General features: G+C 30.4%; 49 protein-coding genes (1 of these 49 running past the window's edge). 25 read left to right on the top strand and 24 right to left on the bottom strand.

The annotated features are described in order from the left end of the window. The 11 genes from JL193_RS00245 to nadC form a co-directional block, all read right to left on the bottom strand. A protein-coding gene (locus JL193_RS00245; protein ID WP_207973343.1) for a bifunctional GNAT family N-acetyltransferase/carbon-nitrogen hydrolase family protein crosses the window boundary here: on the bottom strand, positions 1 to 1,000 show its 5' portion. Its footprint begins 539 nt before the window's first position; the window shows 1,000 of its 1,539 coding nt (coding positions 1-1,000); the start codon lies at positions 998 to 1,000; the stop codon falls past the left edge of the window. 6 nt (positions 1,001 to 1,006) lie between these two features. Then, the gene (speB, locus tag JL193_RS00240) at positions 1,007 to 1,951 is read right to left on the bottom strand and encodes an agmatinase (protein WP_207971938.1); all 945 of its coding nucleotides are present in this window, start codon (positions 1,949 to 1,951) and stop codon (positions 1,007 to 1,009) included. A gap of 43 nt (positions 1,952 to 1,994) precedes the next feature. Then, positions 1,995 to 3,386 carry an arginine decarboxylase gene (locus JL193_RS00235; protein WP_207971937.1) on the bottom strand — a complete coding sequence of 464 codons (1,392 nt, stop codon included), beginning with the start codon at positions 3,384 to 3,386 and terminating at the stop codon, positions 1,995 to 1,997. A gap of 544 nt (positions 3,387 to 3,930) precedes the next feature. Then, positions 3,931 to 5,481 carry a DEAD/DEAH box helicase gene (locus JL193_RS00230; RefSeq protein WP_207971936.1) on the bottom strand — a complete coding sequence of 517 codons (1,551 nt, stop codon included), beginning with the start codon at positions 5,479 to 5,481 and terminating at the stop codon, positions 3,931 to 3,933. A 60-nt stretch (positions 5,482 to 5,541) separates the two neighbouring features. Beyond that, positions 5,542 to 5,943, bottom strand: coding sequence for a bacillithiol system redox-active protein YtxJ (gene ytxJ, locus JL193_RS00225; protein ID WP_207971935.1), 402 nt, complete (start codon positions 5,941 to 5,943; stop codon positions 5,542 to 5,544). A 350-nt stretch (positions 5,944 to 6,293) separates the two neighbouring features. Then, the gene (folE, locus tag JL193_RS00220) at positions 6,294 to 6,980 is read right to left on the bottom strand and encodes a GTP cyclohydrolase I FolE (protein ID WP_207971934.1); all 687 of its coding nucleotides are present in this window, start codon (positions 6,978 to 6,980) and stop codon (positions 6,294 to 6,296) included. Positions 6,981 to 7,068: 88 nt separating this feature from the next. Then, positions 7,069 to 8,436, bottom strand: coding sequence for a histidine--tRNA ligase (gene hisS, locus JL193_RS00215; protein ID WP_207971933.1), 1,368 nt, complete (start codon positions 8,434 to 8,436; stop codon positions 7,069 to 7,071). 206 nt (positions 8,437 to 8,642) lie between these two features. Next, positions 8,643 to 9,587 carry a YihY/virulence factor BrkB family protein gene (locus tag JL193_RS00210; RefSeq protein ID WP_207971932.1) on the bottom strand — a complete coding sequence of 315 codons (945 nt, stop codon included), beginning with the start codon at positions 9,585 to 9,587 and terminating at the stop codon, positions 8,643 to 8,645. Between the two features lie 29 nt (positions 9,588 to 9,616). Beyond that, on the bottom strand, positions 9,617 to 10,096 hold the full coding sequence (locus JL193_RS00205; RefSeq protein WP_207971931.1) for a hypothetical protein: 480 nt from the start codon (positions 10,094 to 10,096) through the stop codon (positions 9,617 to 9,619). Next, on the bottom strand, positions 10,093 to 10,665 hold the full coding sequence (locus JL193_RS00200) for a pentapeptide repeat-containing protein (RefSeq protein WP_207971930.1): 573 nt from the start codon (positions 10,663 to 10,665) through the stop codon (positions 10,093 to 10,095). The genes JL193_RS00205 and JL193_RS00200 overlap by 4 nt, the downstream gene beginning before the upstream one ends. Continuing rightward, positions 10,666 to 11,523: a carboxylating nicotinate-nucleotide diphosphorylase gene (gene nadC, locus JL193_RS00195; RefSeq protein WP_207971929.1), complete on the bottom strand. Its 858-nt coding sequence runs from the start codon at positions 11,521 to 11,523 to the stop codon at positions 10,666 to 10,668. Between the two features lie 168 nt (positions 11,524 to 11,691). Here nadC and rlmH point away from each other — a divergent pair, with 168 nt between their 5' ends. From rlmH to JL193_RS00165, 6 genes are all read left to right on the top strand, one after another. After that, positions 11,692 to 12,165 carry a 23S rRNA (pseudouridine(1915)-N(3))-methyltransferase RlmH gene (gene rlmH, locus JL193_RS00190; RefSeq protein ID WP_207971928.1) on the top strand — a complete coding sequence of 158 codons (474 nt, stop codon included), beginning with the start codon at positions 11,692 to 11,694 and terminating at the stop codon, positions 12,163 to 12,165. A gap of 479 nt (positions 12,166 to 12,644) precedes the next feature. Next, a complete protein-coding gene (locus tag JL193_RS00185; protein WP_207971927.1) occupies positions 12,645 to 13,223 on the top strand; it encodes a non-canonical purine NTP diphosphatase in 579 nt (192 codons plus the stop codon). Positions 13,224 to 13,297: 74 nt separating this feature from the next. Further along, positions 13,298 to 14,326: a FecCD family ABC transporter permease gene (locus JL193_RS00180; RefSeq protein ID WP_207971926.1), complete on the top strand. Its 1,029-nt coding sequence runs from the start codon at positions 13,298 to 13,300 to the stop codon at positions 14,324 to 14,326. A 96-nt stretch (positions 14,327 to 14,422) separates the two neighbouring features. Beyond that, positions 14,423 to 15,220, top strand: coding sequence for an ABC transporter ATP-binding protein (locus JL193_RS00175; protein ID WP_207973342.1), 798 nt, complete (start codon positions 14,423 to 14,425; stop codon positions 15,218 to 15,220). A 69-nt stretch (positions 15,221 to 15,289) separates the two neighbouring features. Next, on the top strand, positions 15,290 to 16,339 hold the full coding sequence (locus JL193_RS00170; RefSeq protein ID WP_207971925.1) for a M28 family metallopeptidase: 1,050 nt from the start codon (positions 15,290 to 15,292) through the stop codon (positions 16,337 to 16,339). A gap of 394 nt (positions 16,340 to 16,733) precedes the next feature. After that, complete coding sequence (locus JL193_RS00165) at positions 16,734 to 17,030, top strand: hypothetical protein (protein WP_207971924.1); 297 nt, start codon at positions 16,734 to 16,736, stop codon at positions 17,028 to 17,030. Positions 17,031 to 17,041: 11 nt separating this feature from the next. Here JL193_RS00165 and recG read toward each other — a convergent pair whose 3' ends face one another. Further along, a complete protein-coding gene (recG, locus tag JL193_RS00160) occupies positions 17,042 to 19,138 on the bottom strand; it encodes an ATP-dependent DNA helicase RecG (RefSeq protein ID WP_207971923.1) in 2,097 nt (698 codons plus the stop codon). 78 nt (positions 19,139 to 19,216) lie between these two features. Here recG and JL193_RS00155 point away from each other — a divergent pair, with 78 nt between their 5' ends. From JL193_RS00155 to JL193_RS00130, 6 genes are all read left to right on the top strand, one after another. Further along, the gene (locus JL193_RS00155) at positions 19,217 to 20,428 is read left to right on the top strand and encodes an RsmB/NOP family class I SAM-dependent RNA methyltransferase (protein WP_207971922.1); all 1,212 of its coding nucleotides are present in this window, start codon (positions 19,217 to 19,219) and stop codon (positions 20,426 to 20,428) included. A gap of 75 nt (positions 20,429 to 20,503) precedes the next feature. Beyond that, positions 20,504 to 22,600 (top strand): endonuclease, encoded by a 2,097-nt coding sequence (locus JL193_RS00150; RefSeq protein WP_207971921.1) that lies wholly within the window; start codon positions 20,504 to 20,506, stop codon positions 22,598 to 22,600. After that, positions 22,597 to 22,716, top strand: coding sequence for a T9SS type A sorting domain-containing protein (locus JL193_RS17415; RefSeq protein WP_207973341.1), 120 nt, complete (start codon positions 22,597 to 22,599; stop codon positions 22,714 to 22,716). Before JL193_RS00150 ends, JL193_RS17415 begins: the two co-directional genes overlap by 4 nt. Then, entirely contained in the window at positions 22,716 to 23,816 is a 1,101-nt protein-coding gene (locus tag JL193_RS00140; RefSeq protein WP_207971920.1) for an endonuclease, read from the top strand. Before JL193_RS17415 ends, JL193_RS00140 begins: the two co-directional genes overlap by 1 nt. 113 nt (positions 23,817 to 23,929) lie before the next feature. Further along, positions 23,930 to 27,682, top strand: coding sequence for a phosphoribosylformylglycinamidine synthase (gene purL / locus JL193_RS00135; RefSeq protein WP_207971919.1), 3,753 nt, complete (start codon positions 23,930 to 23,932; stop codon positions 27,680 to 27,682). 64 nt (positions 27,683 to 27,746) lie between these two features. Further along, positions 27,747 to 28,553: a DUF6597 domain-containing transcriptional factor gene (locus JL193_RS00130; RefSeq protein ID WP_207971918.1), complete on the top strand. Its 807-nt coding sequence runs from the start codon at positions 27,747 to 27,749 to the stop codon at positions 28,551 to 28,553. A gap of 329 nt (positions 28,554 to 28,882) precedes the next feature. Here JL193_RS00130 and JL193_RS00125 read toward each other — a convergent pair whose 3' ends face one another. The 3 genes from JL193_RS00125 to JL193_RS00115 all read right to left on the bottom strand — a co-directional run bounded on the left by JL193_RS00125 (position 28,883) and on the right by JL193_RS00115 (position 33,464). After that, positions 28,883 to 31,297: an ABC transporter permease gene (locus JL193_RS00125; protein WP_207971917.1), complete on the bottom strand. Its 2,415-nt coding sequence runs from the start codon at positions 31,295 to 31,297 to the stop codon at positions 28,883 to 28,885. A 22-nt stretch (positions 31,298 to 31,319) separates the two neighbouring features. Further along, the gene (locus JL193_RS00120) at positions 31,320 to 32,021 is read right to left on the bottom strand and encodes an ABC transporter ATP-binding protein (RefSeq protein WP_207971916.1); all 702 of its coding nucleotides are present in this window, start codon (positions 32,019 to 32,021) and stop codon (positions 31,320 to 31,322) included. Positions 32,022 to 32,219: 198 nt separating this feature from the next. Further along, entirely contained in the window at positions 32,220 to 33,464 is a 1,245-nt protein-coding gene (locus tag JL193_RS00115) for an efflux RND transporter periplasmic adaptor subunit (protein WP_207971915.1), read from the bottom strand. 161 nt (positions 33,465 to 33,625) lie between these two features. Between JL193_RS00115 and JL193_RS00110 the strand changes: the two genes are divergently transcribed. From JL193_RS00110 to JL193_RS00075, 8 genes are all read left to right on the top strand, one after another. Next, positions 33,626 to 34,996, top strand: coding sequence for a sigma-54-dependent transcriptional regulator (locus JL193_RS00110; protein WP_207971914.1), 1,371 nt, complete (start codon positions 33,626 to 33,628; stop codon positions 34,994 to 34,996). Then, positions 34,997 to 36,319 carry a sensor histidine kinase gene (locus JL193_RS00105; protein ID WP_207971913.1) on the top strand — a complete coding sequence of 441 codons (1,323 nt, stop codon included), beginning with the start codon at positions 34,997 to 34,999 and terminating at the stop codon, positions 36,317 to 36,319. Between the two features lie 61 nt (positions 36,320 to 36,380). Then, positions 36,381 to 37,175, top strand: coding sequence for a pentapeptide repeat-containing protein (locus tag JL193_RS00100; protein ID WP_207971912.1), 795 nt, complete (start codon positions 36,381 to 36,383; stop codon positions 37,173 to 37,175). A 271-nt stretch (positions 37,176 to 37,446) separates the two neighbouring features. Next, complete coding sequence (locus JL193_RS00095) at positions 37,447 to 39,222, top strand: AMP-dependent synthetase/ligase (protein ID WP_207971911.1); 1,776 nt, start codon at positions 37,447 to 37,449, stop codon at positions 39,220 to 39,222. A 116-nt stretch (positions 39,223 to 39,338) separates the two neighbouring features. Then, the gene (locus JL193_RS00090; RefSeq protein ID WP_207971910.1) at positions 39,339 to 39,494 is read left to right on the top strand and encodes a hypothetical protein; all 156 of its coding nucleotides are present in this window, start codon (positions 39,339 to 39,341) and stop codon (positions 39,492 to 39,494) included. Between the two features lie 329 nt (positions 39,495 to 39,823). Next, positions 39,824 to 42,013, top strand: coding sequence for a hypothetical protein (locus tag JL193_RS00085; RefSeq protein WP_207971909.1), 2,190 nt, complete (start codon positions 39,824 to 39,826; stop codon positions 42,011 to 42,013). A gap of 4 nt (positions 42,014 to 42,017) precedes the next feature. After that, positions 42,018 to 44,594 (top strand): deaminase domain-containing protein, encoded by a 2,577-nt coding sequence (locus JL193_RS17020; protein WP_243456797.1) that lies wholly within the window; start codon positions 42,018 to 42,020, stop codon positions 44,592 to 44,594. Positions 44,595 to 44,603: 9 nt separating this feature from the next. After that, the gene (locus tag JL193_RS00075; RefSeq protein WP_207971908.1) at positions 44,604 to 46,061 is read left to right on the top strand and encodes a hypothetical protein; all 1,458 of its coding nucleotides are present in this window, start codon (positions 44,604 to 44,606) and stop codon (positions 46,059 to 46,061) included. 276 nt (positions 46,062 to 46,337) lie between these two features. Here JL193_RS00075 and JL193_RS00070 read toward each other — a convergent pair whose 3' ends face one another. From JL193_RS00070 to JL193_RS00045, 6 genes are all read right to left on the bottom strand, one after another. Continuing rightward, on the bottom strand, positions 46,338 to 46,820 hold the full coding sequence (locus JL193_RS00070; RefSeq protein ID WP_207971907.1) for a hypothetical protein: 483 nt from the start codon (positions 46,818 to 46,820) through the stop codon (positions 46,338 to 46,340). Positions 46,821 to 46,824: 4 nt separating this feature from the next. Beyond that, entirely contained in the window at positions 46,825 to 47,619 is a 795-nt protein-coding gene (locus JL193_RS00065; RefSeq protein ID WP_243456796.1) for an endonuclease/exonuclease/phosphatase family protein, read from the bottom strand. A gap of 6 nt (positions 47,620 to 47,625) precedes the next feature. Further along, positions 47,626 to 48,816: an enoyl-ACP reductase FabV gene (gene fabV, locus JL193_RS00060; RefSeq protein WP_207971906.1), complete on the bottom strand. Its 1,191-nt coding sequence runs from the start codon at positions 48,814 to 48,816 to the stop codon at positions 47,626 to 47,628. A 124-nt stretch (positions 48,817 to 48,940) separates the two neighbouring features. Then, on the bottom strand, positions 48,941 to 49,891 hold the full coding sequence (locus JL193_RS00055; protein ID WP_207971905.1) for a phosphoribosylaminoimidazolesuccinocarboxamide synthase: 951 nt from the start codon (positions 49,889 to 49,891) through the stop codon (positions 48,941 to 48,943). A gap of 51 nt (positions 49,892 to 49,942) precedes the next feature. Beyond that, on the bottom strand, positions 49,943 to 50,335 hold the full coding sequence (locus JL193_RS00050; RefSeq protein ID WP_207971904.1) for a hypothetical protein: 393 nt from the start codon (positions 50,333 to 50,335) through the stop codon (positions 49,943 to 49,945). A 10-nt stretch (positions 50,336 to 50,345) separates the two neighbouring features. Next, positions 50,346 to 51,299 carry a PhoH family protein gene (locus JL193_RS00045; RefSeq protein WP_207971903.1) on the bottom strand — a complete coding sequence of 318 codons (954 nt, stop codon included), beginning with the start codon at positions 51,297 to 51,299 and terminating at the stop codon, positions 50,346 to 50,348. 129 nt (positions 51,300 to 51,428) lie between these two features. Between JL193_RS00045 and JL193_RS00040 the strand changes: the two genes are divergently transcribed. The 5 genes from JL193_RS00040 to JL193_RS00020 all read left to right on the top strand — a co-directional run bounded on the left by JL193_RS00040 (position 51,429) and on the right by JL193_RS00020 (position 54,785). After that, positions 51,429 to 52,289 (top strand): SAM hydrolase/SAM-dependent halogenase family protein, encoded by an 861-nt coding sequence (locus JL193_RS00040; RefSeq protein ID WP_207971902.1) that lies wholly within the window; start codon positions 51,429 to 51,431, stop codon positions 52,287 to 52,289. A gap of 9 nt (positions 52,290 to 52,298) precedes the next feature. After that, positions 52,299 to 52,595 (top strand): putative quinol monooxygenase, encoded by a 297-nt coding sequence (locus tag JL193_RS00035; RefSeq protein ID WP_207971901.1) that lies wholly within the window; start codon positions 52,299 to 52,301, stop codon positions 52,593 to 52,595. 76 nt (positions 52,596 to 52,671) lie between these two features. Continuing rightward, positions 52,672 to 53,196, top strand: coding sequence for a GNAT family N-acetyltransferase (locus JL193_RS00030; RefSeq protein WP_207971900.1), 525 nt, complete (start codon positions 52,672 to 52,674; stop codon positions 53,194 to 53,196). Positions 53,197 to 53,201: 5 nt separating this feature from the next. Then, a complete protein-coding gene (locus tag JL193_RS00025; RefSeq protein ID WP_207971899.1) occupies positions 53,202 to 54,110 on the top strand; it encodes a DUF2279 domain-containing protein in 909 nt (302 codons plus the stop codon). Between the two features lie 78 nt (positions 54,111 to 54,188). Further along, positions 54,189 to 54,785 (top strand): peptidoglycan-binding protein LysM, encoded by a 597-nt coding sequence (locus JL193_RS00020; RefSeq protein WP_437440094.1) that lies wholly within the window; start codon positions 54,189 to 54,191, stop codon positions 54,783 to 54,785. A gap of 43 nt (positions 54,786 to 54,828) precedes the next feature. On the opposite strand, the gene JL193_RS00015 is transcribed toward JL193_RS00020, so the two are convergent. The 3 genes from JL193_RS00015 to dnaA form a co-directional block, all read right to left on the bottom strand. Beyond that, a complete protein-coding gene (locus JL193_RS00015; RefSeq protein WP_207971897.1) occupies positions 54,829 to 55,533 on the bottom strand; it encodes an SAM-dependent methyltransferase in 705 nt (234 codons plus the stop codon). A 117-nt stretch (positions 55,534 to 55,650) separates the two neighbouring features. Then, positions 55,651 to 56,106, bottom strand: coding sequence for a low molecular weight protein-tyrosine-phosphatase (locus JL193_RS00010; RefSeq protein WP_207971896.1), 456 nt, complete (start codon positions 56,104 to 56,106; stop codon positions 55,651 to 55,653). Positions 56,107 to 56,243: 137 nt separating this feature from the next. Next, positions 56,244 to 57,671 (bottom strand): chromosomal replication initiator protein DnaA, encoded by a 1,428-nt coding sequence (gene dnaA / locus JL193_RS00005; RefSeq protein ID WP_207971895.1) that lies wholly within the window; start codon positions 57,669 to 57,671, stop codon positions 56,244 to 56,246.

Genomic DNA, 57,671 nt, shown 5'->3' with positions numbered 1-57,671 from the left:
CATCTCTTTTACATAAATACCCTACATTGTATAACATTCCGTCTTTTAATTCTGGAAAACTTCCTGTAATGATATTAATGTTGTATGAAATGGCCAATTCAGAAAATTTTTGAACAACTACTGGTGTATATTTTGCCAATTCTCTAATGGCTTGCGATTCTGGTAAATGGTTATTATCTGCCATTAAAGGCGCGTTAAAAAACTCGGGAAACAGTGCAAAGTCTGCTCTGTACGCAGAAACTGCATCTACAAAATACTCTGCTTGTTCCATTAGTTCTTCTAAATCTTTGTACAAACGCATTTGCCACTGAATAAGACCTAAACGAACTACTTTCTTTTTAATGGCCGCTTTTGCAGTTTCCTTTTTGTAATACACATTGTCCCACTCCAATAAAACTGCATAATCGTTAGATTCTACATCTCCTTCTATATAGCCTTTCATTACTTTTGAAGGATGAAAATCGTTGGAGATTTGAAAGTTTAAAACAGGATCGTGAATTTCTTTACGCTTTACCTTTTCTATATATTCTTTTGGGGAAATTTGTTCGGAATATTTATGATAATTCGGAATTCTTCCACCAAATGCAATGCCTCTTAAATTTAGTTTTTCGCACAATTCTTTTCGATAATCGTACAATCTTCTTCCTAAGCGCAATCCTCTGTATTCTGGTTTTATAAAAACATCTATTCCGTACAAAACATTGCCAAAATTACTGTGTGTACTAAAGGTAAAATTACCGGTAATGTCTTGGTATGTGTGATGGTCGTCGAACTTATCGTAATCGACTCTTAAAGACAATGCACAGCCAGCAAGCTCTCCATTAACTTTAATAACTACCTGACCTTCAGGAAATTTATCTATTAAAGATTGTATTTGGGGTTCTTCCCAATAGGTGCTTTGCATGGTAGCATACACCTCTATCATTGCTTGTTTTAACGCTTGATAATCTTTAATTGTTAAATATTGTAATTCTATATTTTCTATGTTTTCGATTTTCATAATCATTTAAAAATCGTCTTCATCGTTTTTAAATTTCGATAATTTACTAAATGGATTGTTGTTTGAAATGTCTTCCCCTACATCATACGTATCGTCGTTAGAAGCAAATTTATAACTTAACATTTTATAGAATAATTTTGCTGCTAAAAAGTCTGATGATTTTTCATTTTCATTCGGGCATAGTTCAACCATATCAAAACCAACAACATTCTTTTGTTCGAAAACTTGTTTTAAGAAATCTAATGTTTCATAATAAAACAATCCTCCAGGTTCTGGAGTTCCAGTAGAGGGCATTATAGATGGGTCTAAAGCATCTAAATCGAATGTAATAAACACATTTGTGCTTAATTGGTCGATAACATCTTCCATCCAGTCTTCGTTTACAATCATGTCGTGTGCAAAGAAAACTTTGTCTAAATTCATGTTTCTTTTTTCTGAAATATCCATACTTCTGATGCCAACTTGCACCAAATTTGTGTTTTGGTTTGCTTCGTAAACTGCACAGGCATGGTTGCAAGAAGAACCTTCGTATTCTTTACGTAAATCTGCATGAGCATCTATATGTAAAACGGTTAAATCGCTAAAACATTCGTTAAAAGCTCTAATGGTTCCAATAGAAATGGAGTGCTCGCCACCAAAAATAGTTACAAATTTATTTCTGTTAATGTATTTTTTTGTTATTTGATGTACAGCTTCTACCATTGCTTCTGGAGATGAATTTTCTGTAACGGCTTCTGCTAAGAAAACACCTTCTTTATACACTTCCGAATCTGTTTCTATATCGTACAATTCCATATTTTCTGAAGCTTCTAAAAAGGCTTTTGGTCCTTTGTCTGCTCCTTTTTGCCAAGTACTTGTTCCATCATAAGGAACTGGAATAATTACTATTTTTGATGTTGACAGGTTTCCAAACTCGTTTGGAATGCCTGCATAAGTATTGTTTGTTTTCATTTTATTTTTTTTACAAGGGTTTAAAACCCCTTATAACCTCTTGTTAATATCCTAAAATTGATAATAATTCGTTGCTTTTTTGTTGTTCTTTAAAAACTTTTGTGGTAATGTTTCCGTTTTCGTCTTTGTCTATTAATAAATGTTTTGGAGTGGGAATTAAGCAGTGTTGCAAACCGCCAAACCCACCAATGGTTTCTTGGTACGCTCCTGTATTAAAAAAACCAATATACAAAGGTTTTTCTTTTTCGTAAACAGGTAAATAAATTCCGTTTACATGTTGTTCTGAGTTGTAATAATCGTCGCTATCGCAAGTTAAACCACCCAATAAAACACGTTCGTATTTTGTGTTCCATTTATTAATTGGCAACATAATAAAACGTTTATTAATGGCCCAAGAATCTGGTAAAGTTGTTATAAATGAAGAGTTTATCATATTCCAACGTTCTCTATCGTTTTGCTTTTTTTGATATAAAACTTTATAAATAGCGGCTCCAGATTCTCCAACTGTAAAGCTACCAAATTCTGTAAATATGTTTGGTACTTCTACTCCTGCTTCGTCACAAGCTTGTTTTATTTGATTGGTAATTTCATCAATCATATATTGGTAATCGAAATCGAAAGCCAAGGAATTTTTAATAGGAAAACCACCACCAATATTTAAGCTATCTAAAGTTGGACACACCTTTTTTAGGTTGATGTACACGTTTAAACATTTCATTAATTCGTTCCAATAATAAGCGTTGTCTTTAATACCTGTATTGATAAAAAAGTGCAACATTTTTAAAGTTACTTGCTTATTATTAGCTATTTCACGCTCGTAAAAAGAAACAATATTTTTATAACCAATACCTAATCTTGACGTATAAAATTCGAATTTTGGTTCTTCTTCTGAAGCAATTCGAATGCCAACTTTAAACTTCTTTTTTGTTTCTTTTTGTATTAATGGCAATTCTTCATAATTATCGATAATTGGAATACAGTTTTTGTGACCCGATTGAATTAATTCGCCAATATTTTTTACATATTGGTCTCTTTTAAATCCGTTACAAATTACAAAAGTATTGTCTTTTATCTTGCCTTCTTTTTTTAAACTTTTTACAATATCTATATCAAAAGCCGATGAAGTTTCTATATGAATATCGTTTTTTAGAGCTTCATTTAAAACATGTTTAAAATGAGAACTTTTTGTACAATAGCTATAAAAGTATTTTCCTTTGTAGTTTTGTTTTTCAAAGCTATTTTTAAACCAGCCTTTTGCTCTGTTTATATTTTCTGATATTTTGGGTAAATAGGTAAATTTTAATGGAGAACCGTATTCTTCTATCAATTCCATTAAATTAATACCATGCCAAAATAATTTATTGTTTTCTGTTTTAAATTCTTCTTGTGGAAAGTAGAATGTTTGATCTACTAAGTCTGCGTATTTTGTGTTCACGTTATTTTTTAAATATTATACAATGTTGTAGATGCTTAAAATTATAAAAATTTAGCATAAAAAAATCTCAATTATAAATTAAAGATTATTACTGTATAAATTTCATGTAAACAACATGCAACTTTGCGAAGCGCTGCATAATTTCTTTTAGATAAAAAGAAGGAGAAACCTTAATTTTTCGGTTGCATTTCCAAAATGCATTGTAATACGTATTCTCCAATTGAGTATTGCTTCCGAAATAAGAAAAACTAAACATTTTACTTAAATAAGTATCGCAAATGTATATTATTTTTTAATACGAAATTAAAAAACAAAAAAAAAGTGATTTTTTTTAAAAACCTAAATTTATCAGCAAAAACAGGTATTATCAACGATTCTTAAATACCGTTTTAGCTTTTTAAAAAAAATATTTTAAAAAATACTACTTATTTCTTCCTAAAAAACATCAATTATAAAAAAATATGCTTGCTTTAAATTCGTGGCAAGAGCCACAATTATAAAGTGTAAAAAAAGGGCTAAAAATTTAAGTCTTTTTTATTGTAAATTATTCTTCGATTGGTGGATGACCGTGAATTTTTTCGAAATCTTTATCGAAATTTTCTCGTAAATAAGCATTTAATTTTTTTCTGTAATCGTCTTTTAACCAAGTTACAAAATTGTGTGTACTTTTAGAGATGCATTTTGCGTATCTATTAATTCGATCGTCAATTTCTTCTCCTAATTTTTTTGCTAGAATTAAGGCATCAAAAACATCTTCGCTATTTTCGATACACATTTTTGCATGGTGTACAATCGATTTTTCTAATACTCTTTTCGAAGATTCTCCTGCTTTAATTGTTTCTATATACACCTTTTTCATATCGAAATATGTATCTGTAGAATTCGCGAATTCTTTTTTAATATCTGCAGGCAATTCGTATCTAAAAGTACTTTCTATTTCTTCATCAGAAAGAATGGCATCTAAATAATAATCTGGTGCTCTAAACATTTTTTGCCAGTCTAAATCTGCTCCCCAAGGTCCAAATCTGTAGAAATTATTTCCTAAATCAATTACATCGAAGGTTGTTTTATCTCCAAAAATACGAGAGCCACGTCCAATCATTTGATAGTATAAGGTTAACGATTTTGTTGCTCTGTTTAAGATAATTGCTTCGATACTTGGTTCGTCAAAACCAGTGGTTAAAATACTTACAGAGGTTATAATGGCATTTGGTGTTTTATGAAACCATCTTAAAATAAGTTCGCGTTCTTTTTTTGTATTGGTATTGTCTAAATGTGCAATTGGGTATCCTGCTTTTTTAAATGCATGAAAAACTTGAATAGAGGTATTAATTCCGTTGTTAAAAATTAACGTTTTTTTTCCTTTTGCAGTTTCTTCATAGGCATTTACTAATTTGGTAAGCATGTTTGTATTTGTGTATAAATCTTCGGAAGATTTTACGGTATAATCTCCATTGGCACCAACTTCTAACGAAGTTAAACCTACATTATAAGAATACATATTTGCTTTCGCTAAGTAACCACTTTCTATTAATTGATGAATGGCTTCTCCAACATATAATTCTTGATAATTTTCATACATTGGTAATTTAATGTTAGAGCTTAAAGGTGTTGCTGTTACCCCAAGAATAAAAGATTGGTCGAAAAACTTAAAAATTTTTGTAAAAGAATTGTAATGGGCTTCATCTACAATTACCAAACCGATATCAGAAATATCTAATTTATCGTCATTTAACCTATTTTTTAAGGTTTCTACCATCGCCACAAAACACATGTATTCGTTTTGATCGTCTAGTTTTGCGGTACTATTAATTATTTTATTGTCAACACCAAACTCATCTAACATTTTAGAGGTTTGCTTGCTTAGTTCAATTCTGTGTGTTAAAACTAAAACTTTCTTTTTAAAAGTTTCGATATAACGCCTAACAATTTCAGAAAAAATTACCGTTTTTCCACCTCCAGTTGGTAATTGATATAATAAATGATAATCTTGAGGAGCTGTTTCGAAGCGTTTAAAAATCTCTTGAAGTGCATCTTTTTGATATCCGTATAATTCTTTACCTATAATTGTTTGTGAAGTGTTTGTTTCTGCCAAAAGTTTAAAAATTTAGAGAGACAAAAATAAGACTTAAAATAGGTTTTACCCAAATTTTTACTAGATAAATCTCGATAAGTCTGTTTGTGTGATTTGGTAATGAGAAGCATTGTATATACAAACCCCATTTTTAACAACAATTAATTGTGGAGATTGGTGCATTACTTGGAAGCTGTAGCCTACTTCATCTGAAATATTTCTGTAATTTAACAAATCTAAATAATACACTTTTAAATTTTGATGTTGTTCTAAAAACAACTTTTCGAATTGTTTTATTACCATACTGCTAATTCCACATCTTGTAGAGTGTTTAAAAATAAGTACAGATTCTGTTTCAGATTCTTTTTTAATAGTTTTTAATTGTTCTAATGAAGTTAATGGAGACCAGTTTAAATATGATTTTTTTTCTGGTTTTGCTTCTTTATTACTTTTCCCACCAAATAGATTGTTAAATACGCCCATTTCTTATTTTTTTAAATTTACCTGTCTTATACGATTTCCTTAGATGAATATTTTTTATAATCTTGTTAAAACTCTCTTCTTAGTCTTCGTTTTTCTCTAAAAATTACAAAAAGGGGAAACACCTTTTTTAAGGTTCGACCCAATAAATGAAATAAGCATAAAAATGAGGTATCTAAAATGTGAAAATAAAACCATCTTTATTATTTCTATAAAAATAAAGAATTTCTGGAAACCAACAATCCTCTCGGAAAAGTAATAGAGGTTTTTGTCTATACAAGAACGACAAAAAATCCGTTTTGATTTTTTTTTTTTTCAAAACGGATTTTTTTAAATGCTATTTAAAGAGAACTTTAGAAATGCGTATCCATTTGCAAATACTGTAAAAATTCTTTTTTTGTTTCTTTTTCTTTAAACTTTCCACCAAATTCTGAAGTTACTGTAGAGCTTTCGATATCTTTTATACCTCTTGAATTGACACACAAATGTTTTGCATCGATAACACAAGCAACATCTTCTGTTCCTAAAGCTTCTTGCATTGCTTGCACAACTTGCATGGTTAAACGTTCTTGAACTTGTGGTCTTTTGGCAAAATACTCTACAATTCTGTTCATTTTAGAAAGCCCTATTACTTTTCCATTCGAAATATAAGCCACATGGGCTCTACCTATAATTGGCAATAAATGATGCTCGCAAGTAGAATACACCACAATATTTTTTTCTACCAACATTTCGCCATAATTGTAATTATTATCAAACGTAGAGGCAGATGGCATATTTGCAGGATTCAACCCCATAAAAAGCTCGTTTACAAAAGCTTTGGCAACTCTTTTTGGGGTTCCTTGAATACTATCGTCTTCTAAATCCATTCCTAAAGTATGCAAAATATCTTTTACGCTTTCTTGGATTCTATTTATTTTTTCTTCGTCAGAAATAGCAAAAGCATCTGCTCTTAATGGCGTTTTTGCAGAAGTTGCTACGTGGTTTTCTCCTATTTCTTCAATTCTTTCGTCATTCATTTTGCTGTTCAGTTCAAACATTTCAATCGTTTATTAAAATGCAAATTTACGTGTTTGCAACGTATTATTTATTTTTCTTAATCAATTATAACTATAAAACTATAATTTTTTATGCTTTTAATTGATTTACCAATTCGTTTAAAGCGCATTTACTTTGCGTTCCTGAAACCATATTTTTTAATGTAAATTCTTGTTTTTCAATTTCTTGAGAACCTACAAGAACTACAAATTCAATTTCGCGTTTGTTAGCGTAGTTCATTTGCTTCTTCATTTTTGTGGCATCTGGATATAATTCTGATTTTACATGATGTTTTCTCAACTCGGCAATAGCTTTCATACAATACAACGCTTCATTTTCTCCAAAATTAACAAACAGTACTTTTGGTTTTGGCAAATCGACCGTTTTAAACAGCCCTAATTCTTCTAAAACCAAATAAATTCTGTCTAATCCAAAAGAAATTCCAACCCCAGAAACACCATTTAAACCAAAGATACCTGTTAAATCGTCATATCTTCCACCACCACCAATAGAACCCATTTTTACTCCTTTGGGTGCAGCAACTTCAAAAATGGCGCCTGTATAATAGTTTAAACCTCTTGCCAAGGTAACATCTACTTCTAAATTTGCAGATTTTAAACCTAATTCAGCCATCGAATTGATAACAAATCGCAATTCGCCTACTCCTTTTTTTCCTTCTTCTGAAGTTTGCAACATCTTTTCTAAAGAAGTTAACTTGTTGATGTTAGAACCCGAAAAATCGAACAAAGCTTGTACTTTTTCAATGGCATTTTCCGAAATTCCTTTAGAAATCATTTCTGCTTCTACTTTTTCTTGACCAATTTTATCTAACTTATCTAAAGCCACTGTAAAATCGATTAATTTATCTTGAGCACCAATTACTTCTGCAATTCCAGACAGTATTTTTCGATTGTTGATTTTGATAGTCGTTCCTTCTAAACCTAACTTACTAAAAACGGTATCATATAATTGAATAAATTCTACTTCTTGCCATAAAGATTGGCTCCCCACAACATCTGCATCACACTGAAAAAACTCTCTAAAACGTCCTTTTTGTGGCCTGTCTGCTCGCCAAACTGGCTGTATTTGATATCTTTTAAAAGGAAATGTAATTTCGTTTTGATGTTGTACCACGTATCTTGCAAAAGGTACTGTTAAGTCGTAACGAAGTGCTTTTTCGGAGATTTGTGAGGTTAACTTTAAGCTGTCTTTTTCTTCGATCAATTTATCATCAGCTTTAGCTAAAAAATCTCCAGAATTCAAAATTTTAAAAATAAGCCTATCTCCTTCTTCACCATATTTTCCCATTAAAGTGGATGAGTTTTCAAAACTCGGAGTTTCAATAGGTTGAAATCCAAAAGTTTCAAAAGCCGTTTTTATCGTATTTATGATGTACGTACGATTGGCAACTTCTGTTGGCGAAAAATCTCTGGTTCCTTTGGGAATGCTTGGTTTCATTTGTATTATTTAATTATTTGTCTTTACGAATTTATTTAAAGACGAATGTATTTTAATTAATAGCTGTTGCGTTTTTCTTATTCGACTTACTCGAAAAATCTAGTACATTTTAAAAACTCATGATGGATTCCTGCCTATGCAGGAATGACAAAACGCAAGAGTGAAATACCTAAATCTACTTCGTGGGCGCAAATATCGTGAAAAAGTTATAATTTTTTGGGGGTTGTAAAGGTTTTATTTCGTCTTCTTAAACTATAAATTGTTGCGTTTAATTCGAAACCTAAAAGCAGAATAATTGCATTGAGCCAAATAAATAACATTAAAATTAAGAGTGTACCAATTGAGCCATACAATTCGTTGTATTTGGCAAATTCGTTTACGTAATAACCAAAAAGATAAAATGTTAAAATCGATAAAATAGTGGTAAAAACGGCTCCTGGCGAGAAAAATCGAGAATGTTTTCCTTCTTTTACACCATAATGATACAACATAGAAACCGTGATAAAAATCATAATTAAAAAGATAAGACCACGACTTAATTGCAACCAAATTAAGTTGTCTTCTAACCAACCTAAAGAAACCATATCTTTTAAAATCAATTCGAAAAAGATGATTAAAATTACGGCAAGCAGTAAAAAAGCAACAATAACGATAGATACCAACATTGCTATAAAATAGGCTTTAAAAACGTTTCTAACTTCTTTTACATGATACGAATATTCGAATCCGCCAAAAATGGCATTCACACCATTGGTCATTAAAAAAATAGAACCTATAAAACCAAAAGAAAGCAAGCCACCATATTGATTGTTAATAATATCTACCAAAACAGAATCTACAGCATCGTAAGTTTTGGGAGGCAAAACATCAGAAATTATGGATAACAAACCTTCTTGAGCGCCTTCAATTGGTATAAAAGGAATTAGCGTAAGCACAAAAAGCAAAAAAGGAAAAATCGCCATAAAAAAACTATAAGCAATCCCTCCTGCTCTGGTGGTTAATGCACCTTCGATAATTCCGATAAAATACATTTCTAAAACGTCGTATAAAGACATGCCTTCTAAACCTGGAATTTTTATTTTCTTTCCAAGTTTTACAAGTATTCCAATAATAGGAATTTTTTCTAGTTTGTCTTCTATTTCTTTGGTCATTATTAGAATTACAAAATTGCAAATTTTATTTAATCAGTTTCTATTTTATTTAAATCGTAAAATAAGGCTTTAAAAAGTAATTTTTTATCCATTTCAGAAATAGAATCTTTTAAAAATAAATAATCTGAACCATAAGCTAAATTAGCTAAAAGACCATAATTTTTATTAAAAACTAAAAATCTTTTATGACTGTTAATTTCTTTTTTTTGATAGAATTTAAATTGTAAACTTTTAGAGTTATACGTTTTTTTATTAAAATAAAATGTATCTAAATTTGAAATTAAAAGATCTTTATCGGAATTGTATTTAAAAAAAAGTCTTTTAATGGTATCTTTTTGATGAAAGTACTCGTAGTGAATAATAGGTTCTTTTTCGTTTACATTTAATTTGAAATTTTTAACGCTATCATTTAAAATTGAATATGAAAAAATGGGAATATCAACTTGTTTTCTTTTACATGAAAAAATAAGTAAACTAATAAATACAGTACGTAAAATTACTTTTTTCATTCAACAATAATTTTATAATTTGTTAATAAGCCTAACAAATTTTCTTTACTAAATTTTGCGTTTTTTAAACGATTTTTTTCTGGATGGATTGTAAAGTGATACGAAGTTCTAAAATCTGATTTTTCTAAATTGCTGTCTTCAAAAATGGCGTTTTTTAAATCACAATTCTCAAAAACACTATTATTTACAATTGCCTCTGTAAAGTCTGCTTCTTCTAAATTACATTTTTTAAAAATAGTATTTGGCGCTTTTAATTGATAAAATGATGAAAAATTCAACTGACAATCTGTAAACGAAAACTGCAATAAAAACGGATTACATTCATGAAACTTTACTCCTATCATTTTACAATTTGTAAAATTTACATCTTTAAAAGAAGTGTCTTTTACAATGGAGTTGCTAAAATTACAATCGATAAACTCACATTCTATAAACTGAATGTTAGAAATATGCATGTTTTCAAAATTACAATTTTCGAAAGTACAGCTATCATATTCACCTTTCTGAATTTTAGATACAGTTGGGTCTATTTTTTTGAAATGTTCATTATAAAAATGATGTTCAAACATTTAAATAGCTTTAAGGCTCAAATCTAAATTATAAACTGAATGCGTTAATGCACCAGACGAAATAAAATCGACACCACATTCTGCATATTTTCTAATGGTTTCTTCGTTAATTCCTCCAGAAGATTCTGTTAGGCAAGTATCGCCAATTAAAGCCACTGCTTTTTTTGTGTCTTCATAATTAAAGTTATCAATTAAAATTCGATAAATACCTTCATTAGAAAGAATTTCCTTAATTTCTTCTAAACTTCTTGCTTCTACAATTATTTTTATATCTAAGCCTTTTTCTGTTAAATATTTCTTAGTTTTTGTAATTGCTGCTGTAATTCCGCCAGCAAAATCTATATGATTATCTTTAATCATTACCATATCATACAAAGCAAATCTGTGATTTTCTCCACCTCCAATTTTTACTGCCCATTTTTCTAAGGCTCTAATACCAGGTGTTGTTTTTCTAGTGTCTAAAACTTTTGTTTTTGTGCCTTTTAGTAAGTCTGCAAAAAATGCAGTTTTGGTTGCAATAGCACTCATTCTTTGCATTGCATTTAGCACTAAACGTTCAGCCATTAAAATGGATTGTGATTTCCCAGAAACATGAAAAACAACGTCACCATATTTTACTTTTTCGCCATCGTTTATAAAAGTTTCTACTTTTAAAGCTGCATCAACATATTTAAAAACTTGTTTTGTGAATTCAACTCCTGCAATAATTCCGTCATCTTTTACAAGTAATTTTGCTTTACCTTCAGCATCTGCAGGAATACAAGAAAGCGAAGTATGATCACCATCTCCAATATCTTCTCTAATGGCATTTTTTATAATGAGGTCTAATTCGTGTTGAAATTGTGCTTCTGAAATCATAAATAAAGTTTAATTCTGATGTAAAAATAGTAATGATTTTCAACTTTTAAGAAGTTCTGATGATTTTATGTTTTAAAACTGATAAATTTGTTGTGACAATATTTGTCTCCTCGAGCGCAGTCGAGAGGTTTTAATAAGGTCTCGACTGCGCTCGACCTGACAGTAACCATGAAAATTAAATTACTCGCCATTGGCAAAACGGATAATAAAAATTTGATTCAGTTAATTGATGAATATCAAAAACGCTTAAAACATTATATAAAATTCGAATTAGAGATAATTCCGGATATTAAAAATGTAAAGAATTTGAGTGAAATTCAACAAAAAGAAAAAGAAGGAGAATTAATTTTATCTAAATTACAAAACACAGATGTTTTGGTTTTGCTTGATGACAAAGGAAAAAACTACACTTCTATTGAGTTTTCAAAATATCTTCAAAAGAAAATGAATGCCGGAATTAAGCAACTGGTGTTAGTAATTGGTGGCCCTTATGGTTTTTCTGATGCTGTTTATAAAAAAGCTAGTGGAAAAATATCATTCTCTAAAATGACGTTTTCCCACCAAATGATTCGCTTATTTATTGTTGAACAACTCTACAGAGGTTTTACCATTTTAAAAAATGAGCCTTATCATCATGAATAAATCTTTCTATTTATAAAATTTGTTTTTTTAGCCACAAAAACAACCTAAATTATTTTAATTTATAAGTTGATAATTTTATTGGTATTAAATAAAATTTTACTGTAAGAATGTAAATTATTATTCGTCCTAGTGAAAAACTTAATCCCTATAATAGTTTTTATTTCTTAAAAAGTAACCCCTAAAAATTCATTACTTTTTAAAGAAAACCTTTAAGAGGCTGTCAAAAAAGTAAATTTAATTGTTATTTTGAGCATTACTAAAATCAAAATATATTTTAATTGAAAGTAACTAACGAAGTTATCGAAAATATAAATTACTGAAATTCAGTAAGTAAGATTTCTACTTTACAATTGAAATGACAAATTTTAATACTTTCGAAACAGCCTCTTCTGTTTATTTATACCATTGATTATTCATAAATTTCAAGAGCAAAGCTCATTTAAAATTGATTACTTTTGTTGAAATTAATAAAGTAATTTATGAAACTTGTTTTTGCTACAAACAACTTAAATAAACTAAAAGAAGTTCAAGAAATACTTCCAAATTCAATAGAATTATTGAGTTTAAAAGACATTAAATGTTTTGATGAAGTGGATGAAACTGAAACTACTTTAGAAGGAAATGCAAAATTAAAAGCCAATTACATTACCAATACATTTGGCTACAATTGTTTTGCAGATGATACAGGTTTAGAAGTTGAAATTTTAAACGGAAAACCAGGAGTTTATTCAGCTCGTTTTGCAGGTGAACCTACTAATTCTGAAAACAATATGCAAAAATTATTATTAGCATTACAAAACAAAAAAAACAGAAAAGCACAGTTTAGAACAGCTGTTTGTTTAAATTTAGATGGTAAACAATTTTTATTTGAAGGAATTTGCAAAGGAGAAATTTTAACACAAAAACAAGGTGAAAAAGGTTTTGGTTACGACCCCATATTTAAACCAAAAGGTTGTAGCGAATCTTTTGCAACGATGAGTTCCGCAGAAAAACATAAAATTTCTCATAGAGGAATTGCAATTCGTAAATTGGTAGATTTTTTAACTAATTATAAATAGTGTCTCATCGAGCGTCGTCGAGAAGTTAAATTAGGTCTCGACTGCGCTCGACCAGACAAGAACACACTTTATAAATGAAACAAAAATCATTCAAAAAACATTTTATTTTTCTATCTATTTTATTGATGGTTTTGTTTTTTGTAAACATAAGTTCAGGCTCTGTTTCCATTCCTTTTAAAGACATTTTTAATGCATTATCTGGTGGCATTGCCACCAAAGAGAGTTGGCAAACCATTATTTTACAATTTAGATTACCAAAAGCAATAACTGCTATTTTGGTAGGTTCTGGCCTTTCTATTTGTGGTTTATTAATGCAAACATTGTTTAGAAATCCATTGGCAGGCCCTTTTGTTTTAGGAATTTCTTCTGGTGCAAGTTTGGGAGTTGCATTGCTTATTTTAGGTTCGTCGTTATTTGGTGGCTTTTTCTTAACCAACTCAATCTCTAATTGGTCTTTACCAATTGCTGCAAGTTTAGGAGCTTTTTTGGTTTTATCTGCTGTAATTATTGCTGCAAATAGAGTTCGAAATACCATGTCTATTTTAATTATTGGATTGATGTTTGGTAGTTTAACCTCTGCAATTATTAGCGTTTTAGCTTATTTTAGTGAAGCTGCAAAAATTCAACAATATTTATTTTGGAGCTTTGGTAGTTTAGGAAATCTTTCTTGGAACGAAATTCTTGTTTTTGGGAGTATTTATTTTCTTGGATTGTTAGGAACCATTTCAATCGTTAAACCTTTAAATAGTTTTTTGTTAGGAGAAAATTATGCGAAAAGTTTAGGAATCAATATAAAAAAAAGCAGAAACATTATATTACTGGTTACAAGTCTTTTAACAGGAGTTATTACGGCTTTTTCTGGACCTATTGCTTTTGTTGGTTTGGCGGTTCCTCATATTGCAAGAATGTTGTTTTCTACCTCTAATCATAAAATATTATTACCAGCAGTTGCTATTTTAGGTGCAATTATTTTGCTAATTTGCGATGGAATAGCTCAATTACCAACGAGTGAATTTACGCTGCCAATAAACGCAATTACATCACTTTTTGGTGCACCTGTGGTTATTTGGTTGCTAATTCGAAAAAAGAAGCTATTTGTGTAGCCTCTTAAATGTTTTCAAAAAAAAGAAAAAAGAGCTCGTTTGTGAATAATACAATATAAAGTCGAATTTGAAACTCTGAAGCTAAATTTATAAAAAATCGAACATACATATAAAAATATCATCCTAAAAACCGAAAATCTAACAATTGGTTATCAACAAAAAAAACAAGCGAAAATTGTTTTTTCTGACGTGAATTTATCCATCAAAAAAGGAAAACTAATTAGTGTTTTGGGTAAAAATGGTATTGGAAAATCGACCTTATTAAGAACCATTTCTAAGGTTCAAAAACCACTTGATGGCAATGTAATTCTAGAGAATAAAAATTTAAATAATTATACCGAAAAAGAACTTTCTACAAAATTAAGTTTGGTGCTCACAGAGCATTTACCAGAAAGCCAATTAACTGTTTTTGAGTTAATTGCACTTGGCAGACAACCCTACACGAATTGGATTGATAAACTCTCTAAAGAAGATATCGAAAAAGTAAATCTTGCAATCGAACAAACAGAAATAAAACATTTAAAAAACAACCGTTTTTACGAGTTAAGTGATGGGCAATTGCAACGCGTTTTAATTGCCAGAGCATTGGCACAAGACACCCCAATTATTATTTTAGATGAGCCCACTGCGCATTTAGACATGCACCATACACTAAAAATATTTTCACTTTTACAGAAATTGGTCGCAGAGACCTCGAAAACCATCTTAATTTCTACACACGAAGTTAATTTGGCAATTCAATTATCAGACGATATTATTCTATTAACAGAAAATACCATTTTCTCTGGTACTTCTTTAGAATTGATAAAAATGAATGCTTTTGACGATTTGTTTCCTAAAAATATCATAAATTTTAACAAAACGTTACAACAGTTTGTCATCAACAAAAATTAATTTTGAAACGCTTGTAACTTTTGTTACATTTGGTTACTTATAACAACAAACAAAATACTTTTTTAATCGATGAGAAAAATACTTTATGTTGCTAGTGCAGTCGCTTTTATGGCTTGTAGTTCTAGTAAAAATGCATCTAATGAAGATGCAAACGTAGATCAGGCTGCAAAATATGCAAAAAGCATTACAGCAAAAGATTTAGGAAAACACTTATTTGTTTATGCTTCAGACGAATTTGAAGGTAGAGAAACTGGTGAACCTGGGCAGAAAAAAGCGGTAGAATATTTAAAAAATTTCTATGTTTCAGAAGGCATTGCTTCTCCTTTAGGTGGCGATGATTATTTTCAAGAAGTACCTGCAGATTTTTTAAACAAGCGCAACAGAAGAACTCCATTAAAAGACTCTGAAAACGTGGTTGCTTTTATAAAAGGAAGCGAAAAACCCGATGAAATTGTTGTAATTTCTGCACATTTAGATCACGAAGGAATTAAAAAAGAAGAAATTTATAATGGTGCAGATGATGATGGTTCTGGAACTGTAGCCATTTTAGAAATTGCACAAGCTTTTCAACTGGCGAAAAAAGCAGGAAAAGGCCCAAAACGTTCTATTTTATTTTTACACGTAACTGGTGAAGAAAAAGGCTTGTTAGGCTCTAAATATTATACAGATGTAGATCCTATTTTTCCATTAGCAAACACCGTTTGTGATTTGAATATAGATATGATTGGTAGAATTGACGATAGGCATAAAGCAGACCCAAATTATGTATATTTAATTGGTTCAGATAAGTTAAGTACAGAGTTACACAACATTTCTGAAGCAGTAAATAAAAAATATACGAATATTAATTTAGACTATAAATATAACGATGAAAATGATCCTAATAGATTTTACTATAGATCAGACCATTACAACTTTGCAAAAAACAATGTGCCCGTTATTTTTTATTTTAATGGAACGCATGCAGATTATCACAGACCTACAGATACTCCAGATAAAATTAATTACGAGTTGTTAGAAAACAGAACACGTTTGGTTTTCTATACTGCTTGGGAAGTTGCAAATATGGAAAATAGAATTGTTGCAGACAAAGCTGAAGTAAAAGAAACTTCGAAATAATATCTTTTCTTAAAACATAGAAGAAACTGTCACAAAAGTAAATGTAACTGTCATTTTTGAGCATTACTAAAATCAAAATATATTTTGATTGAAAGTAGCTAACGAAGTTATTGAAAAATGTAAAATGCTGAAATTCAATAAATAAGATTTCTCCATTACAGTCGAAATGACAAAATTACTGTAGAAATGACAAAATATAGTCGAAATGATAAATATTAATACTTTCGAGACAGCTTCTTTTTGCTCTATAAATATTGTATTCTTTAATAATCATGCATAAAATTGCATTTTATCATTTAAAGGCTTTTTTTATTATCAATTTCAGAAATTATTAACAAATAAAAAAATAATTTTATTTATTTTTGTTTCAAGGTTATTTTAAAGCATTACTTATATGAAAAAGTTATTATTTATTGTAGCAGTTTTTATTGGATTTCAAACAATTGCACAAAACAAAAAAAGAGTTTTAGGGGCAGAAGCTAAAAATTATAAATACTGGGAGCATAAAAAAGCATCTACTGTAATTACATTAAATACATTTAAACATGTAAATTTAAAAGGTCCAGAAGCTAAAAATTTAAAAATTTGGGAACGTAAAAAATCTGATACTAAAATCGTATTGGCTAGAAATACTAAAATTAGAAAAGTAACAGGTCCAAAAGCAAAAAATTACAAACCTTGGCAAGATTAATTGTATTGCCATTAACTTATATTAGACCAAATCTTAGACGATTTGGTCATTTTTATATAGGCTTGTTTTATCGGTAAGTTTTTTTCTTGAGACAAATTACCATCTTCTTGTAATATTGAAATCGCTGTATTTCTGGCAGCTACTAATATTTTAGAATCTTTTACCACATCTGCAATTTTTAAATTTAAAACTCCACTTTGTTGTGTGCCCATCAAATTTCCAGGACCCCGTAGTTTTAAATCTACTTCTGCAATTTTAAATCCGTCTGTGGTTTCTACCATCGTTTTTAGTCTTGTTTTTCCTTCTTCAGATAATTTATAACTCGATAATAAAATACAATAACTTTGGTCTGCTCCTCTACCTACTCTTCCTCTTAATTGGTGTAATTGAGACAGTCCAAAACGTTCTGCACTTTCAATAATCATAACACTTGCATTGGGTACATTTACCCCCACTTCAATTACAGTAGTTGCGACCATAATTTGTGTTTCGCCATTTACAAAGCGTTGCATTTCAAAATCTTTGTCTGCAGGTTTCATTTTTCCATGCACAATGCTAATTTGATATTTGGGCGAGGGAAATTCTCTAGAAACACTCTCATAACCATCCATTAAATCTTTATAATCCATGGCTTCAGATTCTTCTATAAGAGGATATACAATATACACTTGCCTCCCTTTTGCAATTTCGTCTTTCATAAATTTAAAAACCGACAATCTATTGCTATCAAAACGATGTACGGTTTTTACTTCTTTTCTTCCTGGTGGCAATTCGTCTATTACAGAAATATCTAAATCGCCATAAACAGACATTGCCAAAGTTCTTGGAATGGGTGTGGCTGTCATTACTAAAATGTGTGGAGGCAATATATTTTTTGTCCACAATTTTGCTCTTTGAGCGACACCAAACCTGTGTTGTTCATCAATAATAGCGATTCCTAAATTTTTAAATTTTACTTTATCTTCTAGTAAGGCATGTGTTCCTACTAAAATGTGCAAACTTCCATCTTCTAAACTCGCATGAATTTCTCTTCGTTTTTTTGTTTTTACGGAACCTGTTAAAATATCAACCTTAATATTCATTCCTATTAAAAGTTCGGAAACTGCTGTAAAATGCTGATTTGCCAATATTTCTGTTGGTGCCATAATGGTGGCTTGAAAACCATTATCAATGGCTAAAAGCATGGTTAATAAAGCGACTATTGTTTTTCCTGAACCCACATCTCCTTGTAAAAGACGATTCATATGGGCGCCAGTAGAAACATCATTACGTATTTCTTTTACAACCCTTTTTTGGGCATTCGTTAATTCAAATGGTAATTTTTCTTTATAAAATCGATTGAAAACTTCGCCCACATTTTCGAACACAAATCCTTTGTTTTTTGTTTTATTGATGAGTTTCTTACGCAATAATTGCAATTGAATAAAAAACAATTCTTCAAATTTTAGTCTGTTTTGTGCTTTTGCTAAATTTTCTTGACTTTTAGGAAAATGCACATTTAGCAAGGCATCACGTTTAGACATCAACTTAAAATCATTTATAATCTCTATCGATAAACTTTCTTGAATGCCATCATAAACTTGTTGCAATAAATTCTGAATATAATTGCGCATTAGTTTATTAGAAACCCCAGAATTTGTTAGTTTTTCTGTAGATGGATACACAGGTTGCATTTTGGCCTGCAATTTTTTTTTGTATTCTGTAACCAATTCCATTTCTGGATGTGGAATGCTAAAATTGCCATTGTAATGATTTAATTTTCCATACACCACATAAGGCTCGTTTATCTTGAGCGAATCTTTAATCCATTTTTGTCCTTTAAACCAAACCAATTCCATAGTTCCAGTAGCGTCTTGAAACGTTGCCACTAGCCTACTTCCTCTTTTTTGAGCAACAGATTTTACACGTGTAACTTTACCAACAATTTGAACTTCTGAAGAATTGGGGTGCAGATCTTTTATCGCATAAAACTGTGTTTTATCTATATATCTAAAAGGAAAGAAATTTAATAAATCGTTACAGGTTTTTATACCCAATTCTGCATGCAAAAGGGCTGCTCTTTGTACGCTAATTCCTTTAATGTATGTAATTGGATAATTTAAATTCAACTTTAACAGGTTTGTAAAAACGAAAATACAAAATACCTTTTATTTCATGTATCTTTGCACCCGATTTATAATTGAAAAATGAGATTACACAGAAACTTAACATTTGCTGTTATCGACAGTATTAGAGATATATTTAACGAAGGTGTTTATGCAGATAAAGCTGTAGAAAAAGCCTTAAAAAGAGACAAACGTTGGGGAGCAAGAGATCGTAAATTTGTTGCAGAAACCATTTACGACATTGTTCGTTGGAATCGTTTGTATGCAGAAATTGCAGAAGTAAAAGTACCTTATGATAGAGATAATATTTGGAGATTATTTTCTGTTTGGTGTATTTTAAGAGGCATTGCCTTGCCAGATTGGAATCAAATTGGCGATGTTCCAGAAAGAAGAATTAAAGGACGTTTTGCTGAATTATCTAAAATAAGAAAATATAGAGAATCTATTCCAGATTGGATGGACGAACTTTGTGTTGCCGAATTAGGAGAAGAAATTTGGACAAAAGAAATTGCTGCTTTAAACGAACAAGCAAAGGTAATTTTAAGAACCAATACTTTAAATATCACGAAACAAGCACTTCAAAAGAAGTTAAAATCTGAAAATATAGATACCGAATTTGTACCCAATCATCCAGATGCTTTATTACTTCCAGAAAGAGCCAACGTATTTAAAACGGAAGCTTTTCATAATGGTTTTTTCGAAGTACAAGATGCTTCCTCTCAATTAGTGGCAGCGTACTTAGATGTAAAACCGGGCATGAAAGTGGTAGATACCTGTGCTGGAGCTGGTGGCAAAACATTGCATTTAGCTGCATTAATGGAAAATAAAGGGCAAATTATTGCCATGGATATTTACGAAAGCAAACTTCGTAAACTAAAGGTAAGAGCCAAAAGAAATAAAGCACATAACATTGTAATGCGTGTAATTGATTCTACCAAACCCATAAAAAAATTACATGAAAAAGCAGATAGGGTCTTAATAGACGCACCCTGTTCTGGTTTAGGGGTTATTCGCAGAAACCCAGATTCTAAATGGAAATTACAACCAGAATTTATAGATAATATTAAAAAAGTACAGCAAGAAGTTTTGCAACAATATTCTAAAATGGTAAAACCTGGAGGAAAAATGGTATATGCAACCTGCTCTATATTACCGTCAGAAAATCAAGACCAAGTTCATAATTTCTTAACATCGGAAGCTGGAAAAAAGTTTACCTTTATTTCCGACAAAAAAGTGTTGGCACATATCTCTTGTTTCGATGGATTTTACATGGCGCTTTTAGAAAGAAAATAATTTTATAACATTGCTAGCTATAACGTTTTATTGTTGAAAAGGAAATATTATATTTTTAATTTATTCATTTAACCTATGATTCGTAAAGTCATTCCTTTTTTTGCATTTCTATTTTTTACTTCCTTAATTTTCTCTCAAGAAAGTTATTATTCAGATGTAAATTTAAACCTAACTGGTGTTACTCTAAAAGAAGAGCTAGCCACTAAAATTATTGCTACACACACTCAATTTTTATTTTATGATCAAATCTGGAATGCTTCACAAGCAACAGATGTAAATCCAACAAATCCTCAAGAGGTTTTGTTAGTTTATGGTTGGGAAAACGGAACAGATACAGATATTACAAACAACAGAACTCGAGGTATTAATGATTTTAGCGGAAGTTCTGGAGATTGGAATAGAGAGCATATTTTTTCTCGTTCTTTAGGAACTCCAAATCTTGGAGAAGCTGGTCCTGGTTCAGATGCCCATCATTTAAGACCTTCAGACGTTCAAAGAAATTCATCTAGAGGAAACCGATTTTTTTCTGATGGTTCTGGTGCTAGTTCTGGAGCCACTACAGAATCTTATATAGATCCAATAGATGGTACAAATTCATTCGGTTGGTTTCCAGGAGACGAATGGAAAGGAGATGTTGCAAGAATGATTATGTATATGTATTTGCGTTATGGTAACAGATGTTTACCTACAAATGTTGGTTTAGGTAGCTCCTCTTCTACTCCAGATGATATGATCGATTTATTTTTAAAATGGAATGTAGAAGATCCAGTTTCCGATTTTGAAAAAGCAAGAAATACCTATCATGAAAACACTGCAAACCTGTATGCGCAAGGAAACAGAAACCCGTTTATAGACAATCCTATTTTAGCTACCAGAATTTGGGGAGGCCCAAAAGCAGAAGACACTTGGGGAATTTACACCAGTTCAGATACTGAAGCGCCATCTACACCTAACAACTTAACGGCTTCTAATATTACCACTTTTTCTGTTGATGTTTCTTGGACAGCCTCAACAGATAATATAAAAACTACTAGCTATGATATCTTTGTTAATGGTATTTTATCTAAAAACACAACTGAAACTTCCACAACTATTAATAACTTAAACTCTAATACAAACTATTCTTTTACGGTGTTAGCAAAAGATATTGCCAATAATACCTCTGCTCAAAGTGCAGCAATAAACATCACAACTTTAGAAGATACAGAAGCACCATCTACACCTACAAACATTGTTATAAGCAATCAATCTGGTACTTCTTTTGTAGCTTCTTGGAATGCTGCTACAGACAATACAGCAGTTACAAGTTATAACGTTTTTATAGATGGAAGTTTTTTAGCTTCAACACAAGAACTAACATATACTGTTACAAATCTTTCTGTTTCTACAACTTATGCTGTACAAATTTCAGCAAAAGATGCTGTAAACAATACATCTCCTTTAAGTACAGCTGTAAATGCAACGACTACAGATGGTTCTACAACTACTGCCAATGAATTATTTTTCTCTGAATATGTAGAAGGTTCTTCTAATAATAAGGCTGTGGAAATAGTAAACGTAACTTCAAATGATATCGATTTGAGTGCATATAGTTTAAAAAGACAAAAAAATGGAGGTAAAGACGCAAGAGATGATTGGGAAAACGAACTAAAACTTTCTGGCATTATAAAATCTAAAATGGTGTATGTTATTGTAAATGGTGGTGCAGAATTTAGCTCTTCTTCAAGTGACCCTAATGTAGCCATAGCAGGAGACTTTTTAATTTCTAAAGCAGATTTTATTCAACCAAATGCAAGTGAAACAAATTTTGGTGCACCAATAAACTTTAATGGTGATGATCCTATAGGGTTATTTAAAAACGATGTTTTAATAGATATTGTTGGAACCTATAATAGTGGAGGTGGAAATTTTGGAAAAGATAAAACGTTACGAAGAAAAAATGGAGTGGTACAACCAAATACTGCTTTTGATCTTGATAACGAATGGGATATTTTACCAAAAGATACTGTAGATGGCATTGGAACACATAGTGCAATTTTAAATGTAGCATCGTTTTTAGAAAATGGAATTTATTTATATCCTAATCCAGCTGATTCAACTTTATTTATGGAAAATAAAAATAATATTAACATTAAAAACATGACAATATTTAATTATTTAGGTAAAAAATAATCACTGTAAAAAAAACTGAAAATAAGATAGATGTTTCTACTCTAAGTAATGGAGTATATTTTATAAAATTCAATATAAATAACACTATTTATAGTTCTAAATTCATCAAAAAATAATGAAACAAAAACTACTTTTTTTAATTGCTTTTTTAACGGTTTCTATTGGGTTTTCACAAATTCCAGACGGCTATTATAGCAGCGCAACAGCAAGTGGTTATGCTTTAAAAACACAATTAAAAAATATTATAGACCATATAAATGACGGAAATGGACAAGCTTTTCACGATATAAGTGTAACTTATGGCGATTTATGGGATTTATACGAAACATCAGACGTAAGAAGTGACGGAAAAGTTTGGGATATTTATAGCGATTGTAACTTTACGTTTTCAACAGACCAAGATAGAGGTTCTGGAGGTGCAACAGAATGCGATAAATATAATAGAGAGCACACTTTTGCACAAAGCTGGTATGGAGGCAGCAACTCACATCCCTTAAGAGGAGATGCGCATCATGTTTTTCCATCAGATAAAAAAGTAAACGGAATAAGAAGCAATTATGCTTTTGGTGAAGTTTTAACTGCAGATTACACTTCTAATAATGGCTCTAAAAGAGGTACAAGTAGTATTGCTGGGCCAAATGATAAAGTTTTTGAACCTATAAATGAATTTAAGGGAGATATTGCTAGAGCTTTATTTTATGTTTCAGTTCGTTATCAAGATGAAATCAGCAGCTGGGAAAATAATAACAATGGAGCTGACAATATGCTTAATGGAACTAGTGATAAAGTTTTTGAGCAGTGGGCTTTAGACATGTTGTATCGCTGGCATTTAGAAGACCCTGTAAGTCAAAAAGAATTGGATAGAAATGATGAAATTTTTAAACATCAAAAAAATAGAAACCCTTTTGTTGATCATCCTGAATATGTAAGCGCTATTTGGGGTGCTGTATTGTCTGTATCACAAGAACCTTTGTTAGAAGACATTTCTATTTATCCAAACCCAAGTACAAGCAATAGCATAACAATTACCATTCCTAGCAACTTAAAAATAAATCGTATTGTTTTATACAACGTAATTGGTGCTACCATTTACCAATCTAACAACCCAAAAACAGTAAATCAAAAAATAAGAATTAAAGACTTACAAAATGGTTTTTATATTTTAAAAATAAAAAGTAATACAAACCGTATTTCAAGAAAAATTATAATTCAATAGCTTTGTTAATAACCTTCTTAAAAAACTCGCAATATTTGCGAGTTTTTTTATGCTTTAAATTCAATTCAAAGAATTAAATTTGTGCCTTACAATGTTACATCAAAACTAAAATAATGATTCATTTCTTTGGAAATACAAACAGTAAAGTATTCGCTGTACAAACCACAAAAAATATCCCTAAAAAAACAATCGATAAATTAACGTGGCTTTTTGGCAATCAACCAAAAATAGAAGAAACCAATTTAGATGCTTTTTTTGTTGGTCCAAGAGCAGCTATGATTACCCCTTGGAGTACAAACGCGGTAGAAATTACTCAAAATATGGGAATTTCAGACATCATTAGAATTGAAGAATTTATAGCTGTTACAGAAGATTTTACGGATTTCGATCCCATGATTTCCGAAAAATTTAAGGGTTTACACCAAGATTCATTTACCATCGACATTCAACCAGAAGCCATTTTAAATATTGATGATATTGCTGCATACAATCAGCAAGAAGGTTTGTCTTTAAGTGACGAAGAAGTTGAATATTTAGAAGGTGTTGCCACAAAAATAGGAAGAAAATTAACAGATTCTGAAGTATTTGGTTTTAGCCAAGTAAATTCAGAACACTGCAGACATAAAATATTTAACGGAACTTTTGTAATAGATGGCGAAGAGCAACCTACTTCGCTATTTAAAATGATTAAGGAAACTTCCAAAAAAAATTCGAATGATATTGTTTCTGCTTATAAAGACAATGTTGCCTTTATAAAAGGACCAAAAGTGGAGCAATTTGCACCAAAAACGGCAGACAAACCAGATTTTTACGAGACAAAAGAATTCGATTCTGTAATTTCATTAAAAGCAGAAACACACAATTTCCCTACAACTGTAGAGCCTTTTAACGGAGCTGCAACTGGTTCTGGAGGAGAAATCAGAGACAGATTGGCTGGCGGAAAAGGCTCATTACCTTTGGCAGGAACAGCCGTGTATATGACTTCTTATTCGAGATTAGAAGAAGACAGGTATTGGGAACACAAATTCAAAGAAAGAGATTGGTTGTACCAAACTCCAATGGATATTTTAATTAAAGCCTCTAATGGAGCATCCGATTTTGGTAATAAATTCGGGCAACCTTTAATTACAGGTTCTGTATTAACGTTTGAACACGAAGAAAATTCATCTTCAAGTGATACTAACCCAAGAAAATTAGGATTTGATAAGGTAATAATGCAAGCTGGTGGAATTGGTTACGGAAAAGCAGACCAAGCTTTAAAAGACACTCCAAAAGAAGGCGATAAAATTGTAATTCTAGGTGGAGAAAACTACAGAATTGGAATGGGTGGTGCTGCAGTTTCTTCTGCAGATACTGGAGAATTTGCATCAGGAATTGAATTAAATGCAGTGCAAAGATCAAACCCAGAAATGCAAAAACGTGCTGCAAACGCAGTTCGTGGCATGGTAGAAAGTGATGAAAACTTTATTGTTTCTATTCACGATCATGGAGCTGGAGGCCATTTAAATTGCTTGTCGGAATTGGTAGAAGACACAGGAGGAAAAATCGATTTAGACAAATTACCTGTTGGAGACCCAACCTTGTCTGCCAAAGAAATTATTGGTAACGAATCTCAAGAAAGAATGGGATTGGTTATTGCCGATAAACATATAGATACGCTACAAAAAATTGCAGCGCGCGAACGTTCGCCAATGTACACTGTAGGCGATGTTACAGGAAATGACAGGTTTACTTTCGAGTCTAAAACTACAGGAGAAAAACCTATGGATTTGGCATTAGAAGACATGTTTGGTTCTTCTCCAAAAACAATTTTGACAGATAAAACTGTCATCAGAAATTATAAAAATCCACGTTACAAAACAAAGAATTTAGAAATCTATCTAAAACAAGTTTTACAGTTAGAAGCCGTGGCTTGTAAAGATTGGTTAACAAATAAAGTCGATAGATGTGTGGGAGGTAAAGTTGCCAAACAACAATGTGTAGGACCTTTACAAATTCCATTGAATAATGTGGGTGTAATGGCTTTAGATTATCATGGAAAAGAAGGCATTGCCACCACAATTGGGCACTCGCCTATTTCTGGTTTAATTCAGCCAGAAGCTGGAAGCAGAAACTCCATTACAGAAGCCTTAACCAATATGATTTGGGCACCATTAAAAGATAATTTAAAAAGTGTTTCTTTATCTGCAAACTGGATGTGGCCTTGTAAAAATGAAGGAGAAGATGCACGTTTGTACAAAGCTGTAAAAGCGGTTTCAGAGTTTTCTATTGATTTAGGAATTAATGTGCCAACAGGAAAAGATTCGCTTTCTATGAAGCAAAAATACCCAGATGGCGAAGTAATTTCTCCAGGAACCGTCATTATTTCTGCTGCTGCAAATTGTAGCGAAATTACCAAAGTTGTAGAGCCTGTTTTACAAGTGGATGGTGGAAACATCTATTACATCAACATTTCGCAAGACGAATATAAATTGGGCGGAAGTTCTTTTAACCAGATTTTAAATGCGATTGGAAATGAAGCACCAGATGTTACCAACCCAAGCTATGTAAAAACTGTTTTTAATACGATTCAAAAATTAATAAAAGACGATAAAATTGTTGCAGGACATGATATTGCTTCTGGTGGATTGATTACCACATTATTAGAAATGTGTTTTGCTGATGTTAATTTAGGTGCCGATTTTAATCTTTCTGAATTAAATGAAGAAGACTCCATAAAGTTATTATTTGCTGAAAATACAGGAATCGTTTTTCAAGCACATGCCTCTGTGGAAGCTATTTTAGAAGAAAAAGGAATTGCAGCTTTTAATATTGGAACAGCAAACAACTCTGGAAAAGTAACCATTAAAAACAACGAAGATACTTTTACTTTTGATGTTGCAGAACTAAGAGATGTTTGGTATAGGACATCTTATTTATTAGATGATAAACAAACTGCAAACGGATTGGCAAAAGATCGTTTTGATAACTACAAAAAACAACCTTTACAATATACTTTTCCAAAGAATTTTACAGGAAAATTAGAAGATGTTATAAATTCTTGTCATTCAGAGCGAAGAGAAACGAAGTCGAAGAATCTCAAAGTAGAAAAGATTTCTCCACAAGGTCGAAATGACAGACCGAAAGCTGCCATCATAAGAGAAAAAGGTTCCAACTCTGAGCGTGAAATGGCAAATGCCATGTATTTAGCTGGTTTCGATGTAAAAGATGTACACATGACCGATTTAATTTCTGGTCGTGAAACGTTAGAAGACATTCAGTTTATTGGTGCTGTTGGTGGTTTTTCCAATTCGGATGTTTTGGGTTCTGCAAAAGGTTGGGCAGGTGCATTTTTATACAACGAAAAAGCCAATAAAGCATTAAAAAACTTCTTTAAAAGAGAAGATACCTTGTCTGTTGGAATTTGTAACGGTTGCCAATTATGGATGGAACTAGAACTCATTAATCCAGAGCATAAAGTGCATGGAAAAATGACGTATAACGATTCTAAAAAGCACGAAAGTTCTTTCACATCAGTAAAAATACAAGAGAATAATTCTGTAATGCTATCAAGTTTAGCTGGAACAAAATTAGGGGTTTGGATTTCTCACGGAGAAGGAAAATTTAGTTTGCCAGAAGCCGAAGAAAACTATAATATTGTTGCAAAATATGGCTATGAAGGTTACCCAAACAACCCAAATGGTTCAGATTTTAACACAGCTATGATGTGCGATAAAACAGGGCGCCATTTAGTAACCATGCCACATATAGAGCGTTCTATTTTCCAATGGAATTGGGCAAATTATCCTGCAGGAAGAAAAGACGAAGTTTCGCCTTGGTTAGAAGCTTTTGTAAATGCTAGAAATTGGATTGAGAATAAAAAATAAAAAATATTAGAAAGTTACGTTTATGTATTTTTTTCATTAACTTAACTTTCTATATTTTTAGTCTATGAAGTTAAAATATTATATAACCGGTAATGCCTCTCACTTAGTAGAAGAATTTTATAATATTTCTTATTCAGAAAAAATTGTTCCTTTAAAATCTATCATCATTCCAATGGGGTTTTCGAGTTTGGCGTTTCCGTATTCTAGCAATCAATATTTTTATCAAAATAAAAAGCGTCGAGATTTTAAGAAGCTTACTTTAGTTGGTCAGTTTTATAAATCTTATGAAATGTGTATCGATTCTCCTGGTTTTTGTTGTGGTATTAGTTTTAAACCTACAACTTTATACAAATTAATCAACTTAGATATTTCTCAATTTACAAATAATTATGTCGATTTTTATTCCGTAAAACCAATTCTCTCTAAAAAATTAGAAGGTTTATTTATTAAATACAAAAATAATTCTGAACAACTATTTAAAGAGTTGGCCAATTTTTTAAACTTATTACCACTTACAGAAAATAAAGACACTATAATTATTGATGGTGTAATCGAAGAAATTCATAAAAAAGAAGGCTTACTTTCTGTATTAGAAATTATGGAAACGGTTCCTTTTTGCCAAAAAACGTTAGAAACTCAATTTAAAAAAATGGTAGGTTTAACTCCAGGGAAGTACATAAGGTTGCGACGTTTTTTAAGTTTGATGAAAAAATACGAGAAAGAACAAATAAATTTAAAAGACCTTATTTATATGTATAATTATTACGATGAATCTCACTTTTCTAAAGATTTTAAGCTTTTTACAAACAAAATTTTTAAGAAATACTTTAAAAAAGATTATTTAATTGTAAAAGAAGCCTTAAAAAAATAGCGATTACGATTATTTACAAGAAACCTACAAAAATTCATTTTATATTTGCTTAAGTTCGTATTTGTTGCAATACTCTAACGCACTATTTTTAATAGTAAAATTGAATGAAAAAGAAATTGTAATTAAATATAAAGAGGCTGTCTCGAAAGTATTAAAATTTGTCATTTCGACGGTAATGGAGAAATCTAATTTATTGAATTTTTAGTATTTTAGATTTTTCGATAACTTCGTTAGCTACTTTCAATCAAAATATATTTTGATTTTAGTAATGCTTAAAATGACATTTAAATTTACTTTTACGACAGCCTCTTTTGTTTTTAAAACTTTGTTTATTCGAACTTTAAATATTTAATTAAATCGATTTTTGTTGAGTTGTAAGCCTTTAAACCAACAACTACAAAAACCAAAACAATTAAAATTATTGGAGTAAATACATAAGGTAGTATGGGCATTTCTACTCTATAAACAAAGTTTTGCAGCCAGTTTTCCATAAAATAATACGCAATAGGTATTAAGATGATTGAAGAAATAACCACCACTTTTAAAAAGTTTTTTAATAACTGAAACATAATTTCTTTTACAGAAGCACCCAATGTTTTTCGAATCGCAACTTCTTTTAAACGCTGCTGAATGGTTAGTGTTGCCAATGCGAATAAACCTAAAAGAGAAATTAAAATTACAAGTATCGATAATATAAGAAACATGGTTTGTTGTTTTTGATATTTCTCATACGTTTTTGCAAAATTTTGGTCTAAAAATTTATAAGAAAAAGGATATTTCGCATCTACATTTTGTTTCCAAAAAGTTTCTATTTCTGCAATGGTTTTATCAATATGATTTCCTTTTATTTTAAATTGAATGGCTGGCATCCATCCATCAGGAAAATCAATAGCAGTCCAAAGTACCATAAACATTGGTTTTATTTCAGTATCAAATCCGTCGAAATGATAATCTTGAATCATTCCAATAACCTCAAAACCAGGTTGATTATCATCTAACCAACCTAAATTTAATTTTTCACCTAAAGGTTTATTATAAATTCCTAAATCTTTTGCGGCAGTTTCGTTAATAATTATTTTTAAAGTATCTGAAGCAAATTTCTCTGAAAAATTCCTTCCTTTTAAAAGCTTAATTTTAGCAAAATCTATATAATTATAATCAACAATATTAGAAGCAGAGTTAAACCTTTTATCGTTAATTTTATGAATTAAAGACGTTCCGTTTACAAAACCATCACCAGGAACAAACATACTTGATGTTACTCCTGTAATGTTTTGGTTTTTTATTAAAACTTCTTTTGTGAGTTTGTATTTTTTATATTCGTTTTTAATATTGTAAACATCGACAGTTAAAACCTGTTCTTTATCGAAACCTAAATCTTTTTGCATCATATAGTTAATTTGATTTCCAATAATTAACATACTAATAATAAAAAAACCAGAGATTAAAAATTGAAGCCCTAACATAAAATTTCTTGCCAAATTTCCTTTTTTACTTTTAGAAAAACTTCCTTTTAAAACTTCAATAGCTTTAAAGTTCGATAAATATAAAGCAGGAATACTACCTACAAAAAGCGATATTAAAATTGAAGCTACAAATAAAGTTATCAAAGAATTTGTATGTAAAATTGAAATTTCTTTGCCAACAAACTGATTGAAAAAGGGCAAGGCTAATTCTACAATTACAAGAGCAATAACAAAAGAAATTAATCCTTGAAAAACAATTTCAAATATATATTGAAACAACAACTGCTTTTTTGATAAGCCCAGTGTTTTTTTAACCCCAACTTCTTTTGCGCGCTGACTCGCAGAAGCCACAGATAAATTAATAAAGTTTACGCAAGAAATAACAATTAATAAGATAGACAAACCTAATAAAACCATTAGCAATTGATAGTTTCCTGTTCCACTTGGTCCAGCTCTTTTGGCTGTATTATGTAAATACATAGTATCTAATTTGTCTAAAAGTACAGTTGGAGGGTGGTATTTTTCGTTAAATTCTTCTAAGGTAACTCCTTCTTCTAAAGCAAATTTTTTATGAACTTTTAAAATAATCTCATCCATTTTTTCTTTTACAAACTCAAGATTAGCATCTTTAGTAATTCTGCAGAACAACTCATTATTATGGTTTCCCCAATTTACTTCAAAATCTTTGCTAAACTGAATTAATAAATCTGGTTCTTGATGAGAATTTTTTGGCAGTTCGTAAACACAAGCAACTATATAATTTGCATCATCTATTTTTACTGAATTGCCTACCGCTTTTTCTCCTTTAAAAATGCGTTTTGCGTATGCTGTAGATAGTGCAATATTGGTTCTAACTTGCGAAAACTTTTGAGTGGAACCTTCTACAATTTTAAAAGGAAAAAAATCGAAAAACTGTGGGTCTGTTAGTATGGTTTTATCGTTAAATTCGAAAACATCGTTATATTGTACTACCCTACTTCTGTAAAAAGGTTTTACCATTAAAGCCTCTGTTACTTCTGGTATTTCTTTTGGATACGTTAAATACATTCCTGTATTTACCGTAAACCAAACTTCGCCAGACTTTGGTTGTTTAAGGTTTACTCGATAAACATCGTCTTTATTAGGGTTCCATTGATTGTAACTTTTTTCTTCATTTAGATATAATAAAATAATTAACAAACCTGCCAAACCCAATGTTAATCCACTAATATTAATTAGTGCATTTAACCAATTTTTCTTACTATTTCTAAAAAATATTTTAAACCAACTTTGTAACATATATTTTCTTTTTTAATGATATTTATTGCACTAAAACATCTACTTTATGCTCGTTTGCTTTTTCTGAAATAATTTCTCCATCTTTTAGCGTTACAATTCTTGATGAAAACTGAGCATCGTAAGACGAGTGTGTTACCATAATAATGGTTGAGCCAGTTGCATGCAATTCTGTTAGCAGTTCCATTACATCGTTTCCACTTTTACTGTCTAAATTTCCTGTTGGTTCGTCTGCTAAAATTAATTTTGGATTGGTAACCAAAGCTCTTGCCACAGCCACTCTTTGTTGTTGCCCACCAGATAATTGTAATGGAAAATGTTTTGCTCTGTGTGCAATGCCAATTCTTTCTAAAATTTCTGTAACACGTTTTTTTCTTTCTGATGCTTTTACTTTGTTATAAATTAATGGCAATTCTACATTTTCATAAACTGTTAACTCATCAATTAAATTAAAGTTTTGAAACACAAAACCAATATTGGCTTTTCTTAATCCTGCTCTTTGTTTTTCGTTGAAAGTAGCTACTTCTGCTCCATCAAAAAGATAGCTTCCATTATTGGGTGCATCTAACAAACCAATAATATTTAAAAGTGTCGATTTTCCACAGCCAGAAGCCCCCATTATAGAAACAAACTCTCCTTTTTTAACCTCTAAACTCAACTTATTTAAAGCTGTTGTTTCTACTTCTTCTGTTCTGTAAATTTTTACTAAATCTGTTATTTTTATCATTTTATTTTGTTTTAAATGTAAAGACACAAAGTTTTTTCGCAAAATATTTTCTTTGAAAATTGGTATCTTTATAATTGTTCTTATTTACTTGAAATTTTAATTTTGTTTTATACCTACGAGGTTTTTAAAACTCTCCACCGCAAACAGCTCACTGCCAACTGCCTACTGCCCACTGCCAACTGCCTACTTGCCCACTGCCTACTGAATATTAATTTCTTCTATATTTTTAAAATCGTCGTAACTCGATGTAATTACTTTATCTCCTTCTTGTAAACCCTCTAAAACTTCGTAATAAAAAGGATTTTCTCTACCAATTTTAATGTTTCTTTTTACGGCTTTATTTTCTCCATTTAAAACAAAAACCCAAGCACCATTGGTACTTTGATAAAACAAACCTTTCGATAATAATAAAGCTTCTGTTTTGCCCGATAAAAATACTTTTGTTTTTAAAGACATTCCTCTTTTTACTTCGTTTAAAATTGAATCTTGTTTAAAATTTAATTCTAATTTAAATTGTCCGCCAACAATTTCCGAAAACACTTTCGACAATTTTACATCGTAGTTTTTTGCATTTAATGAAACTGTACCAGAAATACCTTCATGCAATTTAGAAATGTAGTATTCATCGACATTTGCAACCAATTTATAACCATCTAACACATCCATTTTTCCAATAGATTCTCCTTGGTTATAGCTTTGTCCTAAAATAGGGTTGAATGAAGAAAGCAAACCATCTACAGGCGCTTTTACCACAAAATTCTCTTTGTTTTTATATAACAATTCTAAACTTTTTTCCATATTCGATAAAGAAGCATTTATTCTAGCCAATTGGTTGTCTCTACTTTTTTTCTCGTTAAAAACACTTTGTTTAATTACATCACTTCTTTCTTTTTGAAAAATATATTCTTGTTTTGTTTTTTGATAATCGTTTTTTGCAATTGCCTCTTTTTTATATAAAGTTGAATCTAATTTATATTGCCTGTCTGCATTTCTAAAATCGTTATCGATACTTAGCAGTTGTTGGTCTAAACTTAATTGTTGATTTTTAATACTTACACGCAAGTTTCGCAAATTATTAATTTGCTCTATCATTGCAGTTTCTTGCGTTAAATAATTCAACTCTGCATTAGGGTTATAAACTCTTAAAAGTGCTGTACCTTTTTTAATAGTTTGCCCACTTTCTACAAAAATTTCTGAAACAGACCCACCTTGAATTACATTTACCAATACAGACGTTTTAGGTTCTACTGTACTATTAAATAAAACAACATCTTCGAAATCTCCTTTAATAACTTCACGAATATTAAGAGTATCTCTTTTTAAATTTACTTGTTTTTTTCTAGTCGCATTAATTAAAACAATTACCAATAAAATGGCAGTTGGAATTCCCCATAACAGCATTTTTTTTGTTTTTTTGTGTTTAGGTTTTATTTGTGTATCCATAATTTCTATTTTGTTTGATAATAATGATGCCACAAATATGCCAATGAAAAATAAATTTTAAAATTCTGATTATCAATAAAATAAAAATAAACCCGCAATTTACAGTGTTCAAAAACGAACACATTTTTGTTCATATTCAAACAAAACACTAATTATGTAAGATGAGAAAAAAAGAAGCAACCATTTTAATTGTAGATGACGATGATGATATTCTATTTTCTGCCAGAATTAGTTTAAAAAAATACTTTTCAAAAATAATTACAGAAAATAATCCACAGCATATAAATTCGCATTTAACGAAGAATACTATTGATGTTGTTTTGTTAGATATGAATTATAGAATTGGTTTCGAAGATGGTAAAGAAGGTTTGTATTGGCTAAAAAACATTAAAGAAATTAGCCCAGAAACAACCATTCTTTTAATGACTGCATTTGGAAGCGTAAATTTAGCCGTAAATGCCATTAAAAAAGGTGCCACCGATTTTATTTTAAAACCCTGGGCTACAGAAAAATTATACACCTCTGTAAGTGCGGGTGTAGAATTGTCTCGTTCTAAAAGAAAAAATACACAATTAAAAACCATTCAAGAACAACAAGACAAAGAATTTCATCAAAAAACAGAACATATTATAGGCAATTCTACAGCAATGCAATCTGCCATGAAATTGGTAAAGAAAGTAGCACCAACAGATGCCAATGTTTTAATTTTAGGCGAAAACGGAACAGGAAAATATGTTTTTGCTAAAGAAATTCATTTACAATCTAACAGAAAAAATTACCCATTTATTCATGTAGATTTGGGTTCTTTAAACGAAAACTTATTCGAAAGTGAATTGTTTGGTTATGTAAAAGGCGCTTTTACAGATGCACATAAAGATACTTTAGGAAGATTCGAATTGGCAAAAGGCGGCACTATTTTTTTAGATGAAATAGGAAATTTACCATTGCATTTACAATCTAAATTATTAACTGTAATTCAAAACCGAAAAATTACACGTTTAGGAGAAGGGAAAGAAACAGAAATCGATGCCAGAATTATTTGCGCTACAAATGCGCCAATTCATAAAATGGTAGAAGAAGAAACTTTTAGACAAGATTTATTATTTCGAATAAATACCATTGAATTAAACTTACCTCCTCTTCGTGAAAGAACCAACGATATTAAATTACTAGCAACTCATTTCTTAAAAAAATTAACCCATAAATATCGAAAAAAAATTACCAATTTTACTTCAGATGCTTTAAATGCAATGGAAAAATACCATTGGCCGGGAAATATAAGAGAGATCGAACATATTGTAGAAAGAGCTGTAATTATTACAGATAACGATGCAATCGAAGTTGCTGATTTGCATTTTTCAGCAAAAAAAATTGAGGTAAATTTAACGAACAATTTAAATTTAGAAGAAATCGAAAAAACATTAATACAGCAAGCAATTCAAAAACACCAAGGAAATATTTCTAAAGCCGCAAAAGATTTAGGCATCACAAGAGCTGCTTTGTATAGAAGGTTAGAGAAACATCAACTATAAATGGGAAAACCACAAAATATTCAAATTACAATTCGATTAATTTTACTAATAATTAATGGAGTAATTATTGTTTTTAGTTTTAAAAAAGGCTTTATTGTAAATACAATTGGGCTCTCTCTGCTACTTTTATTTCAGTTTTTTTTATTTACAGAATATTTAAAAAAATTGTTTACAGATATCGAAAAATCGATAGATTGTTTGCTTTTCGATGATTTTTCGAGTACGATTTCTGCTAAAAAAAGAAAGAATCCTCTTCACAATAAAACCGCTTTATTATTAGAAAAACATCGCAAACAAAGTTTATCTAAAACATCTGAGCAACTTATTTTTACAAACATTATAGAAAGTTTAGGAATTGGAATTTTAATTCTAAGGAAAAATGCAAATGGAGAGATTTCTGTTTTTCAAATTAATAAAGCATTTACAAACTTTTTAAAAATCCCTAAATTCTATAACTGGAATTTACTACAAACTAAAATAGGCAAATTATCGACTTTTATTAAAGATTGGAAAGAAATTAGAAATACAATATCTTTAAAAATAAACGATAACAAAGAAAATTTTTTCTTAAAAACCGCTGTAACACAAACCCATGAGTTCGAATACTTAGTGGTTTCTTTAGAAACAATACAGCAATTAATCGATAAAAAAGAAAAAGAAGCTTGGTATAAGTTAATGAATGTAATGTCGCACGAAATTATAAATACCATTACTCCTATTCGTAGTTTGGCAGAAAATTTACATTCTTTAATTCAAGAAGAAAACACAGACGAAGATACTATAGACGAACTTTCGCAAGGTTTAAGCATTATTAAAAGACGTTCGCTTCATTTAACTTCTTTTGTAGATACTTACCGAAAATTAACAGAATTGCCATTGCCAAATAAAAAAGAAATTAGTTTAACAGAAACCATTAAAAATACTTTAGATCTCTATAAACAAGATTTTTTAGCAAAAAAAATCAACTTAATTTTTAATATAAAAGAGAATTATATTCTTAAGGCAGATAAAAATCAAATCGAACAAATTCTCATCAATATAATTTCTAATTGTTTGTATGCACTTGCAGAAACAAACGATCCTGAAATTAAAATTCAACTTTCAAAAGAAAATAATCGATTGCATTTAGAAATTTCCGATAACGGAATTGGTATTTCTAAGGAAATTAAAGAAAACATATTTGTACCCTATTTTACAACTCGTAAAAATGGCTCTGGCATTGGCTTAACACTTACCAAAAGCATTGTAGAAGCACACAAAGGAAGCATTCATTTTAATACTAAAAACGGAAAAACAACATTTATAATTACCTTTATTTTATAAAAATGTCACATTTTAGGTTTTGGGTAGTCCTTTAATAAAACACTTAAAACTAAAAAATACCATGAAACATAAAATTACACTTTTAAGCATTTGTTTATTTTTATTTGCAACTGTAAATTTTGCACAAAAAACAGTAACAGCTTCAAGCATTATGCAAGACATTAAAAACGGCAAATCAATTTCTATTAAAAATGCCACTATTGTGGGGGTTTTAGACTTTACTTATATGGAAGAAGCCTTGGAAAAATTACCAAAAAAGAAAAAAAGAAGTTGGTTTCGTTGGAATTCTGGAAATTCGTCTAACATCATAAAAAAAATGATAGATGTTCGCATTTCATTTGAAAATTGTACATTTAAAAACCATGTACTAGCTTACTTTCCAGATGAAAATTCCGAATACACTTTTATTGCAAGTTTCGAAGACGATGTTCTTTTTAAAAACTGTAATTTCGAAAGAAAAGCAATGTTTAAATATTCTCGCTTCGAAAGAGATTCCGACTTTTCTGGAAGTATTTTCAATGACGATACTACTTTTAAATACGCAAAATTCGAAAAAAGCATAAGCTTCGAAAATACTGTTTTCGACGAATTAGCGACCTTTAAGTACACTAAATTTAATACAAATGTTAGTTTTTCGAATTCAGTTTTTAAAGATTCGGCAACATTTAAATACACAGAATTTAAAAATGGAGTTTCTTTTGTAAACACAAAATTCGAAGAAGACTTAAATATTAAGTACATGACAGTTTCTGGAGATTTTAACATTACAGGAATGGAAGTCGCTTATAACATAGATTCTAAATACACCAAAATAAATGGCAAAAGTTTCGAAAAATACTTAATAAATAAAAAATAGGTATTTCTACCTGTTTTTTATTCACTAAAACTATGTATTTTTGATTAAATTATGGAAATTGATTGGATTAGGGGCCAATCAAAACCATATTACAGCTAGCTTTTTCAAATCCGAAAAAGCTAGTTTCGCTTTTTACACCATTTCCATCAAAATTTAAAAAGTTTTAAAAAACTACATCAAAACCTACAAATTATACACAAAAAGTTAGTCATAAATAGTATTTGTTCAATAGCAGTAATTTTCCTATTTTGCATATTACAAATACACACACATGGCAATAGAAATAAAAAGACTTTTTGATTTTCCTTATTATCAATTAGAAACCTATAATTTAAAAGATGCATTTACCTCTAAATCTAATGGAAGTTGGGTAAAAACATCTTCCAAAGAATATATCGATAATGCAAATAAAATTAGTAGAGGTTTATTGCGATTGGGTGTGCAACCTAACGATAAAATTGCAGTAATTTCTACCACCAATAGAACAGAATGGAATATTTGCGACATTGGTATTTTACAAACAGGCGCGCAAAATGTGCCTATTTACCCAACCATTTCTAAAGAAGATTACGAGTATGTGTTAAATCATTCCGAATCTATTTATTGTTTTGTTTCAGATATGGAAGTGTTAGAAAAAATTAATAAAATTAAAGATAAAACAAGTTTAAAAGCCGTTTATACTTTTGATGATATTGCCAACGAAAAATCTTGGACTGAAGTACTTCAATTAGGAGAAGACACTGCCAACCAAGAAGAATTAGATGCGCGAAAAAACAAGGTAAAAGCAGAAAATTTAGCAACACTAATTTATACCTCTGGTACAACAGGAAAACCCAAAGGGGTAATGCTTTCTCACAACAACATTGTTTCTAATGTTTTAGCCTCTAAAGAAAGAGTTCCTTTAAATTATGGAAACTCAAAAGGATTGAGTTTTTTACCAGTTTGCCATATTTTCGAACGCATGATTTTGTATTTATATCAATATTGTGGAGTTTCTATTTATTTTGCAGAATCTATAGAAAAACTATCGGAAAATGCACAGGAAATAAAACCCAATGTTATGACAGCTGTGCCACGCTTGTATGAGAAAATTTACGATAAAATTATATTAAAAGGCGAAACCCTATCTGGTATTAAAAAAGGCTTGTTCTTTTGGGCTGTAAATTTAGGTTTAAAATACAAACCCAATAGAGAAAATGGTTGGTGGTACGAAAAACAATTAGGTTTGGCAAGAAAGCTTATTTTTTCTAAATGGCAAGCTGCTTTAGGTGGCGAACTAAAATTAATGGTTTCTGGAAGCGCTGCTTTACAGCCAAGATTAACCAGAGTTTTTGCCGCTGCGAATATGCCAATTATGGAAGGTTATGGTTTAACTGAAACTTCGCCAGTTGTATCTGTAAACGACCAAAGAAACAGAGGTTTTAAAGTAGGTACTGTTGGTAAAGTAATTAAAGATGTTGAAGTAAAAATTGCCGAAAACGGAGAAATTTTAGTGAAAGGACCAAACGTAATGATGGGCTATTATAAAGATGAAAAAAAATCTGCTGAAGTTTTAAAAAACGGTTATTTTCATACAGGCGATAAAGGGCAGTTTGATGATGAAGGATTTTTAAGTATTACAGGAAGAACCAAAGAAATGTTTAAAACTTCTGGAGGTAAATATGTGGTTCCGCCATTGCTAGAAGGAGAACTAAAACAATCTTTATTTATAGAACAAATTATGGTTGTTGGTGAAGGCGAAAAAATGCCTGCAGCAATTATACAACCCAATTTCGAATTTATTAAAGATTGGATTGATAAAAAAGAGCATAAAATTGGAAAAACCAATGAAGAAATAATTAGTTCAGAGATTGTTAAAAACAGAATCCAAGAAGAAGTAGATAAATGCAATGCTCATTTTGGAAAGTGGGAACAAATAAAACGTTTCGAATTAACACCAGATGTTTGGTCCATTGATGGTGGGCACCTTACACCTACCATGAAAATGAAACGCGCAATTATAAAAGATATTTACAAAGATTTGTACGATAAAATTTATAGAGAGTAATTTACAAACCTAAAAAGGGTGTAAATCTTTGATTTTTTTTCAAAAAAAAGATGTTTTCTTGAATTGATAAAGAATTTCTTGAAATCAACCATCCTTAAGGCAGAAGAGGTATTTTGATGGTTTCATTTGTAGGTAAAAACCAAATTTTATATTTAGATTCTCGTTTTCAAGGGAATGACAATTACAACGGAAACCCCAATAAAAAGTCTCCATGTTTTATTGTGAATGTCATCCAAAAATTAATAAAGCTTTGTAGATATCCGAATGCTTAATTTCGAGTAGAATCTCTAGCAGCATTTTTCTAAAAAAATGCATCATAAAAGCAAACCGAAACTATACTTTTTGTGAGATAGCACAATGGGTATAGTTTCGGTTTTCCGCTTTTGAGGGTTATTGAAAAGGGATACCTCCCTTTCACAAGTGGGTGTTTATAGTAGGCTATAGAGTTGGCAATGAGCGTAGCGGTTGCAACTTTGTAGACTACAAACACTTACTTGCTACTGAGATATTTATAGCGAATATGTATTTGGTGTTATTTTTAACATTTTTTTAGTAAAAAATTCTCTATTTTTAGAAAAAATTCCATCATTATAATTTAGCTATGACCTTCAGATCAAATAAATTACATCCTCAATCTCATTTCTATATAAACGGAAGTGATTTTACACAATCAGCAGAACAAGCTTTTGGAGCTTTAAATAATACTCAATTCAGAACTACAACCACGATATCCTTTAATGGTAATAAAAACATTTATGCTTTATGTAATGGTACGGTTTTTCTTCAACCACAATCAAACGATTCAAATAAAGTAAACATTATTTTAAGACCCTTTAAACAACCCATAAAAGGGGTTAATATTAAATATATTATTTACAGAGGGCTCAACAAGACTGACTTTATAGATAACGGAAAAATTGCAGGTAGTGAAACAAGTGGATCAGGATTTGTCAGATATATTTGGTCAGAATTCAATAGATTTTATGGTGAAGAAGATAGTGAAACAGTACCTGAGTTTTTAGCGAATTTTATAGGATATCCATTTACATCAGAACAATTATCTCAACAAGATGATTCGCATTTAATAGATCGTTATTTTTTTAAAATCGCTTCTTTTTTTGATGAAGAAGCTACAGAAGAAGACCCAACAACTGCTTATGAATTTCCAGTTGTACCAAGAGGTTTACACTTGGGGTCGGCTACCGAACAAGTAGGAATTGATATAATTTTAAATAATGGGGACTATTTTATTGAAAATGACCCAAACCCATTTCAATTAAACTTGGCTTATGCTCGTTTAGCATCATATACATTAGATACTTCAACTGAATCGACTAATTTTAAAAAGAAATTACTAAAGGAAGTTGCTACTCAATTTATAGACATTGCTGCATTTTATGGCTTACATGCCAATGGAAAGGGGAAATTACATGTAACAAACGATGATGGTAGCGAAACTAAACTCACTGATAAAACCGATATTTATCAAAAGCTTGAAAACTTTGTTACCAAAAACAATTTCTATATATACTTACAATCGAATAGACAACGTTCTTATAATTTCTATCAAAATTACCAACATTCAGATACAAATCTAAATACTATTAAAATTGGAACAGAAGAAGATAATTTGAATGAAGATGTATTTGGTACAAATGAATGGCCGATACATGTTTTTAACCAAACTCAAAATGCTGCTACAGAAAATAACACTATTGTATTTCAGTTAATTACAGACAATCATATTGAAGCAGCATTGTTTTCTCAAATAGGAGAATTGGCATCCGCAAATGAAGAAGGATTTGTTAGGAATGAAAACTTACTCCAACAATCCTCAGAAGATCCAGCGGTTGTAGTTGATACTAATTATACAAAGCCTATTACAATTACAACCCCTGCAATAGGTGAGCATACTATTGCAGCGTTTTCTCAATTGGTTTATGAGGGGAAGCAAATTATACTGCAAGATTATGAAACACAACAACCACTAAATGAAAACCCTGTTGAGCCACAAATTGTTTATCTAAAAGATATTGATGACCTTTTTGGACTTGTAAATGCAATTAGTCTTTTCTCTGTTGTTAATAATACACAGTTACCTATTGTAATTGATGAAAGATTACAGATTATAGATTTTATTGGTGATAATACTATTGTCAATAAAGAGATAGCTGCCATTAAGCTAAAAAAGATAGAAGATAGATTGCAAACTATTAATGATGAAACGTATTTGAATAGGGTTACTTATGAAAGTTCAGTACATGAAATAAAACGTAATACTTCACTATATAAAAGAAATGCATCTGCCAAAATTGGGGGCGTAGTTGGAAATTTTCAAACGTATGAATCTGGAAGAAATAATTTCTACAGATTACAATCGCCTTATTTTTTAAGAACAGAACTATTTACTGATGATGGAAACCTTATAAAAGGATTATTGTTAAAGGTTGAAAATGATGAAGTTCCCACAAAAAAAGTATTAGGTTTAACCAAAGACGAAAATAATCTATTGAAAAACTTATTAGACAATACATTATTGAACCCAAAAATTTATTTTAAGACCGAGCTTTTTGATGAAGAAGAAAGCAATACCTCTAGTGAAGGAGTTAAATACAAACCCTATAAAATTGGAATTATAGCAGAAGATTCATCAGGAAAAATCAACACGTTTTTTCCTGACCAAGATATAAAGGCGTATACTATAGATAACTTCATCTATTTTACCAAAGATTATAGTGAATATCACATTGATGACGTAAGAACAACTATTGATCAATTTTTAACCCTTTAAGAATATGGAAGAAGCGGTAGTATTAGTAACTGGTAAAGTAATAAAAAAGAGTAGTTTAGGTAAAAATCCTGATATTAAATATTTTAATAACGGCACAGTAAAAAGTTTTTCTTTTAATAATAAAAGATACGCTATAATGGCTGACAATGGAGATTGGGACAATGGTTCTCCTTTTTATGGACTCCGTTCAGAATTTATAAAGTACAAAAATATTGAAGATAAAAAAGTACAACGTAGCGAGGTTATAAATTCAGAGTTTCAAAGATTAGAGGGTGTAACTTATGCTCTTGCAAATAATAATGACAATGTATATTTACCTGTTAGAGAACAGATTGTTGAAACTGGAGGCACCTATAAATATTGTACAGGAGTTTTTAATTGGAGTTTTAATGGGGAACATTTTTCTAATTACAGCAATGTTTCTCCGCCTACTGGGGCTTCTCATACTTCGGAAACTGACTGTGGAGTATTAGATAATCAATATTTAGGCTTTTTAAATTCCCATATTGGAAAAGAGAGAATTAATGGTCAAGGGATTACTGAAACAATACAAGGTAATGCTGTTGCTGATATTGCAGAGGTGTTAACCCAACTCAAAAATGATGACCCTGATTTTTATTTCTTGTTAGAGCAAAGAGGATTGTTGCCCGTTTTTCAGCAACAAACCACTTACTTTTCTCAAGATACTGATACGAGTTATATATTTTATGATAATCAGGATTTCAGGAACTATCGAGATTTCTTATTACAATATCAACAATGGTTTGAGGTAAACAGGCAAAGTATCTTTGAAGAAACCCCTGTAAAACAAAAGTTTCTATTAGCTCATATGTTTAATGAAGATGAGTTGCAGATTCTGTCTGTTCCTGAAAAAATAGAATTACTAGAAACTTTTGCTTCTGTTCCATTGCATGATAATTACTTCGGTTGGTTCTTTAGGAGTACACCTTATACAAGAGAGGCTATTGCTGTAAAAGTTATAAAATCAGTAACCGCAGAACAGGCAGAAGAATTTTTAGATTTATTAGTATCTACTAAAATACGTTGGTTTGGAGAACGTAGAGAATTTGACACCATAACCAAAACCTATGTTGTAGTTGCCAATGAGGTAAAATGGTCACTATATAAAGCTTTGTTTTATAGAATAGATGATTTTTTTGGAGCAGATAACTTTACAACTTTTGCTAGTGAAATTAACCGATTAGCTTTAGCAAAAAATGGTATTGTACAAACAGAAAATGGTTTAATTATAAATACTCCTGAGGAACTTCAAAATTTAGTACAATATAGTTTTATTTGGAACAAAAAGTATAATAATGACTTTAAAGGAGAGGTAGAATACTCTTCTGTCACTAGAGAGGATGAAACCTTTACGTTTACCGAAAAAGTATGTACAAGCATCGCTTATACTATTCAAGGTAGTGGACAATACGGACCTTCAAATGTAGTACCTTATTGTTCAGATACTGAAGATACGGAGATTACACTTAATCACTTTGATTTAGTGTCGGTTAGCTACCTTACAAATCCCTCTTTTTTAGATGTATGTGAATATACTGATTGTTCGGGGCAGCATTTTTTGGCATTTGCTGGTTACATAGATTACCTTTTAGAAAAAAAGAATACCAAAACTATTTTTGATGCCACTATGACGGGGATTCAGGTACTGTCTTTGGCATTTGGTGTAGGGCAATTATTAGTGGCTGTCCGTACAGCTAATGTTATAAGAGGTATCATTGGGGCTTATACTATAGTTGCGGATACCTTTTCTCTTACTATAAATACTCCCTCTTTTGATGAGTATATTATGGAGGCTTATCCTGATGATTGGGCAGAATATAAACAAACGCTTAATAAATTTGATATTTTTCTTGGGGTAACGGCGGGGACAGTAGATGTTTTATATGGAGCTTATACAGTTGCTGAAGCTACACGATTTATTGGGGAAGTAGATAATTTATTTAGACATCCTGATAAAGTGGCTACTCTAACAACAGAGCAGGTTAATGGTTTAGCTTTAAAGCGTAAAAGGCTGATGGCTGAACTTTATGTGTTGAGAGGAAATGCATCAACTAATGACATCATAGAGAATCAAATAAGGTTTTGGAGGGATTTTAGAAGTTATAATATACCAACAGCCCGATTAGGAACTACCGCAGAGTTTGAAACTGCTGCACAACGAATTTTTGATTATAGAATAGCTGAGAATTATACTGGAGGTAATTGCGGATATAGAAGCGGTGCTTATACAAAAGATGGAGTAACGACAGAAGTTGATGATGTTATATGGAGGTCTGTTTCTTCAGGAGTTGCAGAACAAGAAATTCATGTCTTTGAATCTTCAATACAAGGTTGGGATAGAATAACAGATTCAGAATTCAGAATGCTAAATGACCTAGCAAGGGTTATGACAAATAATCAAGCGCAACAAGTAGGAGATGTGTTTGAAAACATAACTGGTACTATAAAAATTGTTTCTGAAAGACCATACTGTTCTTCTTGTACAAATGTAGTAGTTCAGTTTAGTGAGATGTTTCCAAATGTTAATATTGTACTTATAAAGGGTACTAGCTTTTTTTAAAATCTATATATGGATTCTTATGTTACTAAAATAATTTTTGATAAACTTTTCTTTAAACATCGTAATTATCTTAAAAAAAAGAGATACCTGAGATTAAAGAATGATAATTATCCATTTAATGAAATCATAAAAGATAATGTTAAGTATTCTCTATTTTATTTAAAAAACCCATTTACAAAAGAAAAACTTTTTTCTAATGATGATCCTCACTTTTATTTAAACACAAACGAAGTTTATAATTTAATAGATTCTAACCCTATATCTTATGGTGGAACAGTATTTCACTTTCTTAAAACTGGCAATAATACCATTTTAGAAAGAGAAATTAATAACAGGAAACATGAAGTAGAGCTTTACAAAAGTAAAAATACAAATGAATCTCAAATCATAAAAAAAGAATATTTTTTCACTAAAATTTTTAGCAAAAAAAAAGAAATCTCAAGTCCATTTTCTCATGAGGAATTAGAGAAAAAAATATGGCACAATAAGCAAAGGGATGAAGAGGATAACTCTATGATGTTTAGTGTCTCTGAAAATTATTTTAAAGAATTCATTACCAACACTAAAAGTTTAAATGATAGGCACTTCAGCCCCACACCATTAGATAAAAAATATAATTTCATTATAATGATTAATATTGATGATTATGATAAACGAAATGAATTATTTGATGACATATTAGTTAATTATAATGACAGTAATAATACGAATTTCGAAGTAATTGAATATAAAGAATACGATGGGTTTGAATTTGCTGTAATAAGTGTTTCTATAGCTACTTACGAAGATTTATTTTATTTGGGATTTTACTTAAGTTACAAGCAAAATTCTTTAAATGAATTAAGACAACGCCAATTAGAAAGCATACGTTTTAAACGAGATAAGGTTTTATTAGAAAAAGATATCTATGAAAACATTAATAAAATTATTTGCTCATCAAAATCTAAAAATTATCAATCTAGCTTTTCCTTAAAAAAAGAACAGTTAAACTACCGAAAATTTACAACAATATATTTCAATTATGAAGAAGGTGAAAGGTTGACTTTTAAGAATGGAAAACTATTTGATATGTATTCCAACCCTCAAGTTTTCAACCTAAAAACTACAGGTAAAATATATAACTTTATCAATAAGTCTCCTTTTAAGGCAGGGTTAAAGATAGGATATTATCTGTCTGAATTAGGTAAGTTAAATCTGAAATATATTCTCGAAATTAAGCAATTAAACGCAAAATTTAATACAACTATTAAGTTGGATAATACATTTAATTTTGTGCTTATGACTAATGAGGATTTAATTTCAAAGGCAATTAGTTTTTACGATAAGAATTTCAATGTAAATTTTAAAATTAAGGAAACTTTTAATCTGGACGGAGAACAATTTTGTATAGTTAATATTAGCAATGGCAATATTATTGACATTTTTTGTCTAGGAATTTGTATGCTTCTTCAACAGGTTAAATTATAAAGATAACATCTAAATTGTTAAATGGGTCAAGAAAAAAAGCTTCTATTATAAAGAAGCCTTTCAGAATTTTAAGTATTTATAATGAATATACTAAGATGTATAAATAGTATTTTTACTTTTTAGCAAGTAGGTAGTCAAAAGAAAAAATAGCACTTTGTGGTTGGCACTTTTTGGTTTAGTACCTTTTTTCGATTAAATAATGAGATGGGTTTATCAGCTTAAAGCTGACTATAGGCGCTTGGAAGTTAAAAAATGCTTCAATAAACAGGTCTTTCTTTAGTCATTTTCTAACAATTCGTCTAATTCTAATTGATAATCGTACTGCAAATCTTCGTGCAATTTGTCGATTATTCTTTTAATCATTTTAACCTGAGTTTCAAAAATATTTTGCAAACGTGTACTTCTTTTTATGGAAGGCCTAAAAGCTTTCATTTTTTTACAGAAATACAGCAGCAACTCTACTTCTGTTTCCTTTTTTTTAGAATAACGAATGTGTTTTTTTATGAATGTTAAAATTTTTCGTACACCTTTTCGAATGTAAAAATAATTGTTGGTGTTTACTTCTTCAAATAGAACGTCAACTTCTTCTTTTATGGTTCGAATGTACATTTCTTCATCATGAGATTCAAACAATAAATACCCCAATAATTCTTTATTTTCTTTTTTAAACCTCGCTAATTGCAAGCACAATTCTCTTAACTCGTCTTCAGATTTATGAGCGATTTCGTCTTTTAATTGTTTGATTGTTGCAGTTTTCATATACCTATCTTACCAATTGTAACGTAACCAAATAGGCACAATGGTCAGAAGCTATTGTATCGCAAATAGTTTCTCTTGAAATTACTTGCCATTTATTTTTCGGGTAAAACAAAACATAGTCTATCTTTTTATTGGGTTTGTTTGAAGGAAAAGTAAACAGTGGGTTTTCTTTATTATAAGAAGCTTTCCAAAAAGATTCTAAAATATTTATAGCGCTACTATTGGGAGTATCATTTAAATCTCCTGATAAAATGGTTGCATATTTGCTGTTTCTATAGGCTGTATTGATGGCTTTTGCTTGTAAAACTCTATCTGTACCTTCTTTTAAGTGATCTAAATGAGTGCCAATAAATGAAATGGTGTCTCCAGATTTTAAAACTGTGGTTACTTCTAAAGCGGCTCTTGGTTCGTTACCTTTTGTGTATAGCAAAGCCATATTTCTTGTAGATAAAAAAGAAGTTTTAGAGAGAACTGCTTCACCATATTCACCACCATCGTAATACATGGCTCTTCCAAAAACAGAAACCATTTTAGTACGATAGCCCAACTCTGTTGGCAAATCGTATTTTTGGGCTCTGTTGGTTTTAAAATCTACTTCTTGAAGTGAAACAAAATCTGCATCTGCCTTTTTTATCACATTGGCAATAATCTCTAAATCGAAACTTCCGTTTGTTGTTGCTCCATGAAGAATATTAAAACTCAGCACTTTTACAACAACTTTATCTGCTTCTATTTTTTGAGCCAAAAGTACTCCACTAAAAAGAAAAAGTATTAAAACTGGTATTCTTTTATTTATCAATTTTATTTATTTTTCACTTGGAATTTCTACCATTTCGTTTACATCTTTGTTATAATCTACTCCAGGAACTTTAAAACCGAATAAATTATAAAAATCGTTGCTATATCCTTCTAAATCTCCAATTTCAGATAAATTTTCGGTTGTTGCCATTTTCCAAAGTGCTGCAACTTCTTCTTGCACATCGTTATACATTTCCCAATCGTCGATTCTTATTCTTCCTTTTTCATCTAAAGGAATTTCTTCGTCTGTAAATAATCTTTCGCTGTACAAACGTTCTATTTGCTCGATACAACCTTCATGAATTCCTTTTTCTTTCATCACTTTATACAACAAAGAAATGTACAAAGGAATTACTGGAATTGCAGAACTTGCTTGTGTTACCAATGCTTTATTTACAGAAACATAGGCTTTTCCTTCAATTGATTTTAAATGATCGGTAATTTTAAAAGCGGTTGCTTCTAAATGATCTTTTGCTGCGCCAATGGTTCCGTTTCTATATACAGGTTTGGTAATATCTGGACCAATATAAGAGTATGCAACTGTAATGGCATTTTTAGAAAGCAAGTTTTCTGTTTTTAAGACATCCATCCACATTTGCCAATCTTCACCTCCCATTACAGTTACTGTGTTTTCGATATCATCTCCTTCTGCAGGGTTTATTGAAATTTCTGACACTTTTCCTGTATGAAAATCGACTGTTTTATTTGTAAAAACTTCTCCTATTGGTTTTAAAACCGATTTGTATCTTTTTCCTGTATCTGGATGCGTTCTTACTGGTGAAGCCAAACTGTAAATTACCAAATCGACTTGACCTAAATCTTTTTTTATCAAGTTTACAACTTGTTGTTTTATTTCGTTTGAAAAAGCATCGCCATTGATACTTTTTGCATACAAACCTGCTGCATGTGCTTCTTTTTCGAAAGCTGCTGTGTTGTAATAACCTGGCGAACCTGGTCTTCCTTCGGTAGGAGCTTTGTCGAAAAACACACCAATAGTTGCTGCATTAGAACCGAAAGCACTGGTAATTCTACTTGCCAAACCAAAACCTGTAGAACAGCCAATAACCAACACTTTTTTAGCGCCATCTATTGCTCCTTTCGATTTTACGTATGCTATTTGATTTTTTACATTTTGTGCACAACCTGTTGGATGTGCTGTTAAACAAATAAAGCCTCTTGTTCTTGGTTCTATAATCATTGTTGTTTGTTTTTTAATCTCGATAATACCTATTAAATAAAAAGTTGAGATATTTATTATTAGTTCTCAACTGCGCTCTAACAGACATTATGTCTCCTCGAGTGCAGTCGAAAGGTTTTATTTTCTAATTAGATTTCAAAAAAGAATTTACATTCTTTTCTATTCTCTTTAAAACATTTTCTGTGGAAGCTTTTACAAAAGTTTCTCCTGTAATTTGTTCGTATAATTCTATATATCTATTTGAAATTTCTATGACTTTTTCGTCAGACATTTCTGGTATTTGCTGGTTTTCTTTTCCTTGAAAACCATTTTCAATTAACCATTGTCTTACAAATTCTTTTGATAATTGTTTTTGTGGTTCTTCTTTTTCTTGTCTTTCTTGATAGCCTTCTGCATAGAAATATCGTGAAGAATCTGGTGTATGAATTTCGTCGATTAAAACAATTTTACCTTCTTTTGTTTTTCCGAATTCGTATTTAGTATCTACTAAAATTAGGCCTCTTTTTGCGGCTATTTCTGTACCTCTTTCAAAAAGTTTTCTTGTATAATCTTCTAAAATTAAATAATCTTCTTCCGAAACAATGTTGTTTTTTAAAATGTCTTCACGAGAAATATCTTCATCATGTTCTCCGTTTTCTGCTTTTGTAGAAGGTGTAATGATGGGTAAAGGAAATTTATCGTTTTCTTTTAAGTCTTCTGGCATTTTAACACCACACAAAACTCTTTTTCCTAATTGGTATTCGCGAGCTGCATGACCCGATAAATACCCTCGAATTACCATTTCTACTTTAAATGGTTCACATAAATGACCTACTGCTACGTTTTCATCTGGATTTGCAATCAACCAATTTGGAACAATATCAGCAGTATCATTCATCATTTTTGTGGCAATTTGATTCAAAATTTGACCTTTAAAAGGAATTTGACGTGGTAAAATTACATCGAAAGCAGACAATCTGTCTGTGGCAATCATTACCAGAAGTTCGTTATTTATATTATAAACTTCTCTTACTTTTCCTTTGTAAACAGATTTTTGATTCGGAAACTTAAAATTCGTTTCGTTAATTGTATTCATTATAGTTTTTGTGTTGTTTGTTGTGCAAAAGTAATCTTTTAGAAAATGTTTTTATAATTTCAGATTATTTTTTATTTTTTGCCTTTCTAAAGAAAATGTTCTAGATTTATACTCAATTCTATCTATAATTATTAGCAATATTCTTTTTAAATTAAATTTATCTTCTATTAAATTTTTATTTTTATAAATCTCATATAAGACAATTACTAAATTTTCTAAAATTAGAATATCAACCTCTTTTATTCTCAATTTTAAATCATTATTTTCTAAAGATAACATTTCAAAAAAACCGACCGATAACTTTTCTTTTAATTCAGTATCAAAATTATTAATAATTGATTGTTCGGTTTTCGAAGATGCACCAGATAATTTCGATAGCAAACTTTCAAAAAAAAGAATTATTTTCTTAATCTCTCTTTGAATAAAATCGTTTTCTTGTTCCAAATTTAAATTATCATTCCGTTTCTATACTTTTGTATGCTGTAATAATTTTCTTTACCAATCTGTGTCTAACTACATCTTTATCGTCTAAATATATCTGTGCAATTCCATCGATATCTTTTAAAGCTAATAAAGATTCTTTTAAGCCCGAGACTTGTTTTCTTGGCAAATCTATTTGCCCTGGATCTCCTGTAATAATAAATTTGGCATTTTTACCCATTCTTGTTAAAAACATTTTCATTTGATTGTGGGTTGTATTTTGTGCTTCGTCTAAAATAACAAAAGCATTGTCTAATGTTCTACCACGCATAAATGCCAAAGGTGCAATTTGAATAATGCCTTTTTCTAAATGAGATTCTAACTTTTCGTGAGGAATCATGTCTCTTAAAGCATCATACAAAGGTTGCATGTATGGGTCTAGTTTTTCTTTTAAATCTCCAGGTAAAAAACCTAAATTTTCTCCAGATTCTACTGCTGGTCTTGTTAAAATTATTCTACGTACTTCTTTTTCTTTTAATGCTTTTACAGCTAAAGCTACAGCTGTATAGGTTTTGCCAGTTCCTGCAGGACCAACCGCAAAAAGCATGTCGTTTTTTTCCATCAAACCCACCATTTTACGTTGGTTTTCTGTTTGTGGTTTTATCAATCTTCCACTAACGCCATGTACTAAAACATCTTTTGCTTTTTTAGATGCTGCGGTTTTTTCTTCGTTTCCAGAAGATGTTAAAATGCGCTCGATGCTATTTTCATCTAATTTATTATACCTGTTATAATACTTTATTAGTCTTTCGATTCGAATTTCGAATTCATCTAAAAGTTCAGACTCTCCATAAATCTTCATTTTAGAGCCTCGTGCAACAATTTTAATTTTAGGAAAATATCTTTTAAGCTGTTCTACAGTGCTATTGTGTGCGCCAAAAAACTCTCCAGGATTAATTTCTGTTAGTTCTATAATACGTTCGTTCAAATGTTTATTTTTTTATAAGTTGACAACAATTTTATTTCAACTAAAAATAGCGAATAAAATTGCTAAAATGATTAGATTTGCGTTAAATAGTTAACAACTTTTACACAATTAATTAACAGTCGAATTTTAATGTCTTTAATTACTTTAACTACAGATTTTGGAACCAAAGACCACTTTGTGGGTGCTGTAAAAGGTGCTATTTATTCTGAGTTAGAAAATGCTAAAATTGTTGATATAACTCACCAAATTACCCCTTTTAACATTACAGAAACGGCATATATTTTAAAAAACTCTTACAAAAGCTTTCCAAAAGGAACCATACATATTGTTGGTGTTGATTCGGAATTGAGCGAAGAAAATAAACATATTGCTTTGGAATTGGATGGGCATTTTTTTGTGTGCCCAGATAATGGTTTAATTTCTATGATTGCTTCTGAAATTCATCCTACTAAAATTGTTGAAATAAATATTCACGATCGTATAGAAAGTAGTTTCCCGGTTTTAGATGTTTTTGTGCAAGTAGCTTGTTTTATTGCTAGGGGTGGAAATTTAACAGTAATTGGAAAAGAAATTACCGAATTTAAAAAATTAATAGAAATTCAACCTAAAGTAAACCAAGCCCAAAATCAAATAATTGGTGGCGTTATTTATATCGATAATTACGGAAATGTAATTACAAACATTAGCAAAAAAATGTTTAATGATATTGGTAAAGGAAGGGCTTTTCAAATAACTGCTAGACGTTATTCTTTTCATAAAATTTTTACAAAATATAACGAAATAACTCAAAACAGCTCTCTTGATAGTTACCAATTTGATGGCCAAAAACTAGCGATTTTTAATGCGGCAGGTTTTTTAGAAATTGCTATTTATAGAAGTAATTTACAGACTGTTGGTGGTGCTTCTTCTCTTTTAGGGTTAGAGTATAGAGATGCTATTTTTATAGAATTTATAAATGAATCGAAACCAGATTTTTCTCCTTTATCTTAAACTAATTTTATGTTTGTAAGAATTGTAAAAATGAGTTTTTACTCGAAAAATGTCTCTGAATTTTTGGCTATTTTTGAAGAAAAAAAGCACTTTATTCGAAATTTCGAAGGTTGCAAATTGCTAGAATTGTATCAAGATAAAGTAAACCCAGAAATATTTTTTACCTATTCTTATTGGGAAAATGAACAAGACTTAGAAAATTATAGAAACTCTAAACTTTTTAAATCTGTTTGGGCAAAAACCAAAGTTTTATTTAATGAGAAACCAGAAGCTTGGAGTGTAGATAAAAAGGTTTGTTTGCAATAGTGTTTAGTTGGCAGTTGGCAGTAAAGCTATGTTTTCTATGTTGCTGTGTGGTAAAAATCACAGAAAAAAATAAAAAATGAAATTCAATTTTAAATCTTTTCCTGAATTAAAAACAGAACGCCTTTTACTTCGTAAAGCTAATTTTAACGACGTAAAAGCTGTTTTCGATTTACGTTCCTGTAAAGAAATAAATAAATTTGTGGCGACAAAAAGAGTTCTAAGTCTTAATGAAGCGAAAAGTTTTATACACACTTGCGACAAACTTTATAACGAAGAAAATCGTATTTTTTGGTTAATTGAATATAAAAACGAAGTTATTGGTAGTCTTGTTTTACATAGAATTTCTTTAAAAGATAAATATGCCGAAATTGGTTACAAACTAAAACCTGCATTTCAACAAAAAGGTTTTATGAGTGAGGTGCTAGAAGAAATTTTAAATTTTGCATTTAAAAAAGTAAATTTAAAAACCATTGAAGCTTTTACCCACAAAAATAATAAGGCTTCAATTGCTTTGTTAGAAAAGTATCGTTTTAAGTTTCAACCTAAAAAAAAAGACAAGAGTTTTAAACATAATCGAATTTTTAAATTAGAAGAAAACTAAAATAAATGATTTTTCAAATTAAAAAGCATTGTCTTTGTCTTGCATTATTCTTCTACTCTATTATTGGGCTTTCTCAAGAATCTTCTTTTTTAAAAAAATCGGACACTTTAAATAAACAAAGAAGAAATGCTGTAATTATTACCGAAAGTGTTTTGGCTGGTGGAGCTCTATTGGCACTAAACGAACTTTGGTACAAAAACCACGAACGCTCGAATTTTCATTTTACAAACGACAATGCAGAATGGAAACAAATGGATAAAATTGGCCATTTTATGACTTCTTATTATGTTGGCAAAATTGGTATGGAAGTTTTAGATTGGGCTGGTGTTTCTAAAAAAAATCAGCTTATTTATGGAGCAACTTACGGCTTTACTTTTCTTACAGCTGTAGAAATTTTAGACGGTTTTTCGAAAGAATGGGGCGCTTCTACTGGCGATATTTTAGCAAATGCAACAGGAACAGGTTTTTTAATAGCACAAGAATTACTTTGGAAAGAACAACGAATTACTGTAAAATACTCTTTCAATAAAACTGAATTCGCAAAAAAGCGCCCCAATACATTGGGTAAAAATTATTTACAACAAGCTTTAAAAGATTACAATGGCCAAACCTATTGGCTTTCTGCAAATATTTGGTCTTTTAAGAAAGAAAGTTCGTTTCCAAAATGGTTAAATGTTGCTTTTGGATATGGAGCAGATGGTATGCTATATGGCGAAACCAAACCCACAAACCCTTTACCACAAAGCCCTTACAGGCAATTTTACTTGAGTTTAGATTTAGATTTAACAAAAATCAATACAAAATCGAAATTCTTAAAATCGGTCTTTTCTGTTGTTAATTTCATAAAAATTCCTGCTCCAACTCTAGAAATTAATACCAAAGGTCAAATAAAATTTCATTATCTGTATTTTTAATAAATTTTAACATATTAAAAATCAATAACTTAGACTTTAGTCGTAAATTTGCACCCGCAAAACAGAAAGATATTTTTTATCAAAAATAAATTTATTTTATTCGGTATTGTTTTCATTTTTATCAACGCAACAAGTGTAGGTAAAAAAAAGATTTCGGCAAAAGAAATCTCTAAAACAAAAACAATTGCTTTTCCTAAGCTTATAGACAATTCTATTCTATACCTTCCAAAAGATTTTATGGCATTTAAAGAAGCTGTGGCTTTTAAAGAATCGCAAGGAAAATACACAGTCGTAAATACTTTGGGTTATTTAGGGAAATATCAGTTCGGGCGCAGCACTTTAGAGCGCTTTAGAATTTACAACACGCAAGCATTTTTAAACAATCCAGAGTTACAAGAAAGAGCATTTGTTGCTTTATGTAAGGTAAACAAGTGGATTTTAAGAAAAGACATTAAGCGTTCTGTTGGTAAAACCATCAACGGAGTTAAAATTACTGAATCTGGAATTTTAGCAGCGGCACATTTAAGTGGTGCTGGAAACGTAAAAAAATTCTTACGAAGTAATGGAAAATACCGTTTTTCTGATGCTTATGGAGCCACCATACAATCCTATTTAAAAAAGTTTGGAGGTTATAACGTTTCTAATATTGTAGCCGATAAAAACGCGCAAGTTTAAAATTTAAACATTTATTTCTATTTTTACAGGAATAAGAATCCATTTATTTTTGAATAATAAAAATTGCTGGTTTTTTATGTAAATCTGGTGTGTGACGTTTCCAATTTAGAACAGACATCGATTTTATGTATTCTGTTGGTAATGTAATGTCTGCAGCAATACATAAATTTGTAGTTGGTGCCAATGTTGCTTTTAAATCTGCAAACATTTTCTCGTTTCTGTAAGGAGTTTCTATAAATATTTGAGATTGATTTTTATCTTTAGAAAGCTTTTCTAACTCTTTTATTACCCTTTTCCTTTCACTTTTGTCTATAGGAATATATCCATTAAATGCGAAATTTTGTCCATTCATTCCAGAGCTCATCATTGCCATTAAAATAGAAGAAGGACCAACTAAAGGAACCACCCGAATGTTGTTTTCGTGTGCTAATTTAACAATACTTGCGCCAGGATCTGCAATGGCAGGAACGCCTGCTTCCGAAAGCAAACCAACATTTTTTCCTTCTTTACAAACGTCTAAATATTTAGTTGTTTCCAATTCTTCTGCATATTTATCTAGCAACATTATATGTAAACTGGGTTGCGATTTTTTTGGAGAAATTTTCTTTATAAATCTTCTTGCAGATTTTTCGTTTTCAACAATATAAAAATCAATTTCTTCTACTACCTTTTTTACTGATAATGGCATTACCTCCAAAGGTTCTGTATCGCCTAAAGTTGTAGGAATTAAATAGAGTTTACCAAACATTGTTCTTATTTTTTTAAGATGATATATTTTAGGTACGAATTTGTAAATTACTGCTATAAATAAAGTGTGTTCTTTTTATGTTGATGTAGATTGTTACCTATTTTTAACATCTATCAATTAATTTTGATATTTTTTTGCGATAACTTCGCAAGCTTCATCTAACATTTTATACACATTTTCGAAACCTTGGTTTCCTCCATAATATGGGTCTGGAACCGAATTATTTTCGTTAGGTTGCGATTCGTTTAAAATCATTTTTACTTTTTGTTTGTCTTCTGCATTTCTAGCCAACGCAATAATATTTTGGTAATTGCTGGCATCCATTGCATAGATAACGTCGAAAGTATCGAAATCTTTTACGGTAAATTTTCTAGCGCTTTGGTTGGTAATATTAATTCCGTATTTTTTAGCAACATCTATAGAACGTTTATCTGGAAGATTGCCAACATGATAGGCTGCAGTACCTGCAGAATCTACAAAAACAGTGTTTGCATTTACTTTAGATTCTAAAATACCTTGTGCCAATGGCGAACGACAAATGTTACCCAAACAAACCATTAAAATTTTTTTCATCGAAAATAATTTTTGTTAAAAATAAGAAACTATTGGCCTCTTTAAAAGTAAAATTGAAAGAGTTTACATGGTAAGCTAGTTTCAACTAAAATATATTTTAATTGAAAATAGCTTAGAAAAAAGAGATGAATGTTTTTTTAGAACGTTAGTTTTTTGGTTAAATCATCTACGTATTTGCGAAACTGTTTGTCGGTTTCTGTTAAATTATCTACAGTTTTACAAGCGTGTAAAACCGTTGCATGATCTCTTTGCCCAATTTGGTTTCCAATACTTGCCAAAGAGGTTTTGGTAAGTCTTTTTGCAAAAAACATTGCCAATTGTCTTGCTTGTACAATATGACGTTTACGTGTTTTCGATTGTAAAGTGGCAACATCCATATCGAAGTATTTAGAGACTTCTTTTTGAATATAATCTATAGAAACTTCTTTTTTCGTGTTTTTAACAAATTTATCTACAATTTGTTTTGCCAATTCTAAAGAAAATTCTCTTCTGTTAAACGACGCTTGGGCAATCATCGAAATAATTACTCCTTCTAATTCTCTAACATTCGATTTAATATTCTTGGCAATATATTCTACGATTTCTTCTGGCATTTCTACACCATCTCTGTACAATTTATTTTGTAAGATAGAAATTCTTGTTTCGTAATCTGGTGCTTGTAATTCTGCAGACAACCCCCATTTAAAACGAGATAACAAACGCTGTTCGATATCTTGCATATCTACAGGTGCTTTGTCTGAAGTTAAAATTACTTGTTTACCATTTTGGTGTAAATGGTTAAAAATATGAAAGAAGACATCTTGTGTACCTGCTTTACCTGATAAAAACTGAACATCATCAATAATTAAAACATCGATCATTTGATAGAAATGAATAAAATCGTTTCTAGTATTCGACTTTACAGAATCTATAAATTGTTGTGTAAATTTTTCCGAAGAAATATATAAAACCGTTTTATCTGGATATTTATCTTTAATATCTACGCCAATTGCATGAGCTAAATGTGTTTTTCCTAATCCTACTCCACCATAAATTAATAGCGGGTTAAATGAGGTGCCTCCTGGTTTATTGGCGACAGCCATTCCTGCAGAACGTGCCAACCTGTTAGAATCTCCTTCAATAAAATTAATAAAATTGTAATTTGGGTTTAGTTGAGATTCTATTTTTACTTTTTGTAATCCTGGAATTACAAACGGATTTCTTAATTCTCTTTTATTAGATTCTAAAGGAACTGTAACTTTTTGTGGCTTTAATGGATCTCTATTAGCACTCGGAATTTTAACTATTTGCGGTCGATTGCTGCTATAGTTATTTTCCATTTTTACATCGTAAATTAGTTTTGCTTCGTTTCCTAATTGCCTAACTAACGCAACACGTAATAATTTAATGTAATGTTCTTCTAACCATTCGTAAAAAAATTTACTAGGTACTTGAATGGTTAATGCTTCTCCAGATAATTTAACAGGTTTAATGGGTTCGAACCATGTTTTGTATGCCTGAGGTTTTATATTATCTTTTATAAAAGATAGGCATTCCTTCCAAACAGAGTCAGCATTTACGGTCAT

The sequence above is a fragment of the Polaribacter batillariae genome (assembly GCF_017498485.1).
GTDB lineage: Bacteria > Bacteroidota > Bacteroidia > Flavobacteriales > Flavobacteriaceae > Polaribacter > Polaribacter batillariae.
The sequence above is the reverse complement of the archived record's forward strand: the minus strand, read 5'-3'. Positions and strand labels throughout refer to the sequence as shown.

Excerpts from the sequence above, each read along its gene's own strand:
- JL193_RS00200 (WP_207971930.1), bottom strand. The coding sequence starts at position 10,665 with ATGTTTGAACATCATTTTTATAATGAACATTTCAAAAAAATAGACCCA.
- JL193_RS00210 (WP_207971932.1), bottom strand. The coding sequence starts at position 9,587 with ATGACCAAAGAAATAGAAGACAAACTAGAAAAAATTCCTATTATTGGA.
- folE (WP_207971934.1), bottom strand. The coding sequence starts at position 6,980 with ATGTTTGAACTGAACAGCAAAATGAATGACGAAAGAATTGAAGAAATA.
- JL193_RS00125 (WP_207971917.1), bottom strand. The coding sequence starts at position 31,297 with ATGTTACAAAGTTGGTTTAAAATATTTTTTAGAAATAGTAAGAAAAAT.
- JL193_RS00180 (WP_207971926.1), top strand. The coding sequence starts at position 13,298 with ATGAAACAAAAATCATTCAAAAAACATTTTATTTTTCTATCTATTTTA.
- hisS (WP_207971933.1), bottom strand. The coding sequence starts at position 8,436 with ATGAAACCAAGCATTCCCAAAGGAACCAGAGATTTTTCGCCAACAGAA.
- JL193_RS00090 (WP_207971910.1), top strand. The coding sequence starts at position 39,339 with ATGGTTTCATTTGTAGGTAAAAACCAAATTTTATATTTAGATTCTCGT.
- JL193_RS00110 (WP_207971914.1), top strand. The coding sequence starts at position 33,626 with ATGAGAAAAAAAGAAGCAACCATTTTAATTGTAGATGACGATGATGAT.
- JL193_RS00070 (WP_207971907.1), bottom strand. The coding sequence starts at position 46,820 with ATGAAAACTGCAACAATCAAACAATTAAAAGACGAAATCGCTCATAAA.
- purL (WP_207971919.1), top strand. The coding sequence starts at position 23,930 with ATGATTCATTTCTTTGGAAATACAAACAGTAAAGTATTCGCTGTACAA.
- JL193_RS00035 (WP_207971901.1), top strand. The coding sequence starts at position 52,299 with ATGTTTGTAAGAATTGTAAAAATGAGTTTTTACTCGAAAAATGTCTCT.
- JL193_RS00165 (WP_207971924.1), top strand. The coding sequence starts at position 16,734 with ATGAAAAAGTTATTATTTATTGTAGCAGTTTTTATTGGATTTCAAACA.
- JL193_RS00105 (WP_207971913.1), top strand. The coding sequence starts at position 34,997 with ATGGGAAAACCACAAAATATTCAAATTACAATTCGATTAATTTTACTA.
- JL193_RS00075 (WP_207971908.1), top strand. The coding sequence starts at position 44,604 with ATGGATTCTTATGTTACTAAAATAATTTTTGATAAACTTTTCTTTAAA.
- JL193_RS00205 (WP_207971931.1), bottom strand. The coding sequence starts at position 10,096 with ATGAAAAAAGTAATTTTACGTACTGTATTTATTAGTTTACTTATTTTT.
- JL193_RS00030 (WP_207971900.1), top strand. The coding sequence starts at position 52,672 with ATGAAATTCAATTTTAAATCTTTTCCTGAATTAAAAACAGAACGCCTT.
- JL193_RS00155 (WP_207971922.1), top strand. The coding sequence starts at position 19,217 with ATGAGATTACACAGAAACTTAACATTTGCTGTTATCGACAGTATTAGA.
- JL193_RS17020 (WP_243456797.1), top strand. The coding sequence starts at position 42,018 with ATGGAAGAAGCGGTAGTATTAGTAACTGGTAAAGTAATAAAAAAGAGT.
- JL193_RS00055 (WP_207971905.1), bottom strand. The coding sequence starts at position 49,891 with ATGAATACAATTAACGAAACGAATTTTAAGTTTCCGAATCAAAAATCT.
- JL193_RS00120 (WP_207971916.1), bottom strand. The coding sequence starts at position 32,021 with ATGATAAAAATAACAGATTTAGTAAAAATTTACAGAACAGAAGAAGTA.
- JL193_RS00150 (WP_207971921.1), top strand. The coding sequence starts at position 20,504 with ATGATTCGTAAAGTCATTCCTTTTTTTGCATTTCTATTTTTTACTTCC.
- JL193_RS00025 (WP_207971899.1), top strand. The coding sequence starts at position 53,202 with ATGATTTTTCAAATTAAAAAGCATTGTCTTTGTCTTGCATTATTCTTC.
- JL193_RS00015 (WP_207971897.1), bottom strand. The coding sequence starts at position 55,533 with ATGTTTGGTAAACTCTATTTAATTCCTACAACTTTAGGCGATACAGAA.
- JL193_RS00140 (WP_207971920.1), top strand. The coding sequence starts at position 22,716 with ATGAAACAAAAACTACTTTTTTTAATTGCTTTTTTAACGGTTTCTATT.
- JL193_RS00170 (WP_207971925.1), top strand. The coding sequence starts at position 15,290 with ATGAGAAAAATACTTTATGTTGCTAGTGCAGTCGCTTTTATGGCTTGT.
- JL193_RS00130 (WP_207971918.1), top strand. The coding sequence starts at position 27,747 with ATGAAGTTAAAATATTATATAACCGGTAATGCCTCTCACTTAGTAGAA.
- fabV (WP_207971906.1), bottom strand. The coding sequence starts at position 48,816 with ATGATTATAGAACCAAGAACAAGAGGCTTTATTTGTTTAACAGCACAT.
- dnaA (WP_207971895.1), bottom strand. The coding sequence starts at position 57,671 with ATGACCGTAAATGCTGACTCTGTTTGGAAGGAATGCCTATCTTTTATA.
- JL193_RS00100 (WP_207971912.1), top strand. The coding sequence starts at position 36,381 with ATGAAACATAAAATTACACTTTTAAGCATTTGTTTATTTTTATTTGCA.
- speB (WP_207971938.1), bottom strand. The coding sequence starts at position 1,951 with ATGAAAACAAACAATACTTATGCAGGCATTCCAAACGAGTTTGGAAAC.
- JL193_RS00185 (WP_207971927.1), top strand. The coding sequence starts at position 12,645 with ATGAAACTTGTTTTTGCTACAAACAACTTAAATAAACTAAAAGAAGTT.
- ytxJ (WP_207971935.1), bottom strand. The coding sequence starts at position 5,943 with ATGGGCGTATTTAACAATCTATTTGGTGGGAAAAGTAATAAAGAAGCA.
- rlmH (WP_207971928.1), top strand. The coding sequence starts at position 11,692 with ATGAAAATTAAATTACTCGCCATTGGCAAAACGGATAATAAAAATTTG.
- JL193_RS00040 (WP_207971902.1), top strand. The coding sequence starts at position 51,429 with ATGTCTTTAATTACTTTAACTACAGATTTTGGAACCAAAGACCACTTT.
- JL193_RS00115 (WP_207971915.1), bottom strand. The coding sequence starts at position 33,464 with ATGGATACACAAATAAAACCTAAACACAAAAAAACAAAAAAAATGCTG.
- JL193_RS00010 (WP_207971896.1), bottom strand. The coding sequence starts at position 56,106 with ATGAAAAAAATTTTAATGGTTTGTTTGGGTAACATTTGTCGTTCGCCA.
- JL193_RS00085 (WP_207971909.1), top strand. The coding sequence starts at position 39,824 with ATGACCTTCAGATCAAATAAATTACATCCTCAATCTCATTTCTATATA.
- JL193_RS00095 (WP_207971911.1), top strand. The coding sequence starts at position 37,447 with ATGGCAATAGAAATAAAAAGACTTTTTGATTTTCCTTATTATCAATTA.
- nadC (WP_207971929.1), bottom strand. The coding sequence starts at position 11,523 with ATGATTTCAGAAGCACAATTTCAACACGAATTAGACCTCATTATAAAA.